Raw genomic sequence first — 57,503 nt, forward strand, 5'->3', positions numbered from 1 at the left:
CAATGGAGCAGAAGCTGCTGTTCATGAAGTACCTGAGTTCACTGGTCATGTAAATGGTTCAGAAGGAACTACCCATGAAGTTCCACGCTTTGAAGGTGGTGTTCCTGGTGGAGAAGGGACTAGTCACCAAGTTCCAGAATTTACAGGTAGTGTGAATGATTCAGCCCCAAGTACCCGTGAAACTCCAGCATACAGAGATGAGCAGTCACAAGTAGCTCTTGCTATGTCACAAGACAAGACCTACCAAGCGCCTGCAAGTCGTCAAAATATCCTCCCAGAGACAGGTACTAAGGAAAATGCAACCCTCGCAACAGCAGGTGTTGTAGGAGCACTTCTTGGTATGTTTGCAATGGGAAAGAAAAAAGAAGACGAATAAGATGATGTAAAAGCATCTAAGTCATAGAGATTGGACCAAGAAACAGATCTCGACAATAAAAAGCGGACAAAACTAGTTTTCTGATCTACAGAGACTGATCTTGTTCGCTTTTTTGGCTCTTTGTCAACTGTAGTGAACAACAAGAAAGTATAATGCTCTTCGAAAATCTCTTCAAACCGCGTCAGCGTCGCCTTGGATTATATATGTGACTGACTTCGTCAGTCTTATCTACAACCTCAAAGCAGTGCTTTGAGCAACCTGCAGCTCGCTTCCTAGTTTGCTCTTTGATTTTCATTGAGTATAACACAGAGTTGGCTTCTTATTCATAAATTACCGTTCATTTGATAGCAGGTTCCCTTGAAGATGTTTAGTCAGCTAAACCAAGGCTAGTCTTAGCCTAAGCCTAAGCCATTTTATCAAATGAAATCACATCCCATATTTTCTCGATGCTAGTGAAACAATCTTATTTTTAGAAAGTATGACTAGCTAACTTCTACGTGTTATATATTATTAAAACAAATGGGAACTGTTGTATAAAAACGGGGAAAATGATATAATAAAAGCGTTTCCAACAGTAATGATATAAATGCAATGAAAAATATGAAAAGTCAGTCAAAGTCGTTATATTAGCTAGTTTGTTATCAATTAGTCTTTTCAATCCGGTGTATCTGTTGTGACAGTCACTAAAAGTTATCGGTATGATTGGAATACGGTTTGGGAGTATAGTACCAACTATCACGACCATTAATCTTTTAACATCCCGTCATGGTCTCGTTATGACAGCTATTCAGAGTATAAAGTAGGTTCTGGCTGGAATTTCTATCATTATGAGGTTATAAACTACTACAGCGGAGACTTTTAGTCGTTAAAGAGTGAGAAAAAGGAGGGGTTGATATGTTAAGGCTTACTCATGTTACCTTAAAAACGCGACAAATCATTTTACAAGATGTAGATTTTACCTTTGAGAAAGGTAGGATTTATGGAGTTCTTGCTATCAATGGCTCTGGAAAGACGACACTGTTCCGCGCCATTAGCAACTTAATTCCCATAAGTAGTGGAAATATCGCAGTCCCTCCTTCTTTATTTTATTATGAAAGTGTTGAATGGCTGGATGGTAACCTAAGTGGGATGGACTACCTTCGTCTTATAAAAAACATCTGGAAGTCAGGTCTGAACTTGAGGGATGAAATCGCCTACTGGGAAATGTCTGATTATATCAGCCTTCCCATCCGCAAGTATTCCTTAGGGATGAAGCAACGCTTGGTGATTGCTATGTATTTCCTCAGTCAGGCCAAATGCTGGCTTATGGATGAGATTACAAATGGCTTAGATGAGTATTATCGACAGAAGTTTTTTGATAGGCTAGCACAAATCGATAGACAAGAACAGCTGGTTCTTTTAAGTTCCCACTATAAGGAAGAGTTGCTTGATGTCTGCGATAGAGTAGTAACCATTCATCAGGGGCAGATAGAAGAGGTTTAGTTTATGAAAGATGTTAGTCTATTTTTATTAAAAAAAGTTTTCAAAAGTCGCTTAAACTGGATTATCTTAGCTTTATTTGTATCTGGACTCGGTGTTACCTTTTATTTTAATAGTCAGACTGCAAACTCCGTCAGCTTGGAGAGAGAGTTGGAAACTAGTCTTGTAGACCGTGAGAGAGTCATCAATGGATATGAAGAGAAACTCTCCCAAATATCTGACACCAGCTCGGAGGAATACCAGTTTGCTAAAGAAAATTTAGACTTGCAAAAAAATCTTTTTACTCAAAAGAAAGAAATTCTGGATTTGTTAAAAGAAGGACGCTGGAAAGAAGCCTACTATTTGCAGTGGCAAGCTGAGGAAAAGAGTTATGAAATTGTATCGAAGCAACCGACTTCTAGCTCTGACTTTAAAATGGCGGTTGACCGCGAACGAAAGACTTACCAAGCCCTATATCCCTTGAACATAAAAGCCCACAATTTAGTTTATCCGACCCACGGGATTGATCAGATTGTCTGGATTTTAGAGCTTATCATCCCAAGCTTGTTTGTGGTTGCTATTATTTTTATGTTAACGCAACTGTTCGCAGAAAGATATCAAAATCATCTGGATACAGCTCAGTTATATCCTTTTTCAAAAGTGACATTTGCAATATCCTCTCTTGGAGTTGGAGTGGGTTATGTAACTGTGCTGTTTATCGGAATCAGCGGATTTTCTTTTCTAGTGGGAAGTCTGATAAGTGGTTTTGGACAGTTAGATTATCCATACCCGTTCTATAGCTTAACGAATCAAGAGGTAACTATCGGAACGATACAAGATGTGTTATTTCCTAGCTTGCTCTTAACTTTCTTGGCTTTTATCGTTATTGTGGAAGTCGTCTACTTGATTGCATACTTTTTTAAGCAAAAAATGCCTGTCCTCTTTATTTCCTTAATTGGGATAGTTGGCTTATTGTTTGGCATCCAAACCATTCAGCCTCTTCAGAGGATTGCACATCTGATTCCCTTTACTTACTTACGTTCAGTGGAGATTTTGTCTGGAAGATTACCTAAGCAGATTGATAATGTCAATCTAAATTGGGGCATGGGGGTGGTCTTACTGCCTTGCACGATAATTCTTTTGCTATTGGGAATTCTATTTATCGAAAGTTGGGGAAGTTCACGAAAAAAAAGTATTTTAAATAGGTGTTAGTTTTCCTATTTCCAATTGATAATTACTTCATGCAATCAACAATAAGAGAGAACATCCGAATCATTGTTAGCTATGAAAAATGAGGGGAAACGAATCTCAGGAGACTCTCAAAATATGAGCCAAAAAAAGTCATCATTAGATGGCTTTTTTGCTATCAAAAGAGTTATAATAAAGGTGAAAATAGTAGGAGAAGAGGAGGAGATAGGATGGCTTATATTGAAATGAAAAATAGCTATAAGAGGTATCATACTGGTGATACAGAAATTGTAGCCAATCGAGATGTCAACTTCGAGATTGAAAAGGGAGAACTGGTCATTATCCTTGGTTCATCTGGAGCAGGAAAGTCAACAGTTTTGAATATTCTAGGTGGGATGGATACAAATGATGAAGGGCAAGTTTGGGTTGATGGGACTAACATTTCTAACTATACATCTCATCAGAGAACAAACTATCGGAGAGATGATGTTGGCTTTGTCTTTCAATTTTACAACCTGGTTTCTAACTTGACTGCTAAGGAAAATGTCGAGCTGGCATCAGAAATAGTCTCAGATGCCTTGGATCCAGAACAGGTTCTCAAGGATGTAGGATTAGGACACCGTCTTAATAATTTTCCAGCCCAGCTATCAGGTGGTGAGCAACAACGGGTCTCCATTGCCCGAGCAGTGGCTAAAAATCCTAAAATTCTCCTTTGTGATGAACCAACGGGAGCTTTGGACTACCAGACTGGTAAGCAGGTTCTAAAGATTCTTCAAGATATGTCACGCAAAAAAGGAACCACCGTTATCATCGTGACCCATAACGCTTCTCTAGCTCCTATAGCTGATCGGGTGATTCAGATGCATGATGCTGGGGTCAAGAGTGTTGTCCTCAATCCTCAACCACAGGATATTGATGATTTGGAGTACTGATATGAAAAGAAGGACATATTGGAAAGACCTGTTCCAATCTTTCACAGGTTCAAAGGGACGGTTTTTATCCATCCTAACTCTGATGATGTTGGGTTCTTTGGCCTTGATCGGTCTTAAGGTTGCTAGTCCCAATATGGAGCGAACAGCTTGGGATTATATACAAAAATCCAATCTGGCAGATATAACCGTCATAGCAGATTATGGTCTAGATCAGGCAGATCAGGAAGAATTGCAAACTCTATCAGGAGCAGAGGTTGAATTTGGTTATATGACAGATTTGACTCTAGCAAACAGTGAAAATGCCATACGGATATTTTCTAAGACAGACAAGATTTCGAAATTTGAGGTGACCCAAGGTCGCTTACCTGAAAAAGAAGATGAACTAGCTTTGGCAGACTTTTGGAAAGATCGCTATCAGATTGGTCAAGTCATTTATTTGAGTCAAAAAAAGGGCAGTAATTCTCAATTAAAGCGGGATAGTTATACCATTACAGGCTTTATCCACTCTCCAGATATTTTTTCAAAATCAGATATGGGGAGTTCAGCCAGTGGTAATGGGAATCTAGCAGCTTACGCTGTCGTAACTGAAGAAAATTTTAAGAGCTCTGTTTACACGATTGCCCGCCTGCGTTTTGCTAGCCTAACAGATGTCAATCCTTTCTCTAGTGATTACGAAAAGAAGCTAGAGGAAGAAGAGGAGACTTTAAAGGAACTAGTTGCTGATAATGGACAAGCGCGGCTAGAGAAAATGAAGAAGGATGCCCAAGAGTCCCTTGATGAAGGCAAGAAACAACTAGACGAGGCAGAGACCAACTTGACAGCTGGCAAGAAACGCCTGCAAGAAATTGAAACGCGTCTACAAGCTCAAGAAAATCAAGTAAGCCAACTACCAGAACCACAAAAAAGTCAAGCATCTAGTCAGTTAGGAGAAGCAAAAGAACAACTAAAGCAAGAAAAGGAAAAACTAAGTCAAGCTGAAAGCGACCTTGCTAACGAAAAGGTTAAATGGCAGACCAGTAAGGATGAAGTCAATGCTCTGACAGAGCCAAGCTATCATGTCTACAATCGAAAGAGTTCTCCTACTGGTCAAGGTTATCTCATGTATAGTAACTCGGCCATGAGTATTCGTGCCGTAGGGAATATCTTTCCAGTCGTTCTCTATGCCGTAGCAGCCATGGTTACCTTTACCACCATGACACGATTTGTAGACGAGGAAAGGACCAATGCAGGGATTTTCAAAGCTCTAGGCTACCATAGCAAGGATATCATTGCTAAGTTTGTGATTTACGGTCTGGTTGCTGCTACTCTTGGCACTCTACTAGGAATTCTGATTGGTCACTACATCCTAGCACCTACTATTTCGCATATCATCACTAAGCGAATGATCGTTGGTGAGAGTCAGCAGTATTTCTATTGGACCTATAGTTGCTTGGCTTTGGGACTAAGCTTAGTAGCTAGTGTCCTACCTGCCTACCTTGTATCTCATAGAGAATTGCATGAAGAAGCAGCGCAATTATTACTACCTAAGCCACCAGTCAAGGGCTCAAAGATTCTCTTGGAGCGGATAACTTTTATCTGGTCTCATTTGAGCTTTACCCAAAAGGTAACTGCCCGCAATATTTTCCGTTACAAACAACGCATGCTGATGACCATTTTTGGGGTTGCGGGTTCGGTAGCTCTCCTCTTTGCAGGGCTTGGTATTCAGTCTTCTGTGGCTGGAGTGGCTGACAGGCAGTTTAAGGATCTGCAACAATATCAGATGATTCTCTCTGTCAATTCTCGAGCTTCAGATTCTGATAAGGCAAAGCTAGAAGAAAAATTGCAGAGTGATGAAGTTGAAAACTATCGTTTAATTTCTTCCAAACAGGTTGAGGAAAAGTATGCTGGCAAGGCAGGTGTTCAAACCATGACCATGATGGTAACGGATCAAGATGACCTGGCTCCCTTTGTCGTCCTAGAAAAAAATGGGGAAAAACTGAGCTTATCTAACGGACTTGTTCTGACTGAAAAATTAGCCCAGTTGGCAGGAGTTTCCGTTGGTGACAACTTTACAATAGATGGAAAAACCTTTAAGGTTGGAGCCATTACCGAACACTACGTAGGCCATTTTGTTTATATGAATCAGGCGACCTATGAGAAGATATATGGTCAAGCTTCCAAGCTGAACACCTATCTGGTCCAACTTAAGGATAAAAGTGAAGGCAATACTGAAAGAGTCGCAGGAGAATTTATGGATCTAGCTGCTGTCAGTGGCCTCGTTCAAAACGCCTCCACCATTCAGCTCTTTGAGAGTTTTGCCAATTCTCTGAATCACACCATGGCGATTTTGGTGCTGGTATCAGTGCTATTAGCCATCGTGATTCTCTATAATTTGACCAATATCAATGTTGCTGAACGGATTCGGGAACTCTCAACTATCAAAGTTCTTGGTTTTCATAACAAAGAAGTGACCCTTTACATCTATCGGGAAACCATCCTATTGTCACTAATTGGAATGATTGTAGGATTGGTATCAGGCTTTTATCTCCATCAATTTCTCATTCAGATGATCGCACCCGGTACCTTCCGTTTTCAACCAAAGGTCGGCTGGGAAGTTTATCTCATTCCAGTTCTAGCTGTCAGTGTCATTTTGACCATCCTAGGAGTTTTTGTCAATTATTATCTCCGAAAGGTGGATATGTTAGAAGCCCTCAAGTCTGTAGAATAATTGGTAGAGGACAAAAACAAATAAGAAAGCCCTTTGTGGCTTTTTTATTTTCATAAAAATGGTAAAATAGTAAGAGTAGAAATGGAGTTCTAGATATGAAACGAATTGATCAATTTGAAAATAAGAAAGTATTAGTCCTAGGTTTGGCTAAATCTGGTGAGTCAGCAGCTCGTCTCTTGGACAAGTTGGGTGCTATTGTAACGGTGAATGATGGCAAGCCTTTTGAGGAAAATCCAGCTGCGCAAAGTCTCTTGGAAGAGGGCATCAAGGTTGTCACTGGTGGACATCCTTTGGAATTATTGGATGAAGATTTTGCCCTCATGGTAAAAAATCCAGGAATTCCTTATAGCAACCCGATGATTGAAAAAGCGCTAGAAAAAGGTATTCCAGTCTTGACAGAGGTTGAGTTGGCCTACTTGATTTCTGATGCACCGATTGTTGGTATTACTGGTTCAAATGGTAAGACTACGACCACAACCATGATCGGAGAAGTTCTGACTGCTGCAGGACAAAATGGACTCTTATCAGGTAACATCGGTTATCCTGCTAGTCAGGTTGCTCAAACTGCGACAGATAAGGATACCCTTGTCATGGAGCTATCATCTTTCCAACTAATGGGAATCCAAGAATTTCATCCTGAAATTGCTGTTATTACCAACCTGATGCCAACGCATATTGACTATCACGGTTCTTTTGAAGCCTATGTCGAAGCTAAGTGGAATATTCAAAGCAATATGACAGCGGCTGATTACTTAGTATTGAACTTCAACCAGGAATTAGCTCAAGAGCTTGCTACAAAGACAAACGCGACTGTAGTACCATTCTCAACTCTTGAAAAGGTTGATGGTGCTTATCTTGAAGATGGTCTTCTCTACTTCCGTGGTGAAAAAGTCATGACAGCTGATGAAATCGGAGTTCCTGGTAGCCACAATGTGGAAAATGCTCTTGCAACCATTGCTGTAGCTAAACTTCGTGGTGTGGACAATGAAACCATCAAGGAAACCTTGTCAGCCTTTGGTGGTGTCAAACACCGCCTCCAATTTGTAGACCAAATCAATGGGGTGAAATTCTACAACGATAGTAAGTCAACCAATATCTTAGCAACTCAAAAAGCCTTGTCTGGATTTGACAATAGTAAGGTTGTCTTGATTGCCGGTGGGTTGGACCGTGGAAATGAGTTTGATGAATTAGTGCCAGATATTAAAGGACTCAAGAAAATGGTCATCCTCGGTCAGTCTGCAGAGCGTGTCAAACGTGCAGCGGACAAGGCTGGTGTGGCTTATGTGGATGCAACTGATATTGCTGACGCAACTCGAAAGGCTTATGAACTTGCGGAAGAAGGAGATGTGGTTCTCCTCAGTCCTGCTAATGCTAGCTGGGATATGTATGCCAACTTTGAGGTACGTGGAGATCTTTTCATCGACACTGTAGCGGAGTTAAAGGGATAATATGAAAAAAATAGTATTTACAGGTGGGGGAACGGTTGGACACGTTACCCTCAACCTTTTGTTAATTCCTAAGTTCATCGAAGATGGCTGGGAAGTCCACTATATTGGTGACAAAAACGGAATTGAGCATCATGAAATTCTCAAGTCAGGTTTAGATGTCACCTTCCATTCTATTGCAACTGGGAAATTGCGTCGATATTTCTCATGGCAAAATATGATTGACGTCTTTAAGGTTGCTTTTGGAATCCTTCAATCGCTCTTTATCATGCTTCGAGTTCGTCCACAAGCCCTCTTTTCTAAGGGTGGATTTGTATCTGTTCCGCCTGTTATCGCAGCGCGAGTATGCAGAGTACCAGTCTTCATCCATGAGTCTGATCTCTCTATGGGATTGGCCAATAAAATCGCCTATAAGTTTGCGACTAAGATGTACTCTACTTTCGAGCAAGCGTCTAGTCTCACTAAGGTAGAACATGTAGGAGCCGTGACCAAGGTTTCTGGACCAATTATGGAAGAGCCTGAAGAAATGGTGGATATCCGAACTTCTTTCAATGATAAGCTACCAACTCTTCTTTTCGTCGGAGGTTCTGCTGGTGCGCGTGTCTTTAACCAATTAGTTACAGACCATAAGGAAGAGCTGACTAGTCGTTATAATATCATCAACCTAACAGGGGATGCTAGCTTAAATGAACTAAGTTCAAACCTCTACCGTGTTGACTACGTGACTGAACTCTATCAACCGCTCATGAATATGGCTGATGTAGTCATCACTCGTGGTGGCGCCAATACTATTTTTGAACTTCTTGCCATGGCTAAATTGCATGTCATTGTCCCTCTAGGACGTGAAGCTAGTCGTGGAGATCAGATTGAAAATGCGGCTTACTTTGTGAAAAAAGGCTATGCTGAGGAGTTGCAAGAGGGCGATTTGACCTTGTCTACTTTAGAAGAAAAAGTAAGCAAGCTTTTGACCCACAAGGAAGACTACCAGAACACGATGAAGAATTCTCATGAATTAAAATCTGTGGCGGATTTTTATGCGCTACTAAAAAAAGATCTATCATAAGGAAAATCGATGTCAAAGGATAAGAAACAAGAGCCAACTCAAGGCAAGGAATTGTCAGAGTGGCAAAAACGAAATCAAGAATATCTTCAAAAAAAAGCTGAAGAAGAGGCCCAACTAGCCAAAGAAAAGGTCCAAGCAGATACCAATAAAAAAGAAGTGGCAAAAGCTCCGGAAGAAGAAAACACTTTATCAGAGTGGCAGAAGCAGAACCGTGAATATCTGCGTAAAAAGGCTGAGGAAGAGACCAAGGAAGAACAAGAGTCAGACTTATCTGAGGACACTGAGGAGGAAGAGGATTCAGATTCTAATCCTGAAGAGCAGAAGGAAAGTGCAGAAGACCAGTCCTCGCTTGAAAATGAGGAGGAAACTACTGAACCAGAACTAGTGGAAGAAGAGGGCGAAAAATCTGACGAAAAATCTGAAGAAACAAAAGTAGAAGAAAAAAGATCTAAGTCTAAGAAAAAGATTGCTAAGCCTTCTATTCCAAGTGTTCATATCTGGCGTGCTGTTACGATTCTAATCCCAAGTTTGCTTGTTTTGTTCTTTTCGATCTATCTCTTGACGCCCTTCTCAACTCTGAAAAACATAGAAGTCACTGGGACAGTAGAGACCAATGCAGACCAAATCAAAGAGGCTTCAGGGATTCGTGATAGTGACTATACCTTTGGCCTGCTCCTCAATAAAGACAAACATGCTGAGATGATTAAGTCCAATCACTGGATTGAATCTGCTAGCATTCGCTATCAATTCCCGACCAATTTTACCATCCAGGTCAAGGAATACGGGATTGTAGCCTATTATGTTTCTGGAGAGGACCATTATCCGATTCTTTCTAGTGGGACGGTGGAAACCAGTCCAGTTAGTCTAGTCAGTCTTCCAGAAACCTATATGTCTGTACTCTTTAACGATGAGCAGCAAGTCAAAACCTTGATTGAACAACTAGCTGAAGTCAGCCCAGAGATTAAGCAGGCGATCAAAACGATTGAATTGGCTCCAACTAGTGTAACCAGTGATCTGCTCAAGATTACCATGTATGATACGGATGAGATTTTGGTTCCTTTATCAGAACTAGGTAAAAAATTGCCTTACTATAGTAAGATTAAACCCCAATTAACAGTACCGAGCGGTATTGATATGGAAGTTGGGATCTATAGTTATAGCTTGACGGATAAGGCTTTAGAAGAAGCAAGAATCAAAGCTAAAGAAGAGGAAAAGAAGAAGCAGGAAGAAGAAAAGAAAAAACAAGAAGAGCAGGGGAATCAAACTCAGAATCAAACACAAACTCAAAATCAAACACCCCAACAATCACAGAGTCGTTAAGTTTGAGATGATTCTGTTGACTTGATGATGAGTCCTGTTTTCTACAAGTTCAATTCCTGTTTTTTACTTGACAAGTACAGCTTTAAATAATAGAATAGTAAAAAACCTTTAAAGCAGTCCAGAGAGGCAGCTAAGGTTAGACGGTGAAAGGGTGGATTCTACCCATTTTTCGTGGAACCTTGCTGTAGGCAGGTTCCTTTTTTCATGCTCTCTAGCTAACAAAGGTAAAAGGAGAAAAGTATGCGCGAATCTCGTCCAGTTATTGCTCTTGATTTTCCAAGTTTTGAGGCAGTCAAGAAATTTTTAGCTCTTTTTCCAGCTGAAGAGAGCCTCTATCTAAAGGTAGGTATGGAGCTCTATTATGCTACAGGTCCGGAGATTGTTTCTTATTTGAAAGGCTTAGGACATAGCGTCTTTCTAGATCTCAAACTCCATGATATACCTAATACAGTCAAGTCAGCCATGAAGGTTTTGTCTAATCTGGGCGTTGACATGACCAACGTTCACGCAGCAGGTGGTGTAGAGATGATGAAAGCTGCGCGTGAAGGTCTTGGAAAAGAAGCAAAATTGATTGCTGTCACTCAGTTGACTTCAACTTCTGAAGAACAAATGAGAGACTTTCAAAATATCCAAACCAGTCTTCAAGAATCGGTTATTCACTATGCCAAGAAAACTGCTGAAGCCGGTTTAGATGGTGTGGTTTGTTCGGCTCAGGAAGTGAAACTCATCAAAGAAGCTACCAACCAAGACTTTATCTGTCTGACACCAGGTATTCGACCAGCAGGCGCTGCGGTTGGAGACCAAAAACGAGTTATGACACCTGCAGATGCTTATCAGATTGGTAGTGACTATATCGTAGTTGGACGCCCAATCACTCAAGCCACTGATCCAGTAGCAGCTTATCATGCTATCAAGGATGAGTGGAACCAAGACTGAAATTAAAGAAATAGATTATAAAAACAAAAGGAGAATCCCATGACACTTGCTAAAGACATTGCTAGCCATCTATTGAAAATTCAAGCCGTTTACCTCAAGCCAGAAGAACCTTTTACTTGGGCATCAGGCATTAAGTCACCGATTTATACGGACAACCGTGTGACGCTTGCTTACCCAGAAACGCGTAGCTTGATTGAAAATGGTTTTGTGGAAGCCATCAAGGCAGAATTCCCAGAAGTAGAAGTGATTGCAGGAACAGCGACTGCAGGCATTCCGCATGGTGCCATCATCGCTGACAAGATGAACTTGCCATTTGCCTATATCCGTAGCAAACCAAAAGATCACGGTGCTGGAAATCAAATCGAAGGCCGTGTAGCCCAAGGACAAAAGATGGTCGTTGTTGAAGATTTGATTTCAACGGGTGGTTCAGTTCTCGAAGCAGTGGCAGCTGCCAAACGTGAAGGAGCAGATGTTCTGGGTGTTGTAGCTATCTTTAGCTATCAATTGCCAAAAGCAGACAAGAACTTTGCAGATGCTGGTGTCAAACTAGTAACACTTTCAAACTACAGCGAGCTCATTCACCTGGCCCAAGAAGAAGGCTATATCACACCAGAAGGACTTGACCTCCTCAAACGATTTAAAGAAGACCAAGAAAATTGGCAAAATGCTTAAGGTATATAAAAATCAGGTAGTCACTAGGATTACCTGATTTCTTTTTGTTATGTTTATTAGATGTTATACTCAATGAAAATCAAAGAGCAAACTAGGAAGCTAGCCGCAGGCTGTACTTGAGTACGGCAAGGTGAAGCTGACGTGGTTTGAAGAGATTTTCGAAGAGTATTAGTCAACTTTTCCACCTTCAACAACCAGGTCATCTGCTTTAGCAGCGTCACCGTAAGTTGGGTGGAGTGTTTTTTCATAGGCTTTGTGGAAGAAGTTTTCCTTACCTAATTTTTCGATTTCTTGGTTGATGTAGTCAAGAAGTTCTTGGTTACCTTTTTGAACTGCTGGTGCAATGGTATCTGGGTTACCTAGAGAGGTAATTCCTACTTCAAATCCCTTGTTTTCAAGCGCCCAAGCTAGGACTTCAGTATTGTCAGTAGAGAAGGCATCTCCACGTCCATCAAGAAGTGCTTGGTAGGCATCACTATATTGGTCGTATTTTTGAAGTTTTACTTCTGGGTGATTCTTCTCAAAGTATGTTTCAGCAGTCGTTCCTTTTGTAACGATCAAGGTTTTGCCTTCAAGTTCTTTAACATCCTTGACGACTTTATCTTTTGGAGACACAACACCGAGAGAAACTTTCATGTATGGAAGAGCAAAGTCAACCTGTTTTTTACGTTCGTCTGTAACTGTAAAGTTGGCAAGGGTGATATCCACCTTGTTTGAAATCAAGTATTCAGCACGGTTGGCAGCATCAACAGAAACGTATTTAACCTTGACACCAAGGTCTTGTGCTAGTTGATTCCCAAGCTCAATATCGTAACCTTTGTAAGAACCATCGTTGTCAACATAGCCAAAAGGTTTCTTGTCTCCAAATACCGCGATTCGAAGTTCACCGCTTTTTTTGATTTCATCGATAGTGCGAGCTTTAGCAGTCGTTTTACCAGATGAAGCATCAGAGCTTCCACCTGAGCTACAAGCTGTGACAAAGATAAGTGCAAATGCTAGAGCAAAAACAGTTAGGATTGGTTTGAGTATTTTCATAATAATCTCCTTTATTGATTATAGATATGAGCCAAACTGGCTAAAGTCAAAGACGTTTAAAAATTCTTGTGCTCGTTTCGTTTTTGGATTTGTGAAGAATTCTTGAGCAGTTCCTTCTTCAGCAATCTTCCCTTGGTCAAGGAAGATAATGCGGTCCGCAATAGCTTGGGCAAACTGCATTTCGTGGGTTACCAGAATCATGGTGCGCCCTTCTTGGGCCAAGTCATTGATCAGTTCCAGAACTTCACGCACCATCTCTGGATCTAGTGAAGCTGTCACCTCGTCAAAGAGGATAATTTCTGGATGCATGAGAAGGGCACGGACGATCGCAACCCGTTGCTTTTGTCCACCAGATAACTGGCGAGCAAAGCTATGTTGTTTATCTAGCAAACCGACACGTTCCAGTAATTGCAGAGCTTCTTCAGTGACTTCTTTTTTGTCTCTCCCTTGAGCCTTGATAGGGCCTAGGATGAGGTTTTGAAGGACATCCAAGTGAGGAAAGAGTTCATAACTTTGAAAGACCATACCGATCTTTTGGCGAACTAGGTGAAAATCTTTTTTATTTTCAACGATGGACTGGCCATCCAGCAGGATATCTCCTCCTTGAATACTTTCTAAACCATTGAGGCAGCGAAGTAGAGTGCTTTTACCACAACCAGATGGTCCTAGGATGACGACCACTTCTCCCTTTTTAATATCTAAGGAAAGTCCTTGGAGGATAGGATTGTCTCCGAAGGATTTTTTTAGTTCCTTGATTTCTAAAATAGTTTCAGACATTTAATTCCTCCAATGTTTTTCTAGATGAGTAGATAGTTTGGAAATAGGGAAGCAAACTGCGAAATACAAGACTAGGATGGTTCCATATATCCAAAAGGAAGCGGTTGGGATGGTTAAGCGATTGCTATCGATGATTTGTTGTCCAACCTTGGTAACCTCAACAACTCCAATCAAAACAACCAAGGAAGTCGTTTTAATCATCCGAGTGACAAGGTTGATGGCTTGCGGTAGCAATCTTCTTAAGACCTGAGGGATAATGATATGGTAGTAGAGTTGCACTTTAGTTAAACCAAGCGCTTGTCCGCTCTCAAACTGATGTTTTGGGAGAGAAGTAATAGCTCCACGGACCAAGTCTCCCATCTCAGCTGTTCCCCAGAGAGTGAAAACGATAATAGCAGAAGTCTCACCAGAGATATTGATATTAAAGTTTCGAGCCAAGCCAAAGTAAACGATGAAAAGGAGTACTAGCTGCGGCATAATCCGGATAAATTCTAGATATAAGCGTGTCAAAAAGCGAATCACTCTAGAATGAGAGGTCATGATAATTCCCATCACTGTTCCGAAAATCATGGATAAGAGGACAGACAGGATAGAAATTCCAATCGTGACTCCCAATCCCTGTAAGATTCTCAGGAGATTATTTCCCTGAAAGAGTACTTGCATTCCCGAATCCTGCATGACGGAGCCTCCTTTCTATCCAGCTAAAGACTAGTGAAATAGGTAGAAGCATGATGAGGTAAGCAACCACCAACATGGCTAGTGCGATATCTGTTTCATAGTAGAGTCCGATCAAATCCTTAGCAACGTACATAAGGTCAGCAAGGGCAACTGCTGAGAAGACAGAAGTTTCCTTGATGAGGAAAATAACATTGGCACTAAAGGATGGTAGAGCCACCGCTGTCGCTTGTGGAAGAACCACGTAGCGAAAAACCTGAAATGGAGTAAGCCCAATGGCTAAACCGATTTCATGCTGGGTTTGACTGACTGCTTCTAGCCCGCTTCGGAAGGATTCTGCCATGTAGGAACCACCTAAAAAGATGAGCCCGACTGTTGCACAGACTTCTGAAGAAAGAACAATCCCTATTCGAGGTAGACCGAAGTAGAGAAAGAAAAGTTGTATCAAAAGGGGTGTATTTCGTGAAAGTTCGATATAGGCTGTTGCCAACTGGGAGAAAATAGGAAGGCGGTAATGCCGGATGACGCTGACGATGAGCCCCAGCAAAAAAGAACCTAGAATTCCCCAAACTGCAATATGCAAGGTCAGAAAGAATGCCTTTTGATAGAGTGGTAGATATTGTTCAACAATGGACCAATCCAAAAGTAGAACCTCCCATCTAGGAAAATGATACAGTTATTGTAGCATTAAAAGAAAGCTTTGGATAATATGTATTTTTTATTGTGGTGATAAAAAATACTTATAGCAGCGATAAATTTTAAAAATGTGATTTTTCGGTTGACAAATGTAGATTTTTGAAGTATACTAATAACTGTAATCGACAAATGTAGATTTAGGAGGAGATAACCATGCAGATTTCGGATGCAGAATGGCAGGTCATGAAGATTATCTGGATGCAGGGAGAACAGACTAGTACTGATCTCATAAAAGTATTAGAGAAAAGGTTTAGCTGGTCTAAGTCCACGATCCAGACACTCTTGGCTCGTTTGGTAGAGAAAGAATGTTTGACTCGGGAAAAACAGGGCAAGTCCTTTGTCTATTCGGCCATTTTAACGCTAGATGATAGTAGGGGCTTAATGGTTCAGGATATCAAAGACAAGCTTTGTTCTAGAAGAATAAAGCTCTTGCTAGCTGATTTGATTGAAGAATGTGACTTTACGCATGCAGATCTTAATCAGCTGCAGCAGGTCCTGGAAGAAAAGAAAGCAGAGGCTGTCGAAACAGTCCCTTGCAATTGTATGTAATGGAAAGAAGGAATTTCAATGTTTGGATTGTTAATTAGTATTGTTTGTTTACTTGGGGTTGCTTTTATTGCTTGGTGGTTCTTTGCAGAGCATGAAAAGGTAAGCGGCCACGCTCGTCAGAAATCAGGTTATCAAGAAATTGAAGTCGAAGTCATGGGGGGGTATTCGCCTGAAACCATTGTCCTGAAAAAGAATGTTCCTGCCCGGATTATCTTTAATCGCAAGGATCCATCTTCATGTCTGGCTCAAGTGATCTTTCCAGATTTTGGCGTTCATGAAGATTTGCCTTTAGGTGAAAAACATGTCATTGAAATTACGCCAGAAAAAGCGGGCGAATATGGGTTTTCATGTGGAATGAACATGATGCATGGTCAAATGATTGTGGAATAAAGGAGTAGGTATGGTAGAAAAACAAAAAGCAGTTGTGGAAAACGGAGTGCAAAAGATCCGTATTACAGCAGAAAAGGGCTATAGTCCCAAAGAATTTCAACTTCAAAAAGGGATCCCTGCTGAAATCACCTTCCATCGGGTCAATCCTTCCGGCTGTTACAAGGAAATTTTGTTTGAAGATCAGGGGATTTTAGAGCCTTTGGAAGTCGGTGTGGATAAGGTGATATCCTTTACCCCGACAGAAACAGGGGACTTTGAGTTTTCATGTGGAATGAAGATGCAAAAGGGTTCCTACATGGTTGTGGAAAAACGACGTCGTGTCTTAAGTTTACGGGATCGCTTTTGGATTACTAGTATCTTTGCCCTTCCTTTATTGATCTTGATGATCGGGATGTGGGCAGGACTTGTATCCCATCCAGTCAATCGCTGGGGAAACTTTCTAGCGACAACGCCGATCATGTTGGTGGCAGGAGTTCCTTTTATCAAGAGTGCCTGGGCCTCATTTAAGAAGCACCATTCCAATATGGATACCTTGGTAGCTCTTGGAACCCTGGTAGCCTATGTCTATAGTGTATTTGCCCTTTTTACTGGTCAGCCAGTATACTTTGAGGCTGCGGGTTTTATCATCTTCTTTATCCTCTTAGGGCAAATCTTTGAAGAACGGATGCGTAACAATGCCTCCGAGGCTGTGGAAAAGTTGTTGGATTTGCAGGCAAAAACAGCTCAAGTTCTCCGTGATGGGAACTATGTCGAGGTGGCGGCAGAAGATATCCAAATTGATGACTTGATTCGGGTCCGTCCTGGGGAAAAGATTGCGGTTGATGGGACGATTGTAGAAGGAAGTACGACCATTGATGAGTCGATGGTGACAGGTGAAAGCTTGCCTGTGGAAAAATCAGTTGGTGATGCAGTTATCGGCTCCACTATCAACAGCAATGGGACCATTCTCTTTAAGGCTGAAAAAGTCGGTAGTGAGACTCTCTTATCTCAAATTGTGGACTTTGTCAAAATGGCCCAATCCAGTCGTGCTCCTATTCAAGATTTGACGGATAAGATTTCAGGTATCTTTGTTCCAGTGGTGACGATTTTGGCCATTGCGACTTTCTGGGTTTGGTCCGTGCTTTTGGGCGCGTCGCTTCAAGAGGCCATGCTCTATGCAGTCTCTGTCCTCATTATTGCCTGTCCTTGTGCCCTTGGCTTAGCAACCCCAACAGCCCTCATGGTCGGAACCGGCCGTAGTGCCAAGATGGGGGTTCTGATTAAAAATGGAACAGTTCTTCAAGAAGTGCAAAAGATTCAAACTGTTGTGTTTGATAAGACAGGGACTATTACCATTGGCCAACCACTTGTAACCGATGTTGTAGGAGATGAAGCGCGTGTCTTGACACTGGCTGCTAGTCTTGAAACTTTTTCAGAACATCCACTAGCCCAAGCGGTGTTATCCCAAGCAGAAGAAAAAGGTTTGGTGTTATCCCTTGTGGAAAACTTCCAAGCGATTGAAGGAAAAGGGGTCCAAGGTCAGATTGACCAGCAGTTGGTGACCTTGGGAAATGGCAAACTTCATGACGGGACAGCGATGGATCCGGAGCTTGAAAAACGGATGGTAGAGTTGCAAGAGCAGGCCAAAACAGTAATCAGTTTGTCTGTGGATGGGCAAGTGATTGGCTTGATTGCCATTCAAGATGCTCCGAAGGCCAGCTCAAAAGAAGCGATCAAAAAGCTCAAAGAACGGGGCTTGAAAACGGTCATGTTAACGGGGGATAATGAACGGGTGGCCCAAGCTATTGCTAAGCAAGTGGGAATTGATACCGTCATTGCTGATGTCCTTCCTCAAGAAAAAGCTAGCGCCATCCAAAAACTGCAAGAAGATAGCAAGGTTGCGTTTGTTGGAGATGGGATCAATGATGCTCCAGCTCTCTCGATCGCGGATGTGGGGATCGCTATGGGATCTGGAACGGATATTGCGATCGAGTCCGGTGGCATCGTGCTCACGCAAAATGATTTGCTTGGCGTTGTGCGCGCCTTTGACATGAGTCAAAAGACCTTCCGCAGGATCTTACTCAATCTCTTCTGGGCCTCTATCTACAATATCCTTGGGCTTCCAATTGCTGCCGGAGTCTTTGTAGGACTGGGATTGACCCTCAATCCAGAACTAGCAGGTCTTGCCATGGCCTTGAGTTCTGTATCAGTTTTATGTAGCTCACTCTTACTAAATATTTCAAAAGTCGATTAAAAAGGCGGTCTTAACCGCTTTTTTGCTATTCTAAAACAGATTTTCAAAACGTTTTCAATCTGTACTGTAATAGAGAATGAAAGTTTCTGAGCACATTCTTATGAAACTATAAGTAAATGTGATAAATTAGGAGTGTAAATTTACTGAATCGTTTTCAAAAAACATATAAAAGCGCTTTTATTATTCATCAAATTAACTTTTAAGGAGAGTTATCATTATGACTCAAGGGAAAATTACTGCATCAGCAGCAATGCTTAACGTATTGAAAACATGGGGCGTAGACACTATCTACGGTATCCCATCAGGAACACTCAGCTCACTTATGGACGCTTTGGCTGAAGACAAAGATATCCGTTTCTTGCAAGTTCGCCACGAAGAAACAGGTGCTCTTGCAGCGGTTATGCAGGCTAAATTTGGCGGTTCTATCGGTGTTGCAGTTGGTTCAGGTGGTCCAGGTGCGACTCACTTGATCAACGGTGTTTACGATGCAGCTATGGATAACACTCCATTCCTTGCTATCCTTGGATCACGTCCAGTTAACGAATTAAACATGGATGCTTTTCAAGAATTAAACCAAAACCCAATGTACAACGGTATCGCTGTTTACAACAAACGTGTAGCTTACGCAGAACAATTACCAAAAGTAATCGACGAAGCTTGCCGTGCTGCCGTTTCTAAAAAAGGTCCAGCCGTTGTTGAAATTCCAGTAAACTTTGGTTTTCAAGAAATCGACGAAAACTCATACTACGGTTCAGGTTCATACGAACGTTCATTCATCGCTCCTGCTTTGAACGAAGTTGAAATTGACAAAGCAGTTGAAATCTTGAACAATGCTGAACGTCCAGTTATCTATGCTGGTTACGGTGGTGTTAAAGCTGGTGAAGTGATTACTGAATTGTCACGTAAAATCAAAGCACCAATCATCACAACTGGTAAAAACTTTGAAGCTTTTGAATGGAACTACGAAGGTTTGACAGGTTCTGCTTACCGTGTTGGTTGGAAACCAGCCAACGAAGTTGTCTTTGAAGCAGACACTGTTCTCTTCCTTGGTTCAAACTTCCCATTTGCTGAAGTATACGAAGCATTCAAAAACACTGAAAAATTCATCCAAGTCGATATCGACCCTTACAAACTTGGTAAACGTCATGCCCTTGACGCTTCAATCCTTGGTGATGCAGGTCAAACCGCTAAAGCTATCCTTGACAAAGTGAACCCAGTTGAGTCTACTCCATGGTGGCGTGCAAACGTTAAGAACAACCAAAACTGGCGTGATTACATGAACAAACTCGAAGGTAAAACTGAGGGTGAATTGCAATTGTATCAAGTTTACAATGCAATCAACAAATATGCTGATCAAGACGCTATCTACTCAATCGACGTAGGTGACACTACTCAAACATCTACTCGTCACCTTCACATGACACCTAAGAACATGTGGCGTACATCTCCACTCTTTGCGACAATGGGTATTGCCCTTCCAGGTGGTATCGCTGCGAAGAAAGACAATCCAGATCGCCAAGTATGGAACATCATGGGTGACGGTGCATTCAACATGTGCTACCCAGACGTGATCACAAACGTTCAATACGACCTTCCAGTTATCAACGTTGTCTTCTCAAATGGTAAATATGCCTTCATCAAGGACAAATACGAAGACACAAACAAACACTTGTTTGGTTGTGACTTCCCTAATGCTGACTATGCGAAAATCGCTGAAGCGCAAGGTGCTGTAGGGTTCACTGTAAACCGTATCGAAGATATCGATGCAGTTGTTGCAGAAGCTGTTAAATTGAACAAAGAAGGTAAAACTGTTGTTATTGATGCTCACATCACACCACACCGTCCACTTCCAGTAGAAGTACTTGAGTTGGATCCAAAACAACACTCAGAAGAAGCAATCAAAGCCTTCAAGGAAAAATACGAAGCAGAGGAACTCGTACCATTCCGCCTCTTCTTGGAAGAAGAAGGGTTGCAATCACGCGCAATTAAATAATTCCTCTCGTCGAAAATCAAATGTAACCACTGTAGATTTTATTCTTTGATTTTCATAGAGAGAAACTTAAAAAGATCGTAGTCATCCGGTCTTTTTGTGGAGGATAGTAAATGAATTTAAATCAATTAGATATTATCGTTTCAGATGTTCCACAAGTCTGTGCTGACTTGGAGCGTATTTTTGATAAAAAGGCCGATTATGTTGATGACAGTTTTGCTCAATTCACGATTGGCAGTCACTGTCTGATGTTGTCCCGAAATCATTTAATTCCTTTGGAAGATTTTCAGTCAGGCCTCATTATTCATATCGAGGTTGAGGACGTAGAGCAGAACTACAAACGGTTGAAAGATCTTGGTATAAAGGTTTTACACGGTCCTTGTGAAACGGATTGGGGGACAGAGTCCTTATTAGTTAAAGGTCCTGCTGGTCTAGTGATTGATTTTTATCGAATGAAATAGGTCGCTTAATCATTTGAAGTTAACCTTAGCTATTTTTAAAACAGAAATTGAGAACATAAACGATTAAAAGGTCGGAGCAATCCGGTCTTTTTCTTTCATTTCTGTTAAAATAGATTCATCATCATGTTTTAAGGAGAAAAAAGATGCCAACAACTTTCTTTCTATTATTTGGATTAATGATTTTAGGATTTGCTGCCTTCACCTATTTTATATTTTCCTATTTTATATTTAGTAATTATAGTAATGCCAAGAGGTGTACCGAAAGAACGGAAGGAGTTATTATCCGATATTCCTATGCTCTTTATAATGGGATTAGTCTCCCAGTTGTTGAATACACTGTTGATGGAAACCAATACAAGGTCGTAGGGCCTAAATTTCTATCTGCTATTTCAAATACAATCAGTACTCCCTTAGGTTCAATCGTATCTGATGTAAAAACGGATAATTTTGAAAATGGTGAAATTCCGCAAGTTTTAAGATACAAAGTTAAGGGGAATAGTTTTTTGTCTTATACAAAATCTCCACTTAAGGAACGCTTTCCAATTGGTGGAAAAGTTGCTGTTTATTATGATCCTAAAAAACCAAAACATTCCTATGTAGAAAGACCACTAAGACCTGGACGGTATGCATGGTTGGCAAAATGTTTTATCTATCTTAATGTTTTTATTATGGTTGCTCTAGCTTTCTTTATCATGTTCATTCTTCCAAATCTTATGAAATAAAGCGGTTTTGTATACAAACTTCAACTACCCTATTTGACTTCTATGTTCATCGTAGAAGTTTTTTTGAAGAAAGTGCTTTTCTTAAAAATTATTTAGGGGCTATTTCAGTTTTTTTAAATGTTTGATAGTATAATAGTACCAGTAAATCATGTGAGGTAAAGTGATGACAGAAATACTACAATTTCCAGAGGGCTTCCTTTGGGGTGGTGCTACGGCAGCTAATCAATGTGAGGGTGCTTATAATTTAGACGGTCGTGGGTTGGCGAATGTTGATGTTGTTCCAATCGGTAAGGACCGTGAAGCCATTATCACAGGGAAGAAAAAGATGTTTTCGTTTGAGGAGGGCTATTTTTACCCAGCAAAAGAAGCCATTGATATGTACCATCATTACAAGGAAGATATTGCCCTTTTTGCGGAAATGGGCTTTAAGACTTATCGACTTTCCATCGCTTGGACTCGGATTTTTCCTAAGGGTGACGAAGCGGAGCCAAATGAAGCTGGTCTAGCCTTTTATGAAGACTTATTTAAGGAATGCCAAAAGTATGGGATCCAACCTCTGGTAACTATCACGCATTTTGACTGCCCCATGCACTTAATTACTGAGTATGGTGGTTGGCGCAATCGCCGTATGTTGGACTTCTATGAGAATCTCTGTCGCACACTCTTTACCCGTTACAAAGGCTTGGTTAAATACTGGCTAACATTTAATGAAATCAACATGATTCTCCATGCCCCCTTTATGGGAGCTGGTCTCTGTTTTGAAGAAGGAGAAAATCAAGAACAAGTCAAATACCAAGCAGCTCACCATGAGTTGGTAGCTTCAGCTCTAGCGACTAAGCTTGCCCACGAGATTGACCCAGAAAACAAGGTTGGATGTATGTTGGCAGCAGGGCAATACTATCCTAACACAGCCCATCCGAGAGACTACTGGGCTGCTATGGGAGAAGACCGCAAGAGTTACTTCTTCATTGATGTTCAAGCGCGTGGGGAATACCCAAGCTACGCTAAGAAGCAGTGGGAGCGTGAAGGAATTGAGATTGAAATGATGGTAGAGGATCTAGACTTGTTGAAGAATTACACTGTTGACTTTGTTTCCTTCTCTTACTATGCAAGTCGAGTGGCCTCAGGTGATCCAGAAGTTAAAGAATTAACAGCTGGAAATGTATTTGCCTCCCTCAAAAATCCCTATCTAGAATCCTCAGAATGGGGATGGCAGATTGACCCACTTGGGCTTCGAATCACCCTCAATGCCATCTGGGATCGTTACCAAAAGCCCATGTTCATCGTAGAAAATGGCCTCGGTGCTATTGATACACCGGATGAGAATGGTTATGTAGCAGATGACTATAGGATTGCTTATCTAGAGGCCCACATCAAGGCTATGCGAGATGCCATTTACCAAGATGGATTAGACTTGCTTGGTTATACAACTTGGGGTTGTATCGATCTAGTTTCAGCTGGAACAGGCGAAATGAACAAGCGCTATGGCTTTATCTATGTTGATCGTGATAATGAAGGTCATGGAAGTCTCAAACGTAGCAAGAAGAAATCCTTCTACTGGTACAAGGATGTCATTGCTAGCAATGGTGCAAGCATTGAGTAGAACACATTTATTCACTATTTTTATAAAATCTTCTCCCTACTTTATAAGATCTGAAAAAGAGTTCAATTAGACCTAGCTTTTTGCTATAATGAGGGGAGAAAAATCAGACAGGAGATCAAGATGTCAGAACCATTATTTTTACAATCAGTTATGCAAGAAAAAATCTGGGGTGGGACTAAACTACGTGATGAGTTTGGTTACGACATTCCAAATGAAAAGATTGGTGAGTATTGGGCGATCTCAGCTCACCCAAATGGTGTGTCTAAGGTAGCCAATGGCCGCTATCAAGGAACAGACCTCGCTAGTTTGTATGAGGAACACCGTGAGTTGTTTGGCAACCGTCCAGAACCAGTATTTCCACTCTTGACTAAAATCCTAGATGCCAATGACTGGCTCAGTGTTCAAGTTCACCCAGATGATGCTTATGGACTAGAGCACGAAGGCGAACTTGGAAAAACAGAGTGCTGGTATATCATTGCTGCAGATGAAGGTTCAGAGATTATTTACGGTCACAATGCCAAGTCAAAAGAAGAACTCCGCCAACAAATCGAAGATAAGAACTGGGATGCCTTGCTTACAAAAGTACCTGTTAAGGCTGGAGATTTCTTTTATGTACCCAGTGGAACAATGCACGCTATCGGAGCAGGTATCTTAATCCTTGAAACGCAACAGTCTAGTGATACAACTTATCGTGTCTATGACTTTGACCGCAAGGATGATAATGGCAACTTGCGTGAGCTTCATCTTGAAAAATCCATCGATGTTTTAAATATCGGTGAGCCTGCAAATAGCCGTCCTGTGACTGTCAAAGCAGATGATTTGCGTTCAACTCTCCTTGTATCCAATGAATTCTTCGCAGTTTACAAGTGGGAAATTACTGGAAAAGTTAACTTTGAAAAAACAGCTGATTACAGCTTGTTGAGCGTTTTGGCTGGTCAAGGGAAACTGACTGTAGACGGAAAAGATTATCCAATTCAAAAAGGTAGTCACTTTATCTTACCAAGTGATGTTGAAGCTTGGACCTTGGAAGGGCAAGGTCTAGAATTGATTGTTAGTCATCCATAAAAAGAAAGGGCCTGAGTTCATTACTCAAGTCCTTTTTTGTATTTACATAAATTGGGCGATAAAGATCACGATGATGATAATTGGGATGATGAAACGAAGAAGGAAGAGCCAGACTTGGAAAAGTCCTTGTTTCCAAGGTGTTTCATCAAGATGAAGTTCCTCCATTGCCAGTGCCTTCTTGAAAATATAGCCTGTAAAGAGAGACAAGCAGAGGGCGCCGAATGGCATGAGGAGGTTGGAAACCAAGAAATCCATAGCATCAAAGAAGGTCTTTCCAAAGATATGGACATCAGCCATCACACCATAGGATAGGGCCGAAGGGATACCAAAGATAAAGGTCAAGATACCTAAAATAAGACTCCATTTATTACGTTTTTCGTTATTTTGGTCAGTGATATTTCCAACATTAATTTCCAGCATAACGACAGAAGAAGTGACCGTCGCAAAGAGGAAGAGCAAGAGAAAGAGAATATAGAAAATACTTCCAAAAGGCATCTTGTCAAAGAGTTGGGGCAAGACGATAAAGAGGAGACTAGGACCACCTTCAGACTGAATATTGAAGGCTGACATAGCTGGGAAAATAGCTAGTCCTGCCATGACCGATACGGAAATATTCATGGCAACGATAGACATACCTGATTGGACCAGATTGGTTTTCTTATCTAGGTAAGAAGCATAGGTCAACATGGCCGTAACCCCGAGGGACAAAGCAAAGAATGACTGTCCTAGAGCATAGAGGAAACCAGCACTTGTCAGTTTTGAAAAATCAGGTTTGAGGAAGTATACGACACCTTCCATAGCATTTGGTAAGCTAAGAGAGCGCCCGATAATAATGACAAAGATGATAAATAGCAGGGGCATCATGACCTTAGATGCTCTTTCAATCCCTTTTTGGACTCCCTTAGATACGATAAAGATGTTGAGGAAGATAAAAAGAGCTTGAGACCCAAGGGCAATCCAAGGATTTGAAATGATGTCTGTAAAGAGCTGGGCATAATCACTGCTAATCCCAACTTGGAAGGCTTTAGCAATAGCGATACCTAGATAAACTAAAACCCATCCCCCGATAACACTGTAAAAGGATAAGAGGATGAAAAGGGCAAAGGCACCAATCCAACCGATAAAGTTGTAGTTCTTGTTATCACCCAATTTTCCAAAGGTTTTGATTGCTGACACGCCAGCGCTCCGACCGAGGGCAAACTCAGCCAAGAGAAGTGGAAATCCAATCAATAGTGTCGAGATGAGAAAGACCAGTAAAAAACCTCCCCCACCATTGGCAGCAGTCATGTAAGGGAACTTCCAAACGGCCCCAAGACCAATAGCAGAACCTGCAGATGCAAGGATAAAGCCCAGTTTTGAACCCCATTGCGATTTTTCAGACATTGTTAAACTCCAATCTATTTCTAAATAATAAAAGGCTACTTGAGTTGTCAAATAGCCCTCTCTCAATTGCTCTTTTGAGCTTATTCTTTGATTGATAGACTTGATTATCCTATCATGATTTTTCAAGTCTGTCAAGAAAGCGATTTTCATGTTTTTATAAAAAATATGATAAAATACTTGACTCTCCTCAAAGGGGAGGGTATATACTATTTATGTGAGGAGGAAATCATGTACCATATCAAAGAAGCTGCGCAACTTTCAGGTGTCTCCATCAAGACCCTCTACCATTATGACAAGATTGGACTTTTGGTTCCATTAAAGTCAGAAAATGGCTATCGGACCTATAGTCAAGAGGATTTAGAACGACTACAGATTATCCTCTATTACAAGTATCTAGGTTTTTCTTTAGAAAAAATAGCAGAGCTATTGAAGGAAGAAAAGACGGACTTGTTACCACATTTATCTAGACAGTTGGACTATTTAACCCAGGAGAGGCAACATCTAGACACCTTGATTTCAACCTTGCAGAAAACTATTCAAGAACAAAAAGGAGAAAGAAAAATGACTATTGAGGAAAAATTCACTGGATTTAGCTATCAAGACCATCAAAAATACCACCAAGAGGCTGTAGACAAGTATGGCCAAGAAATCATGGATCAAGCGCTCGAGCGCCAAAAAGGTCACGAAGACGAAGCTACGGCTGCCTTCAACCAAGTCTTTCAAGCCTTGGCACAAAATCTTCAAGCTGATCTACCTGCAACAGCATCTGAAAATCAAGAGGAAGCAGGCAAACTCTTGCAAGCCATCCGTACTTATGGATTTGACTGCTCTATCGAGGTCTTTGGTCATATCGGAAAAGGCTATGTCTATAATCCAGAGTTCAAGGAAAACCTTGATAAGTTTGGACAGGGAACAGCCCAGTACACATCAGATGTCATTACCCACTATGTAAGCACACAAACTCGATAAAACTCACAGACTAAGCTAGAACTGACAAAGCCAGTAACAGAATTTTAGTAGGAAGACACAGACTCAGACAAAATAAAAGTCGGCGGAGTGATCTCTGCCGATTTACTGTTATTTGAGTTGGTAAAACCAGTCTCCCCCATCCTTATAGTAAAAGAATTCACTGAGGTCCTCTTCGAGAAAAACACGAAGCATATCAGACATATCCTCAGTAGCTAGTTTGAGATGAGATAGATTTTCAAAATCCTCCCACCAAACTTTTCCTTCGTCTGAAGATTGGAGCTCACCAGTAAAGTGTTCTGTTTTGTAAAAGAGGACAACATAACGATAATCTGCATCATCATACCAGTCTTTGATATCACAGAGTTGGAGTTTAGAAATGGTCAGACCAGTTTCTTCCTTCACTTCGCGAATGACAGCATCGACAAAGGATTCGCCACGTTCAACATGACCACCAGGAAAAGTAATGCCAGGCCAGTTAGGACTAACTCGGTCTTGAACTAGGATCTTGTCCCCATTTTTAATCAAGCACATGTTGACAAATTCGACTGATTCTCTTCTACTCATATTATTTTTCCTATTTTGTTAGTAATTTTTCTACCACGTTTAATTTTCGCATGGTCAGATCAACGCCGAACAGCTTTTCAAGATAGTTGGTATTAAGTTTTTTTCGTTTTGCAGTTCTAGGGAGATAGAGGTAAAGACAATGGTTGCCGATACAAATTTCTTCTTCACCATAGTCACTATCCAATTTTTCTAATGGTAGACTTTGGATATCATTTTGAAAAAGGATCACATGTATTCGGTCAAAAAGATAGTGTTTTCCAAATGGGTTTTCTTGGACAATTTTTGCAAAATCATTTTTGTTCTTGATTACCATTTTTAAATCAGCACCAATTTTTTCCTTTATTAGAGTGTGAACCTGTTCTCGTATTTCTTCCAGAGATAAGTCACTTTCAAGAATGATATTCCCACTTTGAATATAGGTTCGAACGTGTTGAAAATCAGCTTCTATCAAGATATCTACTAGATAAGACATTTTAGGGATAGCATTTTTTCCATTAGGAGTAACTCCCCTTAGTAAGATAATATGTTCCAAAGTAGTTCCTTTCTTATCTAACATCCTTAGATACTAAATCATTTATAGATTAAGTTTGAGCCTGCCACCCAGCCAGTACAGAGGGCAGAAGTGATGTTAAAGCCACCCGTGTGGGCGTTGATATCTAGGACCTCTCCTGCAAAGTGAAGGCCAGGAACCAGTTTGCTTTCCAGCGTTTTAGGATTGATTTCCTTGAGACTAACACCTCCTTTGGTAACAAAGGATTTAGCCAAGGACATTTTTCCTGTCACAGGGATTTTGAGTGCTTTGATAGACTGGAGAAGTTGATCGCGTTCTCTTTCAGTTAGTTGTTTGACTTTTTCAGGATATCCTTGGACAAAAAATTCTGCCAAGCGTTCAGGGAGTATAGCTTTTAAGGCATTTTTCAAGGATTTTTCACGGTTATCTTCTAAAAAGTCAACTAAGTCACCTTCTGAAAGTTGTGGCAAGACATCTAGAGAGAGAATTTCCCCACCCTTGACAAAGCTAGACATGCGTAGCGCAGCAGGACCTGACAAACCAAAGTGGGTAAAGAGTAGGTCATGAGTGATGACATGCTTGCCATAGCTTAGGGTCACATCGTCTAGGGAAATCCCCTGCAAGGCCTTATGCGGGAAATCAGTCAACAATGGACTTTCAGCAGCCTCAAGCTCGGTAATGGTGTGTTTGAAATGGCGAGCAATCTCATGACCAAAACCAGTAGAGCCAGTAGAAGGATAGGATTTTCCACCTGTTGTGACAATGAGTTTATCACAAGTGAAGGTTTGATCTGTAGACTTAAGGACAAACTGGTCGTCAATCTTTTTAACCGAAACAATCTCTGTTTGAGTGGAAACTTGCCCACCTAGCTCCATGATTTTCTTTTCCAGTGCTTCGATAATGGTCCGAGATTTGTCACTGGCTGGAAAGACGCGGCCATGGTCTTCGACTTTGAGTTTTACGCCATTTTCAGTAAAAAAGTTGATGATATCATGGTTGTCAAACTGGGAAAAGACACTGTATAGAAAGCGGCCATTTCCAGGGATGCCAGCTAATAGGTCATCTAGAGTTCCATTGTTGGTCACGTTGCAGCGCCCACCACCAGTTCCAGCTAATTTTTTTCCAAGTTTCCGATTTTTTTCGATGAGGAGAGTTTTCTGCCCATAAAAGCTACTGGAAATGGTAGCCATCATTCCAGCAGGCCCTCCCCCAATTACAATAGTGTCAAAATATTTCATAAAAGTATTGTACCATAAAAAAGACGGAGGGACAGAAATCGGTAGATCAAGTTTTGCATGATAGTACCTAGTCCCGTGAATCTTTATCAAACCGGCGGCTTCTTCAAACTTATGTAATGAGAGGATGAAATTGTCAGTACAAAAGTCTACTCAGCTACAGTAGAAAAGATAATTGCTGATAAAAATTGAGGTCGGGACATTGAATCCCGACCTCTGTCTTATATAAATTAGTCAATTTCATATCCCATGAGGAGTCCACCCTCTTCTGCATAAAAACTGCAGAGGCCAGAAGTTGGGAGAACCTTAATATCAGCTTGTGGGAATGTTTCACGCACACGTTCAGAGAACTGTTGGCAGAATTTATCATTACTGCGGTGAGCCATGACGATACGTCCACCAGCATAGCCAGCTTTGATTAACTCTTCATAGGCAGCTTGAAGAGATTTTTTAGCACCACGAGCCTTTTGGAGGAGTTCCAAGGTTCCAGTTTCACTTGCTTCCCCAACCATACGAATATTGAGGAGCCCAACAACTGTACCGATCAGTTTACTCAAGCGACCATTCTTAACCAGATTATCAACCTTAGCGAGAACGAACAATAACTTAGTTTTTTCTTGGTAAGCAGTAATAGCATTAACCACTTCTTCAAAGGAAAGTCCTTGGTCAATCAAATCATTGATTTTCTCAACGATTAGATCAACTTCCCCACCAGCAGACAAGCTGTCAATAACATGAATCTGAGTATCAGGATGTTCTTCGAGATAGAGATTCTTAGCTAATTGAGCGCTGTTTTGACTACCAGAAAGAGTTCCGGTAATGGTCACTACAAAAATATGTTTTGCCCCTTCAAATGCTCGCAAGTAATCATCAGGGCTAGGACAAGCTGATTTTGAAGCTTCAGAAGTTGCATACATGGTTTCCATCATTTTGTCAATATCAAGACTAGCATCGTCAATAAAGACTTGATCAGCCACTTGAATGGTTAAGGGAACACTGATGAATTCAGTATCAATTGCTGGATTTGCCAGTTGATGATAATCACAACCAGAGTCAGCTACAATCTTCCAAGTCATAGAAATTCTCCATCTTTATCACTTATACATTGACAAAGGTTCTGTCTTTTTTTACAATTATATCATGAAAAATCTTAAAACAAAAGTCTCGTCACTCTGTTGTCACAAGTAGAAAGGAAGTGTTATGGCCGAACGAAGAATTTCTGAAAATTCACTTGAAAATCTCAGAAAATCCAATCAAGAATCCAATTTACTGACCAGAGAAGCTATCGAAACAGCTCTCTTGCAACTTTTGGAGAAAAAGGAATTGACAAAGATTAGCATTTCTGAGTTGGTCAAACGTGCTGGTGTTTCCCGTGCAGCCTTTTATCGAAACTATGACTCCAAAGAAGAGATTTTAGAAAGTGTCTTTAAACGAAGCGTCCATAACATTATGGAGCAATTGAGCCATTACGATGTAAAAACGGACCTCTATCTGGTTTGGGTTCGCCTCTTTCGAGAAGCTAAGAAAGAGGCTAAGGTTATTCAGCTTGCCTTGGACTACCACTTGGAAAAAATTTTTGTGCAAGCCATGCAAGAATTTTTAGAAAAATACTATGGAAAATCAAAAGGAGTCAGCTCTTACTTGCATTCTTTTTGGAGTTCTGCCATCGTATCAGTTTTGCTTAAATGGATTAAGGATGGAATGAAGGTTCCTGCTGAAAAAATTGCAGATTTACGCCTACCATTTTTCAAAATATAAACCAAGAGGAGAGAAGATATGACAGAAAAAAGACTGGCTTGGGATGAGTATTTTGCTGCTCAAGCTCTATTAATTGCCAATCGTTCAACCTGTAAACGCGCTAAGGTAGGTGCTGTTTTAGTCAAGGATAATAAGGTGATTTCAACAGGATACAATGGTTCTGTATCAGGAACGGAGCACTGTATTGACCACGACTGTCTGGTGATTGAGGGCCACTGTGTGCGTACTCTTCATGCAGAGGTAAATGCTATACTACAAGGAGCCGAACGTGGCGTTCCAAAAGGATTTACAGCCTACGTTACACATTTTCCATGCCTCAACTGCACCAAGCAATTGCTTCAGGTAGGTTGTGAGCGTGTCGTGTATATCAATCAATACCGTATGGATGACTACGCCCAGTATCTCTATCGTGAAAAAGGTACCGAGTTGACCCATTTACCACTTGAGACAGTACAAGCAGCTCTTCAAGAAGCAGATTTGATTTAGAAATTATAAAAAAATAGATGGTTTAGAAGGATTTTTAAACCATTTTTTGATATAATAAGAAGAATAAATTGAAAGAAGGAATTCAGAAAATGGGAAAACTTGAAGTCATTAATCATCCACTCATTCAACACAAATTGTCAATCTTGCGTCGCACAGACACTTCTACAAAAGCTTTTCGTGAGTTAGTAGATGAAATTGCTATGTTGATGGGATATGAAGTGCTTCGTGATCTTCCGCTTGAAGACGTTGAAATCGAAACACCTATCACAAAAACAGTCCAAAAACAATTGGCTGGTAAAAAATTGGCAATTGTTCCAATCTTGCGTGCGGGTATCGGGATGGTCGATGGGCTGTTGAGCTTGGTTCCAGCAGCCAAAGTTGGACATATTGGTATGTACCGTGACGAAGAAACTCTTCAACCAGTAGAATACTTGGTTAAATTACCTGAAGATATCGACCAACGTCAAATTTTTGTGGTTGACCCTATGCTTGCAACAGGTGGTTCTGCAATCTTGGCTGTTGATTCCCTCAAAAAACGTGGAGCATCAAACATCAAATTTGTCTGCCTTGTATCTGCTCCAGAAGGTGTAAAAGCTCTTCAAGAAGCTCACCCAGATGTAGAAATCTTTACAGCAGCTTTGGATGAACGCTTGAACGAACATGGCTATATCGTTCCAGGTCTTGGTGACGCTGGAGACCGTTTGTTCGGTACTAAGTAAAATTCTAAGCTTACCCTAAAACTGTTCATTAGTTTTAGTCTAGAAAGGAGGTTGAATTTTTGTGTCTGTTTTTAGGATAGAGCAAAAATTTGACCTTTTTTGACCAAAAAGATATAATAGTCCTGTATCAAGTCGCTTGACTAGGAAATTTAGAAATCAGAAGGAGAAATGAATGATTCCTGTAGTTATTGAACAAACAAGTCGTGGAGAACGTTCATACGACATTTACTCACGTCTTTTAAAAGATCGTATCATTATGTTGACTGGACCAGTCGAAGATAATATGGCAAACTCAGTTATCGCCCAATTGCTTTTCTTGGATGCCCAAGATAGTACAAAAGATATCTACCTTTATGTGAATACTCCAGGTGGTTCTGTATCAGCTGGTTTAGCAATCGTTGATACTATGAACTTTATCAAGGCAGATGTCCAAACCATTGTTATGGGGATGGCTGCTTCAATGGGAACAATCATCGCTTCAAGTGGAGCAAAGGGCAAACGTTTCATGCTTCCAAATGCCGAATACATGATTCACCAACCGATGGGTGGTACAGGCGGTGGTACACAGCAAACAGATATGGCGATTGCTGCTGAACACTTGCTTAAAACTCGTAAGACTTTGGAGCAAATTCTTGCAGATAATTCTGGTAAATCAGTTGAGCAAATCCATGCAGATGCTGAACGTGATTACTGGATGAGCGCTCAAGAAACTCTTGACTACGGTTTTATTGACGAAATTATGGCTAATAATTCTTTGAATTAAACTACTAAAGCAAGCTCGACTGAGCTTGCTTTTTTTGATATAATAGTAAGAAGATTGTTAGAAGGAAGTTGTAATATGTTTCAAAAAGAGAATCGGTCTGGTCTGATTATCTACCTATACTATAATCGTGATGCAAAAAAAATCGATCATTATGGTGATATTTGTTACCACTCAAAAAAACACCGTTATCTGCAACTTTATGTCCCAACAGAAGAAGTGGAAGAACTGGTTAGCCGTTTAGGAAAAGAGAAATTTGTCAAAAAAGTGAGACGATGTCATATCCAAGAATTGGAAACTCCCTTTGTTGGTAGTCTCTACAGAAATAACGAAAACGTTATCATGTAAAAATTCAGATAAATGTGTTGACAATTTTCTGATAATTCGGTATATTCTTAACATGTAATTTAAATTAAGAAATTAAAAGGAGATAAACATGAAGAAAAAATTTGCCTTGTCACTTGTAGCTCTTGCAAGTGTGGCTGTTTTAGCAGCTTGTGGAGAAGTGAAGTCAGGAGCTTCAAACTCAACTGGTAACCCAGTGGATGAGAAAGTCGTTAAAATTGGTTTCAACTTTGAAGAAACTGGTGCTGTAGCATCTTACGGTACATCTGAACAAAAAGGTGCCCAACTTGCAGTTGATGAAATTAACGCAGCAGGTGGTATCGATGGAAAACAAATCGAAGTAGTAGACAAAGATAACAAATCTGAAACTGCTGAAGCTGCTTCAGTTTCAACAAACCTTGTTACTCAATCTAAAGTAGCAGCTATCGTAGGACCTGCAACTTCAGGTGCAACTGCAGCAGCAGTAGCAAATGCTACACAAGCTGGAGTTCCATTGATTTCTCCAAGTGCTACTCAAGATGGTTTGACAAAAGGTCAAGATTTCCTTTTCATCGGAACATTCCAAGATAGCTTCCAAGGGAAAATCATTTCTAACTATGTTACAAACAAGTTGAACGCTAAGAAAGTAGTCTTATATACAGATAACTCAAGTGACTACGCTAAAGGAATTGCAAAATCATTCCGTGATTCATTCTCAGGCGAAATCGTAGCAGATGAAACATTTGTATCAGGTGACACTGACTTCCAAGCAGCTTTGACAAAAATCAAAGATAAAGACTTTGATGCAATCGTATTGCCAGGTTACTATACAGAAGCTGGTAAGATTGTAAACCAAGCTCGTGGTATGGGAATTGATAAACCAATCATCGGTGGTGATGGATTCAACGGTGCAGAATTTGTTCAACAAGCAACTGCTGAACGAGCATCAAATATCTACTTCATCTCAGGTTTCTCAACTACTGTAGAGGTTTCAGATAAGGCAAAAGCCTTCCTTGAAGCTTACCGTGCAAAATACAACGAAGATCCTTCAACATTTGCAGCTCTTGCTTATGACTCAGTTTACCTTGTAGCTAATGCAGCAAAAGGGGCTAAAACTTCAGTTGATATCAAGAACAATCTTGCTAAAACACAAAACTTCGAAGGTGTTACAGGTCAAACAAGCTTTGATGCAGATCACAACACTGTGAAAACAGCCTTCATGATGACCATGAATAATGGTAAAGTAGAAGCGGCAGAAGTCGTAAAACCATAATTATAGATATTGTAAATGGGGAATGAGCTTTTACTCACTCCCTGTTTCGGTGTTTATGAAAGGATTATTTTTTTATAAAAATCCTAAAAATAATAATTAGAAAGAGTGAACCATATGCTTCAACAACTTGTCAATGGTCTAATCTTGGGTAGTGTCTATGCGCTACTAGCCCTAGGTTATACTATGGTTTATGGAATTATCAAGCTCATTAACTTTGCCCATGGTGATATTTACATGATGGGGGCTTTTATGGGTTATTTTTTGATTAATTCCTTGCAATTAAATTTCTTTGTTGCCTTGATCTTATCGATGATCGGTACAGCGATTCTCGGTGTTATCATTGAGTTCCTAGCTTATCGTCCATTACGTCATTCAACTCGAATCTCTGTATTGATTACAGCTATCGGGGTATCCTTCTTACTGGAGTATGGAATGGTCTATCTGGTAGGTGCCAATACACGTGCCTTTCCTCAAGCAATCCAAACAGTGCGTTATGACTTGGGACCAATCAGTCTAACAAATATTCAATTGTTGATTTTGACTGTCTCACTTGTTTTGATGGTTCTTCTACAACTCATCGTACAAAAAACCAAGATGGGGAAAGCCATGCGTGCCGTTTCTGTAGATAGTGATGCTGCTCAGCTGATGGGGATTAACGTGAACCGTACAATCAGTTTCACCTTTGCATTGGGTTCAGCTCTAGCTGGTGCAGCGGGTGTCTTGATTGCGCTTTACTATAACTCTCTTGAACCATTGATGGGAATGACTCCAGGTATAAAATCATTCGTGGCTGCCGTTCTTGGTGGTATCGGAATTATCCCTGGTGCAGCTCTGGGTGGCTTTGTTATTGGTCTTTTGGAGACATTTGCTACCGCCTTCGGAATGTCAGATTTCCGTGATGCCATCGTGTATGGAATCTTGCTCTTAATCTTGATTGTTCGCCCAGCTGGTATCCTCGGTAAGAATGTGAAAGAGAAGGTGTAAACAATGAAAGAAAATTTAAAAGTTAATATTCTATGGTTATTCCTTTTGTTGCTTGGATATGGTTTGATTAGCCTATTGGTTTCTGTAGGAGTCTTGAACCTTTTCCATATTCAGATTATTGAACAAATCGGTATCAACATTATTCTAGCAGTAGGTCTTAACCTTATCGTTGGGTTCTCTGGTCAGTTTTCACTTGGACATGCTGGATTTATGGCTATTGGTGCCTATGCAGCAGCCATTATCGGATCAAAATCTCCAACCTATGGTGCCTTTTTTGGAGCTATGTTGCTCGGTGCTATCATTGCTGGTCTGGTTGCCTTGGTCGTTGGAATTCCTACCCTACGTTTGAAAGGGGATTATCTTGCGGTTGCGACACTTGGTGTTGCTGAAATTATTCGTATCTTCATTATTAATGGTGGAAGCCTTACAAACGGTGCAGCTGGTATTTTGGGGATTCCTAACTTTACAACTTGGCAAATGGTATATTTCTTTGCTGTGATTACAACGATTGCTACTCTCAATTTCCTTCGTAGTCCTATCGGGCGTTTAACTTTATCTGTTCGTGAAGATGAGATTGCTGCTGAGTCAGTAGGGGTAAATACTACAAAAATTAAAATCATCGCTTTTGTTTTTGGTGCTGTTACTGCAAGTATCGCTGGTACTCTTCAGTCAGGATTTATCGGATCAGTCGTACCAAAAGATTATACGTTCATCAACTCTATCAATGTATTGATTATCGTTGTATTTGGTGGTTTAGGATCCATTACAGGGGCAATTGTTGCTGCAATCGTGCTTGGAATCTTGAACATGCTCCTTCAAGACGTGGCCAGCGTTCGTATGATTATCTATGCTTTGGCCTTAGTACTCGTTATGATCTTCAGACCAGGTGGTCTTCTTGGGACTTGGGAATTGAGCCTATCACGTCTCTTTAAAAAAGGTAAGAAGGAGGGACAAAACTAATGGCGTTACTTGAAGTAAAAAATTTAACCAAACATTTTGGTGGTCTGACAGCCGTTGGGGACGTTACTCTCGAATTGAACGAAGGTGAACTTGTTGGTTTGATTGGACCGAATGGTGCTGGGAAAACAACCCTCTTCAACTTGTTGACAGGTGTTTATGAACCAAGCGAAGGGACAGTAACCTTGGATGGTCACTTGTTAAATGGCAAGCAACCCTATAAAATCGCATCTCTTGGTTTAGGGCGTACTTTCCAAAATATCCGCCTTTTTAAAGACTTGACAGTTTTGGATAACGTTCTGATTGCATTTAGCAATCATCATAAACAACATGTTTTTGCAAGTTTCTTGCGCTTACCAGCTTTTTATAAGAATGAAAAAGAATTGAAAGCTAAAGCCTTAGAATTACTAAAAATCTTTGATTTGGATGGAGATGCTGAAACTCTAGCTAAAAATTTAGCCTATGGTCAACAACGTCGCTTAGAGATTGTTCGTGCTCTTGCTACAGAACCTAAAATCCTCTTTTTGGATGAGCCTGCGGCGGGTATGAACCCACAAGAAACTGCAGAATTGACTGAGTTGATTCGTCGTATTAAGGATGAATTCAAGATTACTATCATGCTGATTGAACATGATATGAACTTGGTTATGGAAGTTACGGAGCGTATCTATGTTCTTGAGTATGGTCGTTTGATTGCTCACGGGACACCAGATGAAATCAAGAGTAATAAACGTGTTATCGAAGCTTATCTTGGAGGTGAAGCCTAATGTCTATGTTAAAAGTTGAAAACCTCTCAGTACACTATGGTATGATTCAAGCTGTACGTGATGTGAGCTTTGAAGTAAATGAAGGAGAAGTTGTTTCCCTTATCGGTGCAAACGGTGCTGGTAAAACAACTATCCTTCGTACCTTATCAGGCCTTGTTCGTCCAAGTTCTGGTCGTATTGAATTTTTGGGACAAGAAATCCAAAAGATGCCCGCACAAAAAATTGTGGCATCAGGACTTTCTCAAGTACCAGAAGGACGTCACGTCTTCCCTGGTTTGACAGTTATGGAAAACTTGGAAATGGGAGCCTTCCTTAAGAAAAATCGTGAAGAAAATCAAGCAAATCTGAAAAAAGTATTTTCACGTTTCCCGCGTTTAGAAGAACGTAAAAACCAAGATGCAGCTACTCTATCAGGTGGTGAACAGCAGATGCTTGCTATGGGACGTGCGCTTATGTCAACGCCTAAACTTCTTCTCTTAGATGAACCATCAATGGGGCTTGCTCCAATTTTTATCCAAGAAATTTTTGATATCATCCAAGATATTCAAAAACAAGGTACGACCGTTCTTTTGATTGAGCAAAATGCCAATAAGGCACTTGCTATCGCAGATCGAGGATATGTTCTTGAAACAGGAAAGATTGTCCTATCAGGAACAGGAAAAGAACTCGCAGCATCAGACGAAGTCAGAAAAGCATATCTAGGTGGCTAAAAAGGTCTGGGGGACCTTTTTAGTCGGCGGATAGAGATTGCTTGGCAATCATCAGAACCAGTGGATTGTTTTAGTCGGCGGATAAAAATTGCGGCAGCAATTAACATCTAGTCCGGGGGACCTTTTTAGTCGGCGGATAGAGATTGCTTGGCAATCATCAGAACCAGTGGATTGTTTTAGTCGGCGGATAAGGATTGCCTAGTAATCTTCGTATAGTCTGGGAGACTAGTTTAGGTTGCGAATATAGATTGCGCAAGCAATCCACATTAGTCCGGAGGACCTTTTAGTCGGCGGATAAAGCTTGTCTTAGTCTGCGGGAAAGATTGCCAAACAAATTACATAATCATTAGATTGAGGGCCCTAATATAGGGCTCTTTTTATAGTATTTCAGAGTTTTCAGAATCTTGAAAAAGAGATGAAAGCGTTTGATTGATTTTCGTAAAAAGTGTATAATAAAGCTATAAACATAAAGGAGAGTTCCTATGGCAGTTAAAGATTTTATGACACGAAAGGTCGTATATATTAGCCCAGATACGACTGTAGCACATGCAGCAGACTTGATGCGCGAACAAGGTTTGCATCGTCTTCCTGTTATTGAAAATGATAAATTAGTTGGTCTAGTAACAGAAGGAACAATTGCTGAAGCCAGTCCATCAAAAGCAACGAGTCTTTCAATCTTTGAGATGAATTACTTGCTCAATAAAACAAAAGTAAAAGACGTCATGATTCGTAATGTTGTAACTGTCTCCGGTTATGCAAGTTTGGAAGATGCAACCTATCTTATGCTGAAAAATAAGATTGGAATCTTGCCAGTTATTGATAATGAACAAGTCTATGGTGTCATTACTGACCGTGATGTATTCAGAGCCTTTCTTGAAATTTCTGGTTATGGCGAAGAGGGAATCCGTGTTCGTTTTATCACAGAAAATGAAGTTGGGGTACTTGGTAAGATTGTTTCTTTAATCGTTGAGGAAAATCTTAATATCTCTCATACTGTTAATATTCCACGTAAAGATGGTAAGATTGTTATCGAAGTTCAAATTGAGGGAACGGTTGATCTAGCTACCTTTAAACAGAAATTTGAATCTGAGAATATTCAGGTTGAAGAAATTACACAAACTTCTGCAAAAAAACTGTAAAAAATAAAATAGAAGCAGTTTTTACTTGCGAAAAAAATTTTTTTCTAGTATAATAATTTATTGTGAGCAAACCTCACTTACCCCTTGCAAAGTCTTGGGGTCATTAGACCAAAAGGAGGAACATATCAATGGCTAAATACGAAATTCTTTATATCATTCGTCCAAACATTGAAGAAGAAGCGAAAAACGCTTTGGTAGCACGTTTTGACTCTATCTTGACTGACAACGGTGCAACTGTTGTTGAATCAAAAACATGGGAAAAACGTCGTCTTGCATACGAAATCCAAGATTTCCGCGAAGGACTTTACCACATCGTTAACGTTGAAGCAAATGATGATGCAGCTCTTAAAGAGTTTGACCGTCTTTCAAAAATCAACGCTGACATTCTTCGTCACATGATCGTCAAAACTGACGCGTAAGAAGGTAGATTATGATTAACAATGTTGTACTTGTAGGGCGTATGACTCGTGACGCTGAGTTGCGTTATACCCCATCAAATGTAGCAGTTGCGACTTTTACTCTTGCAGTAAACCGTACATTTAAGAGTCAAAATGGCGAACGTGAGGCTGATTTTATCAATGTCGTTATGTGGCGCCAACAGGCTGAAAACCTTGCTAATTGGGCTAAAAAAGGCTCACTTATCGGGGTGACAGGTCGTATTCAGACTCGTAGTTACGATAACCAGCAAGGACAACGTGTCTACGTGACGGAAGTCGTGGCTGAGAATTTCCAAATGTTGGAAAGCCGTAGTGTGCGTGAAGGACATACTGGTGGAGCTTATTCTGCACCAAGTTCAAACTATTCAGCACCTACTCAATCAGTGCCTGACTTTTCACGTGATGAAAATCCATTCGGAACAACAAATCCTTTGGATATTTCAGATGATGATTTACCATTCTAATGGACAATTAATACTATAAAGGAGAAAAAAACATGGCTCAACAACGTCGTGGCGGATTCAAACGCCGTAAAAAAGTTGATTACATCGCAGCAAACAAAATTGAATATGTTGATTACAAAGATACTGAGCTTCTTAGCCGTTTCGTTTCAGAACGTGGGAAAATCCTTCCTCGTCGTGTAACTGGAACTTCAGCTAAAAACCAACGTAAAGTAACAACAGCTATCAAACGCGCTCGCGTAATGGCTTTGATGCCTTTCGTAAACGAAGATTAAAAAAGAGGTCCAGTGGACCTCTTTTTCACGAGCCTTGAAATGAGAGAACGAGTTGGGGTCCAGTGGACCTCTTTTTCATGAGCTTGAAAACAAGAAAGCGAATTAAGACCTCAACGGGTCTTTTTTTCACGAGCTTTGAAATGAAAGAGCGAGTTGAGTTCCGAGTGGCCCCCTTTTTCCAGACCCGGTTGGGTCTTTTTTCACGAGATAGTTTTTTTCTGACCTTGGCGTGCTATAATGGTAATAGAAAGAGTAAAGGTGGGTAAGTCAAAGATGAATTGTACGATTAGAAATATGATTAAGTCTGATATTGAATCCTTATCTCATGGATTTATGAATCAAGGTTGGCCTGGTAGAGAGGAAATTTTGGCTAGATATTTTCTGGAACAGGAAAGTGGGGAGAGAGAAGTCTTAGTTGCAGAGATTGATGGTGTTGTAGCGGGCTACGTTACCATTTTGCCCTCTGCTAAACATGGTCCTTTTGCAGAAGTCTATCCAGAATTATCAGATTTTAATGTGTTTGAGCCTTTTCGAAATCAAGGGATTGGGAATCAACTGCTAGAAGAAGCAGAAAAACGAGTCAAGTTTGTTTCGAGTAAGGTCACTCTTGGTGTAGGCTTGCACTTAGGCTATGGCCCTGCCCAGAGATTGTATATCAGACGGGGCTACATTCCAGATGGGACAGGTGTCTGGTATCGAAATCAACCCTTGGAAATGAATGCAACTAGCCAAAATAATGATGATTTGGTTTTGTATCTAGTAAAGGAATTCGGATAAGAGACAAGGATTTTATTGGGGATGTGGGATTCCTCTACTTTATGGTATAATGGAAAGAGTGAATTGAAGGAGGTAATGAGATGGATGCGAAATTAAGATATAAGGCAAAAAAGATAAAGATTGTTTTTTTTGATATTGATGATACTTTGCGAAACTCAAAGACTGGTTTTATCCCAACCTCAATTCCAACAGTATTTCAACAATTACGTGAAAAAGGTATTTTGACTGGGATTGCGACTGGTCGTGGGATTTTCGGTGTCGTGCCAGAGATTCGCGAACTTAAACCTGACTTTTTTGTTACTCTGAATGGTGCCTATATTGAGGATAAAAAAGGCAATGTGATTGATAGTAACAAAATCTCTAAAGATAAGGTTGAAACCTATATTGCTTGGACTAAGGAAGTGGGGATTGACTATGGTTTAGTTGGTAGTCATACTGCTAAACTCTCCACTAGAACTAAGTTGATTAGTGAGGCCATTGATCCAATTTATCCTGACTTGGATGTTGATCCTGATTTTTATGAAAAAGAAGACATCTATCAGATGTGGACTTTTGAGGATCAGGGAGATGACCTGACTTTGCCTGAAAGTTTAGCATCGACTTTGCGTATGGTACGCTGGCATGAACATTCGTCAGATGTGGTACCAATTTCAGGTTCAAAAGCAGCTGGTGTAGCAAAAGTTGTAGAACATTTAGGTCTTAAACCTGAGAACGTGATGGTTTTTGGGGACGGACTTAACGATTTAGAGCTCTTTGATTATGCAGGCATTAGTGTCGCTATGGGTGTTTCTCATGACAAAATCAAAGAAAAAGCAGATTATATTACAAAAACATTAGAAGAGGATGGCATTTTCGATGCCTTAGAAGGATTTGGTATGATAGAAAAAGAATTACAGTTTCCACAAGTAGACATTGAAGCAGTAGAAGGTCCGATTGCGACTATTAAGACAAATCATGGAGACTTGCGTATTAAGCTTTTCCCTGAGCATGCACCAAAAACAGTTGCCAACTTTATTGCTCTGTCTAAAGATGGTTACTATGATGGTGTCATTTTCCATCGTATTATCAAGGACTTTATGATTCAAGGTGGAGACCCAACTGGAACTGGTATGGGTGGCGAGTCAATCTATGGAGAATCTTTTGAGGATGAGTTTTCAGAAGAACTTTACAATGTCCGTGGAGCCCTTTCTATGGCTAATGCTGGGCCAAATACAAATGGTAGCCAGTTCTTTATCGTGCAAAATCAACACTTGCCATATTCTAAGAAAGAAATTGCTCGTGGTGGTTGGCCAGAACCAATTGCGGAAATTTATGCAGAACAAGGTGGAACTCCTCACTTAGATCGTCGTCACACAGTTTTTGGACAGCTTGCAGATGAAGCTTCTTATGAAGTTCTGGATGCAATTGCAGGTGTAGAAACAGGTGCAATGGACAAGCCAGTTGAAGATGTCGTCATCGAAACGATTGAAATCGAGGACTAGGATGAAAATAGGTGATAAGCTAACAGGGCGAATTACAGGGATTCAGTCTTATGGAGCCTTTGTGGAGTTAGAGACTGGTATCACAGGCTTGATTCATATTTCTGAAATTCGTACAGGATTTATTGAGAATATCTATGATGTACTGAAAATCGGTGAAGAAGTTCAAGTCCAAGTTGTCGATTTGGACGAATATACAGGGAAAGCAAGTCTTTCTATTCGGACTTTGGAAGAAGAGAAACATCAATTACCGAGACGGAGACGTTTTTCAAGTGACCGTGTCAAATACGGATTTGCTCCTTTGGCTCGTATGATGCCTATCTGGACCAAGGAAGCTATCTCTAATCTAAATAAGAAAAAGTCTTAATTGATTTTTTCTCTCTTGAAATGTTAATATAGTTTGTTATAATAGAAGTATGGTAGAAGAATTATTAAAATCAGGAGAGAGAATCAACCAGCTCTTTTCTACAGATATCAAGATTATTCAAAATAGAGAGGTTTTCAGCTATTCGGTGGATAGTGTCCTTTTGTCACGCTTTCCTCGCTTTCCTAAAAATGGCTTGATAGTGGATTTTTGTGCGGGTAATGGAGCTGTTGGACTTTTTGCCAGTAGTCGTACTAAGGCGAAAATTCTGTCTGTTGAAATCCAGGAACGATTGGCGGATATGGCAGACCGGTCAGTCCGATTAAATGGCTTAGAAGAACAGATGCAGGTCATTTGTGATGATTTGAAAAATATGCCTGCTTACATTCAGGGGAGTAAGGTTGATTTGATTTTATGCAACCCTCCCTATTTTAAGGTGGACCCAAATTCTAATCTGAACGAGAGTGAGCATTATTTGTTGGCTCGGCACGAAATTACGACCAATCTTAAGGAAATCTGCCGTAGTGCCCAAAGTATTCTCAAATCCAATGGGCGTTTAGCCATGGTTCATCGTCCAGATAGATTATTAGATATCTTAGATACGCTTCAACAGCATAATCTAGCTCCAAAGCGTCTGCAATTTGTTTACCCTAAACGGGAGAAAGAAGCCAATATGCTTTTGATCGAGGCTATCAAGGACGGCTCCACTAGTGGTTTTAAGGTTCTGCCACCACTCATTGTTCATAATGATGATGGTTCCTATACTCCAGAAATTCAAGAGATTTACTATGGATCATAAGGCTTACATGTATGTGGTAGAGTGTTGTGATGGTACCTACTATACTGGCTATACAACGGATGTCAAAAAAAGAATCGCCGTTCACAATAGTGGTAAGGGAGCCAAGTACACACGTGCTCGGTTGCCAGTAAAACTTATCTATGTAGAAGGTTTCGATAGTAAAGAAGAAGCCATGTCAGCCGAAGCGCTTCTAAAACGTAAGAAGAGGCCACAGAAGGAAAGATTTTTATCTGACAACCAAGAAAAAAATTTAATCAGTCATTTTGAAGAGTTGAGGGGAGTTCTTTGATTCCTCTTACTTTTGTCAAAAATTGAAAAAAATGCTACAATAAAGAGAATAAAGAAACGAGGTATTATCATGTCTAAGATTCTAGTATTTGGTCACCAAAATCCAGATTCAGATGCTATTGGTTCATCTGTAGCCTTTGCCTACCTTGCAAAAGAGGCTTATGGATTGGATACAGAAGCGGTGGCTCTTGGAACTCCAAATGAAGAAACAGCTTTCGTATTGAACTATTTTGGTGTGGAAGCACCGCGCGTGATCACATCAGCTAAAGCAGAAGGTGTAGAACAAGTTATTTTAACTGACCACAATGAATTCCAACAATCAGTTTCAGATATTTCTGAAGTAGAAGTTTACGGTGTTGTGGACCACCACCGTGTGGCTAACTTTGAAACTGCAAGCCCACTTTACATGCGTTTGGAGCCAGTTGGATCAGCATCTTCTATCGTTTACCGTATGTTCAAAGAACACGGTGTAGCTGTTCCAAAAGAAATTGCAGGTTTGATGCTTTCAGGTTTGATTTCAGATACCCTTCTTTTGAAATCTCCAACAACACACCCATCTGATAAGGTGATTGCGCCTGAATTGGCTGAATTAGCTGGTGTGAACTTGGAAGAATACGGTCTTGCAATGCTCAAGGCTGGTACAAATTTGGCAAGCAAGTCAGCAGAAGAATTGATCGACATCGATGCAAAGACTTTTGAATTGAACGGTAACAACGTACGTGTTGCCCAAGTGAATACAGTTGATATTGCTGAAGTCTTGGAACGCCAAGCTGAAATCGAAGCAGCCATCCAAGCTGCAAATGTAGCTAATGGCTACTCTGACTTTGTCTTGATGATCACTGATATTGTCAACTCAAACTCAGAAATTTTGGCTCTTGGTGCTAATATGGACAAGGTAGAAGCAGCTTTCAACTTCAAACTTGAAAACAACCATGCTTTCCTTCCAGGTGCCGTTTCACGTAAGAAACAAGTGGTGCCACAATTGACAGAAAGCTTTAATGGGTAATATTTAAGGAATATTTGGAACTGTTAATTTGACTATTTATAGAAGGTGATAGCATGATGCGATTGATTGAAGGGCTACGCTTTTTGGTTGAGTTTGTAGCAATCCTTGGTCTTTTCTCCGTGTCTGTAATACAAATTTCTTGGCAGGAAAAATTCCTATTTTTTCTTATAGCAGTTCTATTAATCTTATTATGGGCACGATATATGGCGCCAAAATCTCCACATGCTTTTAAAAAATGGCATCGCCTCATTGCTGAGACGTCGATTTTTATTTTAGTTAGTGGTAGTTTTTGGCATTTGTATGGATTGCAAATAGGCATCTTCTACTTAGCTCTGTCTTTTGGAAGTTTGGTGCTACTTTATTATTTTCAGCTAGAGTGATTCTTGGAATATAGTTAATGAATTATTTAAATGGTAATTATTTGACTGGAGATTGACACGAGAAAACGATGTTTTCCATATAGCTAAAGGAGTTTCGGCTCCTTTTTTGCTAGGAGAGAAGTATGTTAGAAAATGGCGATTTGATTTTTGTGAAAGATGATTCGGATATAGGACAGGCCATCCAGGAATCTACTGGTCACTATAGCCATGTGGCCATCTTTTTGGACGGACAGGTTTATCATGCAACGGTTGAAGGTGGTGTCATTGCACAATTATCTGAAGATTTTTTTGAAGACGGGAAAGTATATGACCTCTATAGCTATCCGAAAATCGATAGGAAAGGAGTCAAGAAGCTGGCAGAGAGCCTTTTAGGGGCTCCCTACAATGCTTCCTTTTATCCCAACGGAGCTGGTTTTTACTGTTCTCAGTTTGTAGCAGAAATTCTTCCTATTTTCGAGACCATTCCCATGAAGTTTGGGGATGGGACGAAGGAGATTGGTGATTTCTGGAGAGAATATTATCGAGATTTGGGGCTTCCTGTACCTCTGAATCAGTCCGGCACTAACCCGAGTCAATTAGCAGCATCACCACTTTTAGTTTGTAAAGAAAGGAATCTTCATGATTCAGATTTTTAATCCATCTCGTTTGACGCGACAACCATTCTTTAGAGATTTGGTAGACTATCTTGATCAGCATGATGATGTTATCCTCCGTGAAATCAAGGCTCAGTTTCCAGAGGTCGCAGTTGACAAGCTCTTGGAGGAATACATTAAGGCGGGTTTGATTTTGAGAGAAAACAAACGCTATTATCTCAATCTTCCCTTTCTAGAATCTACAGAATCTCTTGAACTGGACCAAGAAGTCTTTGTGAGAGATGATAGCCCAATCTATCAAGAAATCCTGGAGAAAGATTTTCAGACCGAATTGCGCAATCAAACCAATGCAGCTATCTTAAAAGAATATACCGATTTTGCAAGAGAAAAGATGACACTGTCTAATTATTTTTATAAGGTCAAGCATCAGTATCCTTTGACGGAAGAACAGCAGGCGCTCTACGGAATTTTAGGGGATGTCAATCCTGAGTATGCCCTCAAGTACATGACTACCTTTTTACTCAAGTTCCTCAAAAAAGATCAACTCATGCAGAAACGACGTGATATCTTTGTTGATAGTTTAGTCTTATTAGGTTATATCGTTCAAAATGAAGATGGAAAATATGAGTTGACTGTAGAATTTGATAAAGAAAGACTCATCTTTATAAAATAATAGAAGAAGACTAGGAAATTTCCTAGCCTTCTTTAAATTTACTATAGATAACGTTCAGCGATGGCTGCATCACCTGGATAGTCTTCTTTCTTACCTTGGATGATTTGGTAGCAGTCAGCTCCTTTACCAGCGATAATGACAGCATCCAGTTCTTGACCTGTAACAGACATCGCAGCCTTGATAGCTTGTTCACGGTCAGCAATCTTTTCAACAGGATGATGGATGTAGCTACTGATTTCATCTGCAATAGCCATTGGATCTTCGTAGTTTGGATCATCAGCCGTTAGAAAGACTTGAATTTCAGGGTGCTGATTGAGAAGAAGTCCAAAGTCCTTACGACGGCTTTCTCCCTTGTTTCCAGTTGAGCCAAGTACTAGAGCAATCTTTCCAGTCTGATGTGTTTCAACCACTGAGATTAGTTTTTTAAGACTGTCACCATTGTGGGCGTAGTCAATGAAAACTTTTGCGCCATTTTTCTGAGTGAGGACTTCCATGCGGCCAGGGACACGAGTTATCGCGATTCCTTTTTTAATGTCTTCCAGACTAGCACCTAAACGAAGGCAGGCAAGTCCAGCAGCGACTGCATTTTCTTGGTTGAAATGTCCAATCAACTGGATATCATAGTCTCCTGCTAATTTACCAGTAGCTGAGAAGCTAAAGGCTTTGGAGTTTTCGATCTGGTTATTTGACTGGCTACCGTAGAAGTCATGCTCTTGGTTCTCAACTTGTTCTTTTAGAACAGAGAAGTGGTCCATATCGCTATTAATGACAACTGCTCGGCTATTTTTCATCAAGAGACGCTTGTGGTAGAAGTAGTCTTCAAAGGTTGGATGTTCAATAGGACCAATATGGTCTGGTGTGACGTTGAGAAAAACTCCCACGTCGAAAGTTAAACCATACACTCGATTTACCAAATAAGCTTGGCTGGATACTTCCATGATAAGGTGGGTTCTTCCATTATCAACTGCTTGAGCCATCATATCAAAGAGATCAATGCTTTCAGGAGTTGTTAGAGCAGATTTAAAGAAAGTCTTACCGTCCAAAGTCGTGTTCATGGTTGACAACATAGCTGGATGATGTTGTTGACTTAAGATGTTGTAGGCGAAGTAAGCTGCTGTAGTTTTTCCTTTAGTACCAGTGAAAGCAAGTAATTTTAATTTTTCCTGAGGGTTGCCATAAAACTCCATGGCAATCAAACTCATGGCTTTCTTAATATCGCTAACGACAATAACGGGAATACCGACTTCATAGTCCTGTTCTGCTACATACCAACCAAGCCCTTGTGCGATTGCCGAAAGGAGAAATTCTTTTTTGAAGGCTGCTCCTTTGACAAAAAAGAGGCAATTTTCTTGTGCTTTTCGGCTATCGTAGCAGATGCTATCAAAAACGACATCACTGTAGTTGTAGTGGTAATGTCCTTGGTCGATGATCTCACGGAAGAGATCATCTTTCTTTAAAATATCTAATACGTTTTCAATCTTTATCATACTTTCTATTGTAAACCGAAAGTCTGAATTTTACAAGTAACAAGGAAAAGTTTATAATGGAAGATAAGGAACATTTCCTAGTTATTAAAATTGAATGAGGAAGTTATGTCTAACGAAAATAATCATCAGCAGGCCCAGATGTTACGAGGGACTGCCTGGCTAACGGCTAGTAACTTTATCAGTCGCCTGCTCGGGGCCATCTACATCATCCCTTGGTATATTTGGATGGGGACTTATGCCGCTAAGGCAAATGGACTTTTCACCATGGGCTACAATATCTACGCCTGGTTCTTGTTGATTTCGACAGCAGGTATCCCGGTAGCAGTCGCTAAGCAGGTTGCCAAGTATAACACTATGCAAGAAGAAGAGCATAGTTTTGCTCTGATTCGGAGTTTCCTGGGCTTTATGACTGGACTCGGTCTTGTCTTTGCTTTGGTTTTATATCTCTTTGCGCCTTGGATGGCAGACCTTTCTGGTGTCGGTAAGGACTTAATTCCAATTATGCAGAGCTTGGCTTGGGGGGTATTGATTTTCCCATCTATGAGTGTTATCCGCGGATTTTTCCAAGGAATGAATAATCTCAAGCCTTATGCCATGAGCCAAATCGCCGAGCAGGTTATCCGTGTTATTTGGATGCTCTTAGCAACCTTTATCATCATGAAGCTTGGTTCGGGAGACTATCTAGCAGCAGTCACCCAGTCTACCTTTGCGGCCTTTGTGGGAATGGTAGCTAGCTTTGCTGTCTTACTTTATTTCCTTTTTAAAGAAGGGATGCTTCAAAAAGTTTTTGAAACGCGAGATAAGATTGATAGCAAACACCTGTTAATTGATACGATTAAGGAAGCTATTCCTTTTATCATAACAGGGTCAGCTATTCAGCTCTTCCAAATCTTGGACCAAATGACCTTTATCAATAGCATGAAGTGGTTTACCAACTACAGTAATGAAGACTTGGTTGTCATGTTTTCTTACTTCTCTGCCAATCCTAATAAAATCACCATGATTTTGATTTCGGTAGGAGTTTCGATTGGTAGCGTTGGGCTACCTCTCTTGACAGAGAACTATGTAAAGGGAGATTTACCAGCAGCTTCTCGTCTCATTCAAGATAGTATAACCATGCTTTTCCTATTCCTCTTACCTGCAACGGTTGGAGTAGTCATGGTAGGAGAACCCCTCTATACAGTCTTTTACGGTAAGCCAGATAGTTTGGCAATGGGCTTGTTTGTCTTTGCAGTCTTGCAGTCAACAATCCTAGGTTTGTACATGGTCTTATCACCAATGCTTCAAGCTATGTTCCGTAATCGCAAGGCAATCCTTTACTTTTTCTATGGTTCCATTGCCAAGCTCGTCTTACAAATACCATCAATAGCGATTTTCCATAGCTATGGTCCTCTCATTTCAACGACCATCGGTCTTATCATTCCAATTGTTTTAATGTATCGCGAGATCTGTCAGATTACAGGAGTTCATCGAAAAATTGTCCTTAAACGAACCATCCTAGTGACTATTTTAACTCTTGTCATGTTTATCCTGGTAGGCTTCTTACAATGGATTCTTGGATTTGTTTTCCATCCAACTGGACGTTTCTGGAGCTTCATCTATGTCTCCCTAATCGGAACAATCGGTGGTGGACTGTACGGATTCATGAGTCTCTATACTCGTCTCTTAGATAAGGTTATTGGACAGGTAAAAGCTGACCAGTTACGAGCACGATTAAAATTATCATAATACTTTATAAATAAAATGAATAATTTGAACTTTTCTATCCGAAAAAGTTTAAATTGTTCATTTTTTTATTTAAAAAATAGGATAAAATATAAAATTAGTAGAAAAAAATCTATAATTTGGTAAAAATTAGATAAAATTGCTTGACTAAAAAAAACAATAGCTGTATAATGATACAAATATTTAAATTTGGAGGTTCTGGAAATGAAAAAGTCTAAGGCAAAATATCTGACGCTGGCAGGCCTTGCCCTAAGTGCCGGTCTACTATTGGCGGCTTGTAGCATCTCAGCTAGTTCAACTAAAACATACAACTATGTCTATTCTAGCGATCCGTCTAGTTTGAACTATCTTGCAGAAAACCGTGCAACAACTAATGACATCGTTACCAATTTGGTAGATGGGTTGATGGAAAATGACCAATACGGTAACTACGTTCCATCCTTAGCAGAGGATTGGAGTGTTTCTCAGGACGGTTTGACATACACTTATAAACTTCGTAAAGATGCTAAGTGGTATACCTCTGAAGGTGAAGAATATGCTCCAGTAACTGCCCAAGATTTTGTAACTGGTTTGAAATATGCTGCAGATAAAAAATCCGAGGCTTTGTATCTGGTTCAAGATTCTGTAGCAGGTTTGGATGACTATATCAACGGGAAAACAACTGACTTTTCAACTGTCGGTGTTAAGGCGATTGACGACCAAACAGTTCAGTACACTTTGACACGACCAGAATCTTATTGGAATTCTAAAACAACATCAACCATTCTCTTCCCTGTCAATGCAGACTTCCTGAAATCAAAAGGGGATGATTTTGGTAAGGTGGATCCTTCTAGTATTTTGTACAATGGACCTTTCTTGATGAAATCCTTTGTTTCAAAATCTGTCATCGAATTCAAGAAAAATCCCAACTACTGGGATGAAAAAAATGTCTTTGTGGATGATGTGAAATTGGCCTATTATGATGGTAGTGACCAAGATGCACTAGCTCGTAACTTTGTAGAAGGAGTCTACAGCTACGCACGTCTCTATCCAAATAGCTCAAGCTTTGAAGGAATTAAAGAGAAGAACAAAGATAACATCATTTATAGTATGCAAACCGCAACTTCTTATTACTTGAACTTCAACTTGGACAGAAAATCTTATAACTTCACATCTAAATCCTCAGATATCGAAAAGAAATCAACTCAAGAAGCAGTTCTGAATAAAAACTTCCGTCAAGCCTTCAACTATGCTTATAACCGTACAGCCTATGGAGCTCAATCTCAAGGGGAAGACGGAGCAACGAAGATTATTCGTAACCTAGTTGTACCTCCAACATTTGTAAGTATCAACGGAAAAGACTTTGGCGATGTTGTTTCAGAAAAGATGGTCAACTATGGCCAAGAATGGCAAGGAATCAACTTTGCAGATGCACAAGACCCATACTACAATCCTGACAAGGCTAAGGCTAAGTTTGCAGAAGCTAAGAAAGAATTGGAAGCTAAGGGTGTGCAGTTCCCAATCCACTTGGATGTATCAGTTGACCAATCAGCTAAAAAAGGTGTACTTGAAGCAAGTTCTTTGAAACAATCCATCGAATCTGTCTTAGGGGCTGAGAATGTGGTTATCGATATCCAACAATTATCAACAGATGACTACGATAATTCTAGCTACCTAGCTCAAACCGCAGCTCAAAAGGATTTTGATATTTATAATGGTGGTTGGAGTGCTGACTACTTGGATCCATCAAGTTATCTTGATATCCTAAATGTTAATAATGGGGGTATGTTGCAAAACATTGGTCTAGAACCAGGTGAGGTAAATGACAAGGCTAAGGCAGTTGGACTCGATACTTACACTCAAATGCTAGAAGAAGCGAACAAGGAGCAAGAACCAGCAAAACGTTATGAAAAATATGCTGAAGTTCAAGCTTGGCTCGTTGATAGCGCCCTTGCAATTCCAAACGTTTCTCTTGGTGGAACACCGACCTTGAGAAAGACAGTTCCATTCTCATCGCCATTCTCACAAGCAGGAAATAAGGGTGTCGAATCATACAAATATCTCAAGTTGCAAGATAAGACTGTAACGGCTGATGAGTATGAAAAAGCTAAAGAAAAATGGCTAAAAGAAAAAGAAGAATCTAACAAAAAAGCCCAAGAAGAATTAGCTAAACACGTTAAATAATCAGTCAGTGCAACAGGAAAAACGATAGTTTCTCAGGAAGCTATCGTTTTTGTATAGTTTGAAACTATAACTAGCTCTTGAAAACAAGAAAACGAAGGATACAAAATAAGTGGTACAATAGTTACTATAGATTTGGAGGTATTGTATGAGTAAATCATTTCACATCAACACAATTTTAGCACAAGCGGGGATCAAGTCTGATGAGGCAACAGGTGCTTTGGTTACACCTATTCACTTTTCAACGACTTATCAGCACCCAGAATTTGGTCAATCAACTGGATTTGACTATACCCGTACCAAAAACCCAACTCGTAGCAAGGCAGAGGAAGTCTTAGCAGCTATTGAATCAGCCAACTATGCTCTAGCAACTAGTTCAGGTATGTCTGCGATTGTGTTAGCCTTTAGCGTTTTTCCAGTAGGAAGCAAGGTTTTGGCTGTCCGTGACCTTTACGGTGGTTCTTTCCGCTGGTTCAATCAAGTGGAACAGGAAGGACGTTTCCACTTTACTTATGCAAACACAGAAGAAGAGCTAATTGCTGAGCTAGAAAAGGATGTGGATGTACTCTATATTGAAACACCAACCAACCCTTTGATGTTGGAATTTGATATTGAAAAATTGTCAACATTAGCTCATGCAAAAGGTGCTAAAGTTGTCGTGGACAATACCTTCTACAGTCCTATCTATCAACGTCCAATTGAAGACGGGGCAGATATCGTCCTTCATTCAGCGACAAAATACCTTGCAGGACATAATGATGTTCTAGCTGGTGTAGTCGTGACAGATAGTGCTGATTTATATGAAAAACTCTTTTACAATCTCAACACAACAGGGGCTGTTTTGTCACCATTTGATAGTTATCAATTGATTCGTGGTCTTAAAACCTTGTCACTTCGTATGGAGCGCTCAACAGCCAATGCTCAAGAAATCGTAGCCTTTCTAGAACAATCACCTGCTGTCAAAGAAGTCTTGTATACAGGTCGTGGGGGAATGATTTCCTTTAAAGTAGCAGATGAGAAGCGTATCCCTCATATTTTGAATACTTTGAAAGTATTTTCTTTTGCTGAGAGTCTGGGTGGTGTAGAAAGTCTGATTACCTACCCAACTACTCAAACCCATGCAGACATTCCTGCAGAGGTTCGTCATTCTTATGGACTGACAGATGACCTCTTGCGCTTGTCTATTGGTATTGAGGATGCTAGAGATTTGATTGAAGATTTGCGTCAAGCCTTGGAAGGATAAAACTATGGGAAGATATGATTTTACGACCTTGCCCAATCGTTTTGGACATCATACCTATAAATGGAAAGAAGCAGAGACTGACCGAGAAGTATTACCAGCCTGGATTGCTGATATGGACTTTGAAGTGTTACCTGAGATTCGTCAGACTGTCCATGACTATGCGGAGCAATTAGTTTATGGCTATACCTATGCTAGTGATGGATTGATTGAAGCCGTTCAAAACTGGGAGGAAAAACAGCACGGTTATCGCTTTGATAAGGATGCCCTAGTCTTCATCGAAGGAGTAGTACCTGCCATTTCAACAGCCATTCAAGCCTTTACCAAGGAAGGCCAAGCAGTGCTCATTAACACACCAGTATATCCTCCTTTTGCTCGCAGTATTAAGCTCAATAATCGTAGACTAATCACCAACTCTCTAGTAGAAAAAGACGGACTTTTTGAGATTGACTTTGATCAATTAGAGAAAGACTTTGTTGAAGAGGATGTGAAACTTTACGTTCTCTGCAACCCTCATAATCCTGGTGGACGTGTTTGGGAGAAGGAAGTCTTAGAGAAGATTGGACAACTTTGTCAAAAACATGGAGTTTTGTTGGTGTCTGATGAGATTCACCAAGATTTGGCCTTGTTTGGAAACAAGCACCAGTCATTCAATACGGTAAATGAAGATTTTAAAGAATTTTCACTGATTTTAAGCAGCGCTACCAAGACCTTCAACATTGCTGGAACAAAGAATTCCTATGCTATCATCGAGAATCCTAAGTTAAGAGTTGCTTTCCAAAAACGCCAGCTGGCTAATAATCAACATGAAATCTCAGGGTTGGGATATTTGGCAACAGAAGCAGCCTATCGCTCTGGTGAAGATTGGTTAACAGAACTCAAAGAACTGATTGAGAAACACATCAATTATGTAGTCGATGTGTTTGGAAAAGAAACGAAAATCAAGGTCATGAAACCTCAAGGGACCTATCTCGTTTGGCTTGATTTTTCAGCCTACGATATTAGTGATGAAGAATTAAGAAGCCTCTTAAGAGACGAAGCCAAGGTTATCCTGAACAGAGGCTTGGACTTTGGTGAAGAAGGAGCCCTCCACGCTCGCTTAAATGTAGCCATGCCGACATCTGTCTTGGAAGAAGTTTGTCAACGAATCATTGCTACTTTCGCTAAATTTTAAGAAGCCAGCCTTTTAGGAGAAAAGTACTCCTAGAAGGCTATTTTCGTAAGAAGAAATGTGGTATAATTAAGAGATAAAGTAAAGGGGAAAATATGGCTAAATTGATTCCAGGGAAGCTTCGAATGGAGGGAGCTCAACTCTACGAAACTGGTCAGATTGAAATTATCAAAGAGAAAGACCATCGCCTCTATGCGCGTGTAGCAGATGAAGAAATTCGCTATAGCCTGGATGATGATTTGGTTTTTTGTGCTTGTGATTTTTTCCCAAAAAGAGGGTTTTGTGTGCATTTGGCAGCACTAGAACATTACCTTAAAAATGATCACATTGGTCAGGAACTCTTGGGAAATCTGGAAAATGTGCACGAACAGAAAGAAGAAGTTGAAACTCAGGTTACTTTTGGAGGAAAGTTTTTAGAATCCATTCAAATTCCGAAACTTTCTGAAATCTATCAGTTGTCTGCTCAAGGGCAGGTTGAAGCAGGGACTAATCGTATTATTTGGACTTTGAGAGTCGGTCTTATTCAGACACAGAAATTCTATGTAATCCGAGATATACCCCTTTTTCTGAAGGTGTTAGAAACTAGCAAACCCTATATGATTGGGAAGTTATATGAAACTTCCTTGAATATTCGTCAGTTTGATGAAAGTAGCCAATTTGTTCTAAATTTCCTTCAAGGAATTCTAGAAGATGAGGCTGAAAATGCCCTTTTTTTCCAAAATCAAGGTCGTCATCTCTATTTCCCGCTGTCTTTTTTTGAGCAGGGTGTTAGTCTGCTGATGGGCTTAGATGCATTTCAATTTGACCATCAGATTTCGAATTATCACCACCTTGTATTTCAAGATTTTGATGGTCAAGCAGGTTTGTTTACCTTTCGAATTGAAGAAAAGTCCAACTATTTTGAGATGGAAATTGTTCAACAGGTAGGGCTTAATTCGTTTTATAAGGGACAAGTCCTGTTTACTAAAGGTACATTTTATCTTCTGTCTAAAGAACAAACTAGACTTATAGAAAAATTAAAAAAAGTATCTATCGATAAAAGTGGTAGAAAGATTTTACAATTTGATACCAGTGATCGAGACCTTTTAGCTTCGACCTTGTCGCAGTTTAAAGACATAGGAGAGGTAAAAGCCCCTGATGCGCTTCGAATTCAGTCTTTCCGTCCTTCTTTCTACATGGAAGGAGAAGAGGACGGTTCTATTCGTTTGGATATGCAGTTTCAGTATGAAACTTGCCTAGTAAGGAATCGTAATGAACTAGAGAGTCTTCCATTTGCTAGCGATATTAAACTAGAGAAAGAGATTTTTCAACTAGCTCTATCAGCTGGATTTGAAGCAGATTTTCGTTCATGGCGTCAAAGTTTGAAAGCTGATGCAGTCCATGCCTTCTTCCAGGAAGTTTTGCCAGCCTTTGCAGCACTTGGAGAATTAAAGATTTCTGAAAGCTTGCAAGACCTTTATCAGGTTCAGAAGCCTCAAGTTCACATCTCATCCAAGGGAAGCCTATTAGAAATTCAATTTGATTTTCAAGATATAGATCAAGAAGAAATCGATCGAGCGATGAAAGCGCTAGTTGAGAAGCAGGATTATTATATTTCGTCCTCTAACCAGGTTTACTATTTTGATGATCAGACCAAGCGTATCCGTCAGGATTTAGAAGAATTAGGGATAGAGGACCTACAAGATGGAGCTTTTCGAGCTCGTAAATCCCTAGCTTATACCCTATCTCATCTATTTAAGGACCAGGATCAAATTTCTTTCACCGAAGAATTTCGCAATCTGGCCCATGATTTGACGCATCCAGAAGATTTTCCGATGAAAGTGCTGAATATCAAAGCAGATCTCAGGGATTATCAGAAAAAGGGAATTCAGTGGTTTCAGATGCTTCACTATTATGGCTTTGGTGGGATTTTAGCAGACGATATGGGGCTTGGGAAAACCTTGCAAACTATTGCCTTTTTAAGTAGTCAGGTTCAAGCAGATACTAGTGTCCTAATCCTTGCACCATCTGGCTTAATCTATAACTGGGCTGATGAATTTCAAAAGTTTGCTCCAGATTTGGATGTAGCGGTTGTGCATGGCTTAAAATCTCATCGAGAGTCAATTTTGGCAGAAAATCATCAGATTTATGTTACAAGCTATGCTACTTTCCGTCAGGACAGTGAGATTTATCGAAACCTATCTTTTGATTTTCTTTTTCTAGATGAAGCTCAAGTGATGAAAAATGCACAAACGAAGATTGCTCAAAGTTTGCGACGATTTGTGGTTCCATCTGTCTTTGCACTATCAGGAACACCGATTGAAAACCATCTGGGAGAACTCTGGTCGATTTTTCAGATTGTCTTACCAGGCCTCTTACCTGCTAAGAAGGAGTTTATGAAACTATCAACTGAGAGAGTGGCTCAATTTATCAAACCCTTTGTCATGAGACGTAAGAAAGAAGAGGTTTTGACAGAGTTGCCTGACTTGATTGAAGTTGTCTATAAGAATGAACTGGAGGATCAACAAAAAGCTATCTATCTTGCTCAACTGCAACAGATGCAGGAACGTTTGGGACAGGTAAGCGATTCGGAATTTCAACGAAATCGCGTCGAAATTTTGACTGGACTCATGCGTCTGCGTCAGATTTGTGATACGCCTGCGCTCTTTATGGAGGACTACCAAGGAGAGAGCGGAAAGCTGGATAGTTTACGAGATTTGCTGGTTCAGATTGCTGAAGGTGGGCATCGTGTACTTATTTTCTCACAATTTAGAGGTATGCTGGATCGGATTGAGCAAGAGCTACCTGACTTAGGTTTGACTTCATTTAAAATTACGGGTTCAACACCTTCGCAAGAACGTCAAGAGATGACCAAGGCTTTTAACCAAGGTGAGCGCGATGTATTTTTAATTTCCCTAAAGGCTGGCGGGGTCGGTCTCAATCTCACTGGTGCCGATACAGTCATTTTAGTAGACTTATGGTGGAATCCTGCAGTTGAATCGCAGGCTATCGGTCGCGCCCATCGTATGGGGCAAGAGCAGGCTGTTGAAGTTTATCGGCTTGTGACTCGAGGCACAATTGAAGAAAAGATTCAAGAATTACAAGAGAAAAAGAAAAATCTTGTTTCTGAAATCTTGGATGGAACAGAGTCTCGAGGCAGTCTGAGTCTAGCTGAAATACGAGAAATTTTAGGGATTTCATGAGCCTATACTTGAAAAATCAAGACATTACGCTATAATGGAGTATTGAAAGGAAATAAATATGACACAAAAACGATTTCCAATAGTGGCAGATGATGAAGTCATGTTGACAGAAATGCCAGTTATGAATCTCTATGATGAGTCTGATTTCATCAGTAATATAAAAGGTGATTACCAA

Annotated in this window: 58 protein-coding genes and 1 pseudogene (1 of these 59 only partly in view); 49 read left to right on the forward strand and 10 right to left on the reverse strand. The window is 40.3% G+C overall.

The annotated features are described in order from the left end of the window. The 11 genes and pseudogenes from HMPREF2619_RS03410 to pyrE form a co-directional block, all read left to right on the forward strand. The coding region (locus HMPREF2619_RS03410) for an SIALI-17 repeat-containing surface protein (RefSeq protein WP_148130362.1) at positions 1–376 on the forward strand (376 nt) is incomplete at its 5' end. A gap of 673 nt (positions 377–1,049) precedes the next feature. After that, positions 1,050–1,238 (forward strand): annotated as a pseudogene (locus tag HMPREF2619_RS11740) (hypothetical protein). A gap of 32 nt (positions 1,239–1,270) precedes the next feature. After that, positions 1,271–1,858 carry an ABC transporter ATP-binding protein gene (locus HMPREF2619_RS03420; protein ID WP_070459028.1) on the forward strand — a complete coding sequence of 196 codons (588 nt, stop codon included), beginning with the start codon at positions 1,271–1,273 and terminating at the stop codon, positions 1,856–1,858. Between the two features lie 3 nt (positions 1,859–1,861). Beyond that, a complete protein-coding gene (locus HMPREF2619_RS03425; RefSeq protein WP_070459030.1) occupies positions 1,862–3,046 on the forward strand; it encodes a hypothetical protein in 1,185 nt (394 codons plus the stop codon). Positions 3,047–3,252: 206 nt separating this feature from the next. Next, positions 3,253–3,954, forward strand: coding sequence for an ABC transporter ATP-binding protein (locus HMPREF2619_RS03430; protein ID WP_070459032.1), 702 nt, complete (start codon positions 3,253–3,255; stop codon positions 3,952–3,954). 1 nt (position 3,955) lies between these two features. Further along, positions 3,956–6,661 (forward strand): ABC transporter permease, encoded by a 2,706-nt coding sequence (locus HMPREF2619_RS03435; protein ID WP_070459034.1) that lies wholly within the window; start codon positions 3,956–3,958, stop codon positions 6,659–6,661. A gap of 95 nt (positions 6,662–6,756) precedes the next feature. Continuing rightward, positions 6,757–8,109, forward strand: a complete 1,353-nt coding sequence (gene murD / locus HMPREF2619_RS03440; protein ID WP_070459036.1) for a UDP-N-acetylmuramoyl-L-alanine--D-glutamate ligase — start codon at positions 6,757–6,759, stop codon at positions 8,107–8,109. Position 8,110: 1 nt separating this feature from the next. Next, positions 8,111–9,169, forward strand: coding sequence for a UDP-N-acetylglucosamine--N-acetylmuramyl-(pentapeptide) pyrophosphoryl-undecaprenol N-acetylglucosamine transferase (locus HMPREF2619_RS03445; RefSeq protein WP_070459038.1), 1,059 nt, complete (start codon positions 8,111–8,113; stop codon positions 9,167–9,169). Positions 9,170–9,178: 9 nt separating this feature from the next. Further along, the gene (locus tag HMPREF2619_RS03450; protein ID WP_070459041.1) at positions 9,179–10,489 is read left to right on the forward strand and encodes a cell division protein FtsQ/DivIB; all 1,311 of its coding nucleotides are present in this window, start codon (positions 9,179–9,181) and stop codon (positions 10,487–10,489) included. Positions 10,490–10,729: 240 nt separating this feature from the next. Beyond that, positions 10,730–11,425, forward strand: a complete 696-nt coding sequence (gene pyrF / locus HMPREF2619_RS03455) for an orotidine-5'-phosphate decarboxylase (protein WP_070459043.1) — start codon at positions 10,730–10,732, stop codon at positions 11,423–11,425. Positions 11,426–11,464: 39 nt separating this feature from the next. Then, positions 11,465–12,097 (forward strand): orotate phosphoribosyltransferase, encoded by a 633-nt coding sequence (gene pyrE / locus HMPREF2619_RS03460; protein ID WP_000170888.1) that lies wholly within the window; start codon positions 11,465–11,467, stop codon positions 12,095–12,097. 168 nt (positions 12,098–12,265) lie between these two features. On the opposite strand, the gene HMPREF2619_RS03465 is transcribed toward pyrE, so the two are convergent. Genes HMPREF2619_RS03465 through HMPREF2619_RS03480 form a run of 4 tightly spaced genes read right to left on the reverse strand, consistent with a single transcriptional unit; the run spans position 12,266 to position 15,227 of the window. Next, positions 12,266–13,132: a cysteine ABC transporter substrate-binding protein gene (locus HMPREF2619_RS03465; RefSeq protein WP_070459046.1), complete on the reverse strand. Its 867-nt coding sequence runs from the start codon at positions 13,130–13,132 to the stop codon at positions 12,266–12,268. 18 nt (positions 13,133–13,150) lie between these two features. Then, positions 13,151–13,909: an amino acid ABC transporter ATP-binding protein gene (locus HMPREF2619_RS03470; RefSeq protein WP_070459048.1), complete on the reverse strand. Its 759-nt coding sequence runs from the start codon at positions 13,907–13,909 to the stop codon at positions 13,151–13,153. Beyond that, positions 13,910–14,587: an amino acid ABC transporter permease gene (locus HMPREF2619_RS03475; protein WP_070459050.1), complete on the reverse strand. Its 678-nt coding sequence runs from the start codon at positions 14,585–14,587 to the stop codon at positions 13,910–13,912. Then, a complete protein-coding gene (locus HMPREF2619_RS03480; protein WP_070459053.1) occupies positions 14,547–15,227 on the reverse strand; it encodes an amino acid ABC transporter permease in 681 nt (226 codons plus the stop codon). The genes HMPREF2619_RS03475 and HMPREF2619_RS03480 overlap by 41 nt, the downstream gene beginning before the upstream one ends. Positions 15,228–15,433: 206 nt before the next feature. On the opposite strand from HMPREF2619_RS03480, the gene HMPREF2619_RS03485 reads away from it, so the two are divergent. From HMPREF2619_RS03485 to manA, 8 genes are all read left to right on the forward strand, one after another. Beyond that, positions 15,434–15,829: a CopY/TcrY family copper transport repressor gene (locus tag HMPREF2619_RS03485; protein ID WP_070459055.1), complete on the forward strand. Its 396-nt coding sequence runs from the start codon at positions 15,434–15,436 to the stop codon at positions 15,827–15,829. Between the two features lie 18 nt (positions 15,830–15,847). Further along, the gene (locus tag HMPREF2619_RS03490; protein WP_003013285.1) at positions 15,848–16,219 is read left to right on the forward strand and encodes a cupredoxin domain-containing protein; all 372 of its coding nucleotides are present in this window, start codon (positions 15,848–15,850) and stop codon (positions 16,217–16,219) included. Positions 16,220–16,229: 10 nt separating this feature from the next. Further along, positions 16,230–18,452 carry a heavy metal translocating P-type ATPase gene (locus HMPREF2619_RS03495; RefSeq protein ID WP_070459058.1) on the forward strand — a complete coding sequence of 741 codons (2,223 nt, stop codon included), beginning with the start codon at positions 16,230–16,232 and terminating at the stop codon, positions 18,450–18,452. Between the two features lie 217 nt (positions 18,453–18,669). Beyond that, the gene (gene spxB / locus HMPREF2619_RS03500; RefSeq protein ID WP_070459061.1) at positions 18,670–20,445 is read left to right on the forward strand and encodes a pyruvate oxidase; all 1,776 of its coding nucleotides are present in this window, start codon (positions 18,670–18,672) and stop codon (positions 20,443–20,445) included. A gap of 110 nt (positions 20,446–20,555) precedes the next feature. Then, positions 20,556–20,903, forward strand: a complete 348-nt coding sequence (locus tag HMPREF2619_RS03505; RefSeq protein WP_070459063.1) for a VOC family protein — start codon at positions 20,556–20,558, stop codon at positions 20,901–20,903. A gap of 143 nt (positions 20,904–21,046) precedes the next feature. Next, positions 21,047–21,625, forward strand: a complete 579-nt coding sequence (locus HMPREF2619_RS03510) for a DUF3592 domain-containing protein (RefSeq protein WP_070459066.1) — start codon at positions 21,047–21,049, stop codon at positions 21,623–21,625. Positions 21,626–21,788: 163 nt separating this feature from the next. Continuing rightward, positions 21,789–23,228 carry a 6-phospho-beta-glucosidase gene (locus HMPREF2619_RS03515; RefSeq protein WP_070459068.1) on the forward strand — a complete coding sequence of 480 codons (1,440 nt, stop codon included), beginning with the start codon at positions 21,789–21,791 and terminating at the stop codon, positions 23,226–23,228. A 120-nt stretch (positions 23,229–23,348) separates the two neighbouring features. Then, positions 23,349–24,293 (forward strand): mannose-6-phosphate isomerase, class I, encoded by a 945-nt coding sequence (gene manA, locus HMPREF2619_RS03520; protein ID WP_070459071.1) that lies wholly within the window; start codon positions 23,349–23,351, stop codon positions 24,291–24,293. Positions 24,294–24,335: 42 nt separating this feature from the next. Here manA and HMPREF2619_RS03525 read toward each other — a convergent pair whose 3' ends face one another. Beyond that, entirely contained in the window at positions 24,336–25,820 is a 1,485-nt protein-coding gene (locus HMPREF2619_RS03525) for a sodium-dependent transporter (RefSeq protein ID WP_398578183.1), read from the reverse strand. An 84-nt stretch (positions 25,821–25,904) separates the two neighbouring features. On the opposite strand from HMPREF2619_RS03525, the gene HMPREF2619_RS03530 reads away from it, so the two are divergent. Next, entirely contained in the window at positions 25,905–26,645 is a 741-nt protein-coding gene (locus HMPREF2619_RS03530; RefSeq protein ID WP_070459073.1) for a MerR family transcriptional regulator, read from the forward strand. A gap of 108 nt (positions 26,646–26,753) precedes the next feature. Here HMPREF2619_RS03530 and HMPREF2619_RS03535 read toward each other — a convergent pair whose 3' ends face one another. The 4 genes from HMPREF2619_RS03535 to HMPREF2619_RS03550 all read right to left on the reverse strand — a co-directional run bounded on the left by HMPREF2619_RS03535 (position 26,754) and on the right by HMPREF2619_RS03550 (position 30,031). Beyond that, complete coding sequence (locus HMPREF2619_RS03535) at positions 26,754–27,209, reverse strand: 8-oxo-dGTP diphosphatase (RefSeq protein ID WP_070459075.1); 456 nt, start codon at positions 27,207–27,209, stop codon at positions 26,754–26,756. Between the two features lie 10 nt (positions 27,210–27,219). Continuing rightward, the gene (locus HMPREF2619_RS03540) at positions 27,220–27,741 is read right to left on the reverse strand and encodes a DUF1697 domain-containing protein (RefSeq protein WP_049508826.1); all 522 of its coding nucleotides are present in this window, start codon (positions 27,739–27,741) and stop codon (positions 27,220–27,222) included. A gap of 38 nt (positions 27,742–27,779) precedes the next feature. Continuing rightward, positions 27,780–28,958: an aminoacetone oxidase gene (locus HMPREF2619_RS03545; RefSeq protein ID WP_070459077.1), complete on the reverse strand. Its 1,179-nt coding sequence runs from the start codon at positions 28,956–28,958 to the stop codon at positions 27,780–27,782. A gap of 227 nt (positions 28,959–29,185) precedes the next feature. Further along, entirely contained in the window at positions 29,186–30,031 is an 846-nt protein-coding gene (locus HMPREF2619_RS03550) for a DegV family protein (protein ID WP_070459079.1), read from the reverse strand. Between the two features lie 124 nt (positions 30,032–30,155). Between HMPREF2619_RS03550 and HMPREF2619_RS03555 the strand changes: the two genes are divergently transcribed. From HMPREF2619_RS03555 to HMPREF2619_RS03665, 23 genes are all read left to right on the forward strand, one after another. Next, a complete protein-coding gene (locus HMPREF2619_RS03555) occupies positions 30,156–30,713 on the forward strand; it encodes a TetR/AcrR family transcriptional regulator (protein ID WP_070459081.1) in 558 nt (185 codons plus the stop codon). Between the two features lie 18 nt (positions 30,714–30,731). Continuing rightward, on the forward strand, positions 30,732–31,199 hold the full coding sequence (locus HMPREF2619_RS03560; RefSeq protein ID WP_070459083.1) for a deoxycytidylate deaminase: 468 nt from the start codon (positions 30,732–30,734) through the stop codon (positions 31,197–31,199). Positions 31,200–31,288: 89 nt separating this feature from the next. After that, the gene (upp, locus tag HMPREF2619_RS03565; protein WP_000517029.1) at positions 31,289–31,918 is read left to right on the forward strand and encodes a uracil phosphoribosyltransferase; all 630 of its coding nucleotides are present in this window, start codon (positions 31,289–31,291) and stop codon (positions 31,916–31,918) included. A gap of 172 nt (positions 31,919–32,090) precedes the next feature. Further along, on the forward strand, positions 32,091–32,681 hold the full coding sequence (gene clpP, locus HMPREF2619_RS03570; RefSeq protein WP_060956027.1) for an ATP-dependent Clp protease proteolytic subunit ClpP: 591 nt from the start codon (positions 32,091–32,093) through the stop codon (positions 32,679–32,681). A 75-nt stretch (positions 32,682–32,756) separates the two neighbouring features. Continuing rightward, positions 32,757–33,026: a YlbG family protein gene (locus tag HMPREF2619_RS03575; protein WP_049503119.1), complete on the forward strand. Its 270-nt coding sequence runs from the start codon at positions 32,757–32,759 to the stop codon at positions 33,024–33,026. Positions 33,027–33,114: 88 nt separating this feature from the next. After that, the gene (locus HMPREF2619_RS03580; RefSeq protein WP_049503118.1) at positions 33,115–34,275 is read left to right on the forward strand and encodes an ABC transporter substrate-binding protein; all 1,161 of its coding nucleotides are present in this window, start codon (positions 33,115–33,117) and stop codon (positions 34,273–34,275) included. A 114-nt stretch (positions 34,276–34,389) separates the two neighbouring features. Further along, a complete protein-coding gene (locus HMPREF2619_RS03585; protein WP_000941435.1) occupies positions 34,390–35,259 on the forward strand; it encodes a branched-chain amino acid ABC transporter permease in 870 nt (289 codons plus the stop codon). A gap of 3 nt (positions 35,260–35,262) precedes the next feature. Then, entirely contained in the window at positions 35,263–36,219 is a 957-nt protein-coding gene (locus tag HMPREF2619_RS03590; RefSeq protein WP_000662278.1) for a branched-chain amino acid ABC transporter permease, read from the forward strand. Further along, positions 36,219–36,983, forward strand: a complete 765-nt coding sequence (locus HMPREF2619_RS03595) for an ABC transporter ATP-binding protein (protein ID WP_001185990.1) — start codon at positions 36,219–36,221, stop codon at positions 36,981–36,983. Before HMPREF2619_RS03590 ends, HMPREF2619_RS03595 begins: the two co-directional genes overlap by 1 nt. Then, positions 36,983–37,693 (forward strand): ABC transporter ATP-binding protein, encoded by a 711-nt coding sequence (locus HMPREF2619_RS03600; protein ID WP_000062228.1) that lies wholly within the window; start codon positions 36,983–36,985, stop codon positions 37,691–37,693. Before HMPREF2619_RS03595 ends, HMPREF2619_RS03600 begins: the two co-directional genes overlap by 1 nt. A 482-nt stretch (positions 37,694–38,175) precedes the next feature. Further along, entirely contained in the window at positions 38,176–38,832 is a 657-nt protein-coding gene (locus HMPREF2619_RS03605; RefSeq protein ID WP_049549357.1) for a CBS domain-containing protein, read from the forward strand. Between the two features lie 128 nt (positions 38,833–38,960). Then, on the forward strand, positions 38,961–39,251 hold the full coding sequence (gene rpsF / locus HMPREF2619_RS03610; RefSeq protein ID WP_001151786.1) for a 30S ribosomal protein S6: 291 nt from the start codon (positions 38,961–38,963) through the stop codon (positions 39,249–39,251). Between the two features lie 11 nt (positions 39,252–39,262). Beyond that, complete coding sequence (ssbA, locus tag HMPREF2619_RS03615; RefSeq protein ID WP_000609604.1) at positions 39,263–39,733, forward strand: single-stranded DNA-binding protein SsbA; 471 nt, start codon at positions 39,263–39,265, stop codon at positions 39,731–39,733. Between the two features lie 32 nt (positions 39,734–39,765). Next, on the forward strand, positions 39,766–40,005 hold the full coding sequence (gene rpsR, locus HMPREF2619_RS03620) for a 30S ribosomal protein S18 (RefSeq protein ID WP_000068664.1): 240 nt from the start codon (positions 39,766–39,768) through the stop codon (positions 40,003–40,005). Positions 40,006–40,278: 273 nt separating this feature from the next. Next, entirely contained in the window at positions 40,279–40,782 is a 504-nt protein-coding gene (locus HMPREF2619_RS03625) for a GNAT family N-acetyltransferase (RefSeq protein ID WP_006152325.1), read from the forward strand. An 80-nt stretch (positions 40,783–40,862) separates the two neighbouring features. Further along, positions 40,863–42,263, forward strand: coding sequence for a bifunctional Cof-type HAD-IIB family hydrolase/peptidylprolyl isomerase (locus HMPREF2619_RS03630; protein ID WP_070459085.1), 1,401 nt, complete (start codon positions 40,863–40,865; stop codon positions 42,261–42,263). Between the two features lies 1 nt (position 42,264). After that, complete coding sequence (locus tag HMPREF2619_RS03635; protein ID WP_000689622.1) at positions 42,265–42,627, forward strand: S1 RNA-binding domain-containing protein; 363 nt, start codon at positions 42,265–42,267, stop codon at positions 42,625–42,627. A gap of 49 nt (positions 42,628–42,676) precedes the next feature. Then, positions 42,677–43,423, forward strand: a complete 747-nt coding sequence (locus HMPREF2619_RS03640; protein WP_000229054.1) for a tRNA1(Val) (adenine(37)-N6)-methyltransferase — start codon at positions 42,677–42,679, stop codon at positions 43,421–43,423. Beyond that, positions 43,413–43,712 (forward strand): GIY-YIG nuclease family protein, encoded by a 300-nt coding sequence (locus tag HMPREF2619_RS03645; RefSeq protein WP_070459090.1) that lies wholly within the window; start codon positions 43,413–43,415, stop codon positions 43,710–43,712. The genes HMPREF2619_RS03640 and HMPREF2619_RS03645 overlap by 11 nt, the downstream gene beginning before the upstream one ends. Positions 43,713–43,781: 69 nt before the next feature. After that, a complete protein-coding gene (locus HMPREF2619_RS03650) occupies positions 43,782–44,717 on the forward strand; it encodes a manganese-dependent inorganic pyrophosphatase (protein WP_070459094.1) in 936 nt (311 codons plus the stop codon). A gap of 53 nt (positions 44,718–44,770) precedes the next feature. After that, positions 44,771–45,097 (forward strand): DUF2568 domain-containing protein, encoded by a 327-nt coding sequence (locus tag HMPREF2619_RS03655; protein WP_070459097.1) that lies wholly within the window; start codon positions 44,771–44,773, stop codon positions 45,095–45,097. A gap of 122 nt (positions 45,098–45,219) precedes the next feature. After that, a complete protein-coding gene (locus HMPREF2619_RS03660; RefSeq protein WP_070459100.1) occupies positions 45,220–45,732 on the forward strand; it encodes a YiiX/YebB-like N1pC/P60 family cysteine hydrolase in 513 nt (170 codons plus the stop codon). Then, positions 45,716–46,363, forward strand: a complete 648-nt coding sequence (locus tag HMPREF2619_RS03665) for a DUF1803 domain-containing protein (protein ID WP_070459103.1) — start codon at positions 45,716–45,718, stop codon at positions 46,361–46,363. The genes HMPREF2619_RS03660 and HMPREF2619_RS03665 overlap by 17 nt, the downstream gene beginning before the upstream one ends. Before the next feature lie 41 nt (positions 46,364–46,404). Here the strand turns inward: HMPREF2619_RS03665 and HMPREF2619_RS03670 are convergent, their stop codons facing one another. After that, positions 46,405–47,850, reverse strand: a complete 1,446-nt coding sequence (locus tag HMPREF2619_RS03670) for a UDP-N-acetylmuramoyl-L-alanyl-D-glutamate--L-lysine ligase (protein ID WP_070459105.1) — start codon at positions 47,848–47,850, stop codon at positions 46,405–46,407. Positions 47,851–47,955: 105 nt separating this feature from the next. Here HMPREF2619_RS03670 and HMPREF2619_RS03675 point away from each other — a divergent pair, with 105 nt between their 5' ends. The 6 genes from HMPREF2619_RS03675 to HMPREF2619_RS03700 form a co-directional block, all read left to right on the forward strand. Next, positions 47,956–49,578: a putative polysaccharide biosynthesis protein gene (locus tag HMPREF2619_RS03675; RefSeq protein WP_070459107.1), complete on the forward strand. Its 1,623-nt coding sequence runs from the start codon at positions 47,956–47,958 to the stop codon at positions 49,576–49,578. A 201-nt stretch (positions 49,579–49,779) separates the two neighbouring features. Beyond that, complete coding sequence (locus HMPREF2619_RS03680) at positions 49,780–51,738, forward strand: peptide ABC transporter substrate-binding protein (RefSeq protein WP_070459110.1); 1,959 nt, start codon at positions 49,780–49,782, stop codon at positions 51,736–51,738. Positions 51,739–51,883: 145 nt separating this feature from the next. After that, positions 51,884–52,978 (forward strand): cystathionine gamma-synthase, encoded by a 1,095-nt coding sequence (locus HMPREF2619_RS03685; RefSeq protein ID WP_070459112.1) that lies wholly within the window; start codon positions 51,884–51,886, stop codon positions 52,976–52,978. A gap of 4 nt (positions 52,979–52,982) precedes the next feature. Continuing rightward, on the forward strand, positions 52,983–54,149 hold the full coding sequence (locus HMPREF2619_RS03690; RefSeq protein ID WP_070459114.1) for a MalY/PatB family protein: 1,167 nt from the start codon (positions 52,983–52,985) through the stop codon (positions 54,147–54,149). A gap of 92 nt (positions 54,150–54,241) precedes the next feature. Further along, on the forward strand, positions 54,242–57,328 hold the full coding sequence (locus HMPREF2619_RS03695) for a pilus expression-regulating Snf2 family helicase (RefSeq protein ID WP_070459117.1): 3,087 nt from the start codon (positions 54,242–54,244) through the stop codon (positions 57,326–57,328). A 58-nt stretch (positions 57,329–57,386) separates the two neighbouring features. Continuing rightward, positions 57,387–57,503 carry the start of a divisome accessory protein ZapJ gene (locus tag HMPREF2619_RS03700; RefSeq protein WP_070459119.1) on the forward strand. The gene runs 480 nt beyond the window's last position, so 117 of the gene's 597 nt are visible here — the first part of the coding sequence; the start codon lies at positions 57,387–57,389; its stop codon lies off the right edge, out of view.

Source organism: Streptococcus sp. HMSC074B11 (assembly GCF_001808705.1).
Lineage (GTDB): Bacteria > Bacillota > Bacilli > Lactobacillales > Streptococcaceae > Streptococcus.

Excerpts from the sequence above, each read along its gene's own strand:
- rpsR (WP_000068664.1), top strand. The coding sequence starts at position 39,766 with ATGGCTCAACAACGTCGTGGCGGATTCAAACGCCGTAAAAAAGTTGAT.
- HMPREF2619_RS03690 (WP_070459114.1), top strand. The coding sequence starts at position 52,983 with ATGGGAAGATATGATTTTACGACCTTGCCCAATCGTTTTGGACATCAT.
- HMPREF2619_RS03470 (WP_070459048.1), bottom strand. The coding sequence starts at position 13,909 with ATGTCTGAAACTATTTTAGAAATCAAGGAACTAAAAAAATCCTTCGGA.
- rpsF (WP_001151786.1), top strand. The coding sequence starts at position 38,961 with ATGGCTAAATACGAAATTCTTTATATCATTCGTCCAAACATTGAAGAA.
- pyrF (WP_070459043.1), top strand. The coding sequence starts at position 10,730 with ATGCGCGAATCTCGTCCAGTTATTGCTCTTGATTTTCCAAGTTTTGAG.
- HMPREF2619_RS03420 (WP_070459028.1), top strand. The coding sequence starts at position 1,271 with ATGTTAAGGCTTACTCATGTTACCTTAAAAACGCGACAAATCATTTTA.
- HMPREF2619_RS03485 (WP_070459055.1), top strand. The coding sequence starts at position 15,434 with ATGCAGATTTCGGATGCAGAATGGCAGGTCATGAAGATTATCTGGATG.
- HMPREF2619_RS03445 (WP_070459038.1), top strand. The coding sequence starts at position 8,111 with ATGAAAAAAATAGTATTTACAGGTGGGGGAACGGTTGGACACGTTACC.
- HMPREF2619_RS03490 (WP_003013285.1), top strand. The coding sequence starts at position 15,848 with ATGTTTGGATTGTTAATTAGTATTGTTTGTTTACTTGGGGTTGCTTTT.
- HMPREF2619_RS03450 (WP_070459041.1), top strand. The coding sequence starts at position 9,179 with ATGTCAAAGGATAAGAAACAAGAGCCAACTCAAGGCAAGGAATTGTCA.
- HMPREF2619_RS03660 (WP_070459100.1), top strand. The coding sequence starts at position 45,220 with ATGTTAGAAAATGGCGATTTGATTTTTGTGAAAGATGATTCGGATATA.
- HMPREF2619_RS03685 (WP_070459112.1), top strand. The coding sequence starts at position 51,884 with ATGAGTAAATCATTTCACATCAACACAATTTTAGCACAAGCGGGGATC.
- HMPREF2619_RS03590 (WP_000662278.1), top strand. The coding sequence starts at position 35,263 with ATGAAAGAAAATTTAAAAGTTAATATTCTATGGTTATTCCTTTTGTTG.
- HMPREF2619_RS03645 (WP_070459090.1), top strand. The coding sequence starts at position 43,413 with ATGGATCATAAGGCTTACATGTATGTGGTAGAGTGTTGTGATGGTACC.
- HMPREF2619_RS03495 (WP_070459058.1), top strand. The coding sequence starts at position 16,230 with ATGGTAGAAAAACAAAAAGCAGTTGTGGAAAACGGAGTGCAAAAGATC.
- spxB (WP_070459061.1), top strand. The coding sequence starts at position 18,670 with ATGACTCAAGGGAAAATTACTGCATCAGCAGCAATGCTTAACGTATTG.
- pyrE (WP_000170888.1), top strand. The coding sequence starts at position 11,465 with ATGACACTTGCTAAAGACATTGCTAGCCATCTATTGAAAATTCAAGCC.
- HMPREF2619_RS03425 (WP_070459030.1), top strand. The coding sequence starts at position 1,862 with ATGAAAGATGTTAGTCTATTTTTATTAAAAAAAGTTTTCAAAAGTCGC.
- HMPREF2619_RS03650 (WP_070459094.1), top strand. The coding sequence starts at position 43,782 with ATGTCTAAGATTCTAGTATTTGGTCACCAAAATCCAGATTCAGATGCT.
- HMPREF2619_RS03630 (WP_070459085.1), top strand. The coding sequence starts at position 40,863 with ATGGATGCGAAATTAAGATATAAGGCAAAAAAGATAAAGATTGTTTTT.
- HMPREF2619_RS03545 (WP_070459077.1), bottom strand. The coding sequence starts at position 28,958 with ATGAAATATTTTGACACTATTGTAATTGGGGGAGGGCCTGCTGGAATG.
- HMPREF2619_RS03605 (WP_049549357.1), top strand. The coding sequence starts at position 38,176 with ATGGCAGTTAAAGATTTTATGACACGAAAGGTCGTATATATTAGCCCA.
- HMPREF2619_RS03600 (WP_000062228.1), top strand. The coding sequence starts at position 36,983 with ATGTCTATGTTAAAAGTTGAAAACCTCTCAGTACACTATGGTATGATT.
- HMPREF2619_RS03580 (WP_049503118.1), top strand. The coding sequence starts at position 33,115 with ATGAAGAAAAAATTTGCCTTGTCACTTGTAGCTCTTGCAAGTGTGGCT.
- HMPREF2619_RS03675 (WP_070459107.1), top strand. The coding sequence starts at position 47,956 with ATGTCTAACGAAAATAATCATCAGCAGGCCCAGATGTTACGAGGGACT.
- HMPREF2619_RS03465 (WP_070459046.1), bottom strand. The coding sequence starts at position 13,132 with ATGAAAATACTCAAACCAATCCTAACTGTTTTTGCTCTAGCATTTGCA.
- HMPREF2619_RS03670 (WP_070459105.1), bottom strand. The coding sequence starts at position 47,850 with ATGATAAAGATTGAAAACGTATTAGATATTTTAAAGAAAGATGATCTC.
- HMPREF2619_RS03510 (WP_070459066.1), top strand. The coding sequence starts at position 21,047 with ATGCCAACAACTTTCTTTCTATTATTTGGATTAATGATTTTAGGATTT.
- HMPREF2619_RS03680 (WP_070459110.1), top strand. The coding sequence starts at position 49,780 with ATGAAAAAGTCTAAGGCAAAATATCTGACGCTGGCAGGCCTTGCCCTA.
- HMPREF2619_RS03585 (WP_000941435.1), top strand. The coding sequence starts at position 34,390 with ATGCTTCAACAACTTGTCAATGGTCTAATCTTGGGTAGTGTCTATGCG.
- HMPREF2619_RS03655 (WP_070459097.1), top strand. The coding sequence starts at position 44,771 with ATGATGCGATTGATTGAAGGGCTACGCTTTTTGGTTGAGTTTGTAGCA.
- HMPREF2619_RS03575 (WP_049503119.1), top strand. The coding sequence starts at position 32,757 with ATGTTTCAAAAAGAGAATCGGTCTGGTCTGATTATCTACCTATACTAT.
- manA (WP_070459071.1), top strand. The coding sequence starts at position 23,349 with ATGTCAGAACCATTATTTTTACAATCAGTTATGCAAGAAAAAATCTGG.
- HMPREF2619_RS03625 (WP_006152325.1), top strand. The coding sequence starts at position 40,279 with ATGAATTGTACGATTAGAAATATGATTAAGTCTGATATTGAATCCTTA.
- HMPREF2619_RS03560 (WP_070459083.1), top strand. The coding sequence starts at position 30,732 with ATGACAGAAAAAAGACTGGCTTGGGATGAGTATTTTGCTGCTCAAGCT.
- upp (WP_000517029.1), top strand. The coding sequence starts at position 31,289 with ATGGGAAAACTTGAAGTCATTAATCATCCACTCATTCAACACAAATTG.
- HMPREF2619_RS03530 (WP_070459073.1), top strand. The coding sequence starts at position 25,905 with ATGTACCATATCAAAGAAGCTGCGCAACTTTCAGGTGTCTCCATCAAG.
- HMPREF2619_RS03515 (WP_070459068.1), top strand. The coding sequence starts at position 21,789 with ATGACAGAAATACTACAATTTCCAGAGGGCTTCCTTTGGGGTGGTGCT.
- clpP (WP_060956027.1), top strand. The coding sequence starts at position 32,091 with ATGATTCCTGTAGTTATTGAACAAACAAGTCGTGGAGAACGTTCATAC.
- HMPREF2619_RS03430 (WP_070459032.1), top strand. The coding sequence starts at position 3,253 with ATGGCTTATATTGAAATGAAAAATAGCTATAAGAGGTATCATACTGGT.
- HMPREF2619_RS03595 (WP_001185990.1), top strand. The coding sequence starts at position 36,219 with ATGGCGTTACTTGAAGTAAAAAATTTAACCAAACATTTTGGTGGTCTG.
- ssbA (WP_000609604.1), top strand. The coding sequence starts at position 39,263 with ATGATTAACAATGTTGTACTTGTAGGGCGTATGACTCGTGACGCTGAG.
- HMPREF2619_RS03635 (WP_000689622.1), top strand. The coding sequence starts at position 42,265 with ATGAAAATAGGTGATAAGCTAACAGGGCGAATTACAGGGATTCAGTCT.
- HMPREF2619_RS03435 (WP_070459034.1), top strand. The coding sequence starts at position 3,956 with ATGAAAAGAAGGACATATTGGAAAGACCTGTTCCAATCTTTCACAGGT.
- HMPREF2619_RS03695 (WP_070459117.1), top strand. The coding sequence starts at position 54,242 with ATGGCTAAATTGATTCCAGGGAAGCTTCGAATGGAGGGAGCTCAACTC.
- HMPREF2619_RS03535 (WP_070459075.1), bottom strand. The coding sequence starts at position 27,209 with ATGAGTAGAAGAGAATCAGTCGAATTTGTCAACATGTGCTTGATTAAA.
- HMPREF2619_RS03475 (WP_070459050.1), bottom strand. The coding sequence starts at position 14,587 with ATGCAGGATTCGGGAATGCAAGTACTCTTTCAGGGAAATAATCTCCTG.
- murD (WP_070459036.1), top strand. The coding sequence starts at position 6,757 with ATGAAACGAATTGATCAATTTGAAAATAAGAAAGTATTAGTCCTAGGT.
- HMPREF2619_RS03555 (WP_070459081.1), top strand. The coding sequence starts at position 30,156 with ATGGCCGAACGAAGAATTTCTGAAAATTCACTTGAAAATCTCAGAAAA.
- HMPREF2619_RS03550 (WP_070459079.1), bottom strand. The coding sequence starts at position 30,031 with ATGACTTGGAAGATTGTAGCTGACTCTGGTTGTGATTATCATCAACTG.
- HMPREF2619_RS03505 (WP_070459063.1), top strand. The coding sequence starts at position 20,556 with ATGAATTTAAATCAATTAGATATTATCGTTTCAGATGTTCCACAAGTC.
- HMPREF2619_RS03665 (WP_070459103.1), top strand. The coding sequence starts at position 45,716 with ATGATTCAGATTTTTAATCCATCTCGTTTGACGCGACAACCATTCTTT.
- HMPREF2619_RS03640 (WP_000229054.1), top strand. The coding sequence starts at position 42,677 with ATGGTAGAAGAATTATTAAAATCAGGAGAGAGAATCAACCAGCTCTTT.